General features: G+C 72.2%; 48 protein-coding genes and 1 other RNA gene (1 of these 49 cut by a window edge). 32 read left to right on the forward strand and 17 right to left on the reverse strand.

What is annotated here, in order from left to right:
* The 3 genes in view from BMZ92_RS24555 to BMZ92_RS24565 are tightly spaced (each overlapping or abutting the next) and all read left to right on the forward strand, a layout consistent with a single transcriptional unit that may run on beyond the window.
* A protein-coding gene (locus BMZ92_RS24555; protein ID WP_091511908.1) for a DUF4350 domain-containing protein crosses the window boundary here: on the forward strand, positions 1-501 show its 3' portion. The gene continues 612 nt to the left of window position 1, outside the view; 501 of the gene's 1113 nt are visible here — the last part of the coding sequence; its start codon lies beyond the left edge, outside the window; the stop codon is at positions 499-501.
* Complete coding sequence (locus BMZ92_RS24560) at positions 498-1457, forward strand: AAA family ATPase (RefSeq protein ID WP_091511911.1); 960 nt, start codon at positions 498-500, stop codon at positions 1455-1457. Before BMZ92_RS24555 ends, BMZ92_RS24560 begins: the two co-directional genes overlap by 4 nt.
* Positions 1457-2740: a DUF58 domain-containing protein gene (locus BMZ92_RS24565; protein WP_091511913.1), complete on the forward strand. Its 1284-nt coding sequence runs from the start codon at positions 1457-1459 to the stop codon at positions 2738-2740. The genes BMZ92_RS24560 and BMZ92_RS24565 overlap by 1 nt, the downstream gene beginning before the upstream one ends.
* A 182-nt stretch (positions 2741-2922) precedes the next feature.
* Here BMZ92_RS24565 and BMZ92_RS24570 read toward each other — a convergent pair whose 3' ends face one another.
* Genes BMZ92_RS24570 through BMZ92_RS24585 form a run of 4 tightly spaced genes read right to left on the reverse strand, consistent with a single transcriptional unit; the run spans position 2923 to position 5516 of the window.
* A complete protein-coding gene (locus BMZ92_RS24570; RefSeq protein ID WP_245783223.1) occupies positions 2923-3882 on the reverse strand; it encodes a chitinase in 960 nt (319 codons plus the stop codon).
* 49 nt (positions 3883-3931) lie between these two features.
* A complete protein-coding gene (locus BMZ92_RS24575; RefSeq protein WP_245783224.1) occupies positions 3932-4171 on the reverse strand; it encodes a hypothetical protein in 240 nt (79 codons plus the stop codon).
* A gap of 40 nt (positions 4172-4211) precedes the next feature.
* On the reverse strand, positions 4212-4454 hold the full coding sequence (locus tag BMZ92_RS24580; protein ID WP_091511917.1) for a hypothetical protein: 243 nt from the start codon (positions 4452-4454) through the stop codon (positions 4212-4214).
* Between the two features lie 57 nt (positions 4455-4511).
* Positions 4512-5516, reverse strand: a complete 1005-nt coding sequence (locus BMZ92_RS24585; RefSeq protein ID WP_091511919.1) for a stage II sporulation protein M — start codon at positions 5514-5516, stop codon at positions 4512-4514.
* 23 nt (positions 5517-5539) lie between these two features.
* Between BMZ92_RS24585 and BMZ92_RS24590 the strand changes: the two genes are divergently transcribed.
* A complete protein-coding gene (locus tag BMZ92_RS24590) occupies positions 5540-6298 on the forward strand; it encodes an RDD family protein (protein ID WP_091511921.1) in 759 nt (252 codons plus the stop codon).
* A gap of 1 nt (position 6299) precedes the next feature.
* On the opposite strand, the gene BMZ92_RS24595 is transcribed toward BMZ92_RS24590, so the two are convergent.
* A complete protein-coding gene (locus BMZ92_RS24595; protein WP_091511923.1) occupies positions 6300-6740 on the reverse strand; it encodes an SRPBCC family protein in 441 nt (146 codons plus the stop codon).
* 69 nt (positions 6741-6809) lie between these two features.
* On the opposite strand from BMZ92_RS24595, the gene BMZ92_RS24600 reads away from it, so the two are divergent.
* Positions 6810-7454, forward strand: coding sequence for a TetR family transcriptional regulator (locus BMZ92_RS24600; RefSeq protein WP_342743519.1), 645 nt, complete (start codon positions 6810-6812; stop codon positions 7452-7454).
* Here the strand turns inward: BMZ92_RS24600 and BMZ92_RS24605 are convergent.
* Together BMZ92_RS24605 and BMZ92_RS24610 are read right to left on the reverse strand one after the other, a co-directional pair.
* On the reverse strand, positions 7447-8490 hold the full coding sequence (locus tag BMZ92_RS24605; protein ID WP_091511926.1) for a neutral zinc metallopeptidase: 1044 nt from the start codon (positions 8488-8490) through the stop codon (positions 7447-7449). The two genes, BMZ92_RS24600 and BMZ92_RS24605, sit on opposite strands and share 8 nt — an antisense overlap.
* 102 nt (positions 8491-8592) lie before the next feature.
* Positions 8593-9252 (reverse strand): SDR family oxidoreductase, encoded by a 660-nt coding sequence (locus tag BMZ92_RS24610; protein WP_091511927.1) that lies wholly within the window; start codon positions 9250-9252, stop codon positions 8593-8595.
* Between the two features lie 47 nt (positions 9253-9299).
* Here BMZ92_RS24610 and BMZ92_RS24615 point away from each other — a divergent pair, with 47 nt between their 5' ends.
* From BMZ92_RS24615 to BMZ92_RS24635, 5 genes are read left to right on the forward strand one after another with little or no spacing between them, the layout of a single operon-like run.
* Complete coding sequence (locus tag BMZ92_RS24615; protein ID WP_091512045.1) at positions 9300-9872, forward strand: TetR/AcrR family transcriptional regulator; 573 nt, start codon at positions 9300-9302, stop codon at positions 9870-9872.
* A 41-nt stretch (positions 9873-9913) separates the two neighbouring features.
* Positions 9914-11194, forward strand: a complete 1281-nt coding sequence (locus tag BMZ92_RS24620; protein ID WP_091511930.1) for a M16 family metallopeptidase — start codon at positions 9914-9916, stop codon at positions 11192-11194.
* Positions 11191-12576, forward strand: coding sequence for a M16 family metallopeptidase (locus BMZ92_RS24625; RefSeq protein WP_091511933.1), 1386 nt, complete (start codon positions 11191-11193; stop codon positions 12574-12576). Before BMZ92_RS24620 ends, BMZ92_RS24625 begins: the two co-directional genes overlap by 4 nt.
* Positions 12573-13571 (forward strand): NAD(+) diphosphatase, encoded by a 999-nt coding sequence (nudC, locus tag BMZ92_RS24630; protein ID WP_091511936.1) that lies wholly within the window; start codon positions 12573-12575, stop codon positions 13569-13571. The genes BMZ92_RS24625 and nudC overlap by 4 nt, the downstream gene beginning before the upstream one ends.
* The gene (locus BMZ92_RS24635) at positions 13568-13924 is read left to right on the forward strand and encodes a YrdB family protein (RefSeq protein ID WP_177228855.1); all 357 of its coding nucleotides are present in this window, start codon (positions 13568-13570) and stop codon (positions 13922-13924) included. The genes nudC and BMZ92_RS24635 overlap by 4 nt, the downstream gene beginning before the upstream one ends.
* A gap of 25 nt (positions 13925-13949) precedes the next feature.
* Here the strand turns inward: BMZ92_RS24635 and BMZ92_RS24640 are convergent, their stop codons facing one another.
* Positions 13950-15314, reverse strand: coding sequence for a GntT/GntP/DsdX family permease (locus BMZ92_RS24640; protein ID WP_091511940.1), 1365 nt, complete (start codon positions 15312-15314; stop codon positions 13950-13952).
* Positions 15311-15811: a gluconokinase gene (locus BMZ92_RS24645; protein ID WP_091511941.1), complete on the reverse strand. Its 501-nt coding sequence runs from the start codon at positions 15809-15811 to the stop codon at positions 15311-15313. The genes BMZ92_RS24640 and BMZ92_RS24645 overlap by 4 nt, the downstream gene beginning before the upstream one ends.
* 151 nt (positions 15812-15962) lie before the next feature.
* Here BMZ92_RS24645 and BMZ92_RS24650 point away from each other — a divergent pair, with 151 nt between their 5' ends.
* Together BMZ92_RS24650 and BMZ92_RS24655 are read left to right on the forward strand one after the other, a co-directional pair.
* Positions 15963-16655, forward strand: coding sequence for a FadR/GntR family transcriptional regulator (locus BMZ92_RS24650; protein ID WP_245783225.1), 693 nt, complete (start codon positions 15963-15965; stop codon positions 16653-16655).
* Between the two features lie 34 nt (positions 16656-16689).
* Positions 16690-17541, forward strand: a complete 852-nt coding sequence (locus BMZ92_RS24655) for a cobalamin biosynthesis protein CobD/CbiB (protein ID WP_091511944.1) — start codon at positions 16690-16692, stop codon at positions 17539-17541.
* On the opposite strand, the gene BMZ92_RS24660 is transcribed toward BMZ92_RS24655, so the two are convergent.
* The 3 genes from BMZ92_RS24660 to BMZ92_RS24670 all read right to left on the reverse strand — a co-directional run bounded on the left by BMZ92_RS24660 (position 17492) and on the right by BMZ92_RS24670 (position 19798).
* Positions 17492-18364, reverse strand: a complete 873-nt coding sequence (locus BMZ92_RS24660; RefSeq protein WP_091511946.1) for an SURF1 family cytochrome oxidase biogenesis protein — start codon at positions 18362-18364, stop codon at positions 17492-17494. The genes BMZ92_RS24655 and BMZ92_RS24660 overlap by 50 nt on opposite strands.
* Positions 18365-18387: 23 nt before the next feature.
* A complete protein-coding gene (locus BMZ92_RS24665; RefSeq protein ID WP_091511948.1) occupies positions 18388-19245 on the reverse strand; it encodes a fructosamine kinase family protein in 858 nt (285 codons plus the stop codon).
* 76 nt (positions 19246-19321) lie between these two features.
* Positions 19322-19798: a low molecular weight protein-tyrosine-phosphatase gene (locus BMZ92_RS24670; protein ID WP_281245212.1), complete on the reverse strand. Its 477-nt coding sequence runs from the start codon at positions 19796-19798 to the stop codon at positions 19322-19324.
* Positions 19799-19846: 48 nt separating this feature from the next.
* On the opposite strand from BMZ92_RS24670, the gene BMZ92_RS24675 reads away from it, so the two are divergent.
* The 3 genes from BMZ92_RS24675 to BMZ92_RS24685 are packed head-to-tail and all read left to right on the forward strand — an operon-like array spanning position 19847 to position 22478.
* Positions 19847-20662, forward strand: a complete 816-nt coding sequence (locus BMZ92_RS24675; protein ID WP_091511950.1) for a Nif3-like dinuclear metal center hexameric protein — start codon at positions 19847-19849, stop codon at positions 20660-20662.
* The gene (locus BMZ92_RS24680; RefSeq protein WP_091511953.1) at positions 20659-21396 is read left to right on the forward strand and encodes a zinc ribbon domain-containing protein; all 738 of its coding nucleotides are present in this window, start codon (positions 20659-20661) and stop codon (positions 21394-21396) included. The genes BMZ92_RS24675 and BMZ92_RS24680 overlap by 4 nt, the downstream gene beginning before the upstream one ends.
* 2 nt (positions 21397-21398) lie before the next feature.
* Positions 21399-22478 carry a bifunctional RNase H/acid phosphatase gene (locus BMZ92_RS24685; protein ID WP_091512055.1) on the forward strand — a complete coding sequence of 360 codons (1080 nt, stop codon included), beginning with the start codon at positions 21399-21401 and terminating at the stop codon, positions 22476-22478.
* Here BMZ92_RS24685 and BMZ92_RS24690 read toward each other — a convergent pair.
* A complete protein-coding gene (locus BMZ92_RS24690; protein ID WP_091511956.1) occupies positions 22466-23701 on the reverse strand; it encodes an SLC13 family permease in 1236 nt (411 codons plus the stop codon). The two genes, BMZ92_RS24685 and BMZ92_RS24690, sit on opposite strands and share 13 nt — an antisense overlap.
* Before the next feature lie 47 nt (positions 23702-23748).
* On the opposite strand from BMZ92_RS24690, the gene rnpB reads away from it, so the two are divergent.
* The 10 genes from rnpB (at position 23749) to BMZ92_RS24740 (ending at position 33868) form a co-directional block, all read left to right on the forward strand.
* Positions 23749-24134: RNase P RNA component class A (gene rnpB / locus BMZ92_RS24695), an RNA gene on the forward strand.
* A gap of 30 nt (positions 24135-24164) precedes the next feature.
* The gene (locus BMZ92_RS24700; protein WP_091511957.1) at positions 24165-25034 is read left to right on the forward strand and encodes an SCO6745 family protein; all 870 of its coding nucleotides are present in this window, start codon (positions 24165-24167) and stop codon (positions 25032-25034) included.
* 492 nt (positions 25035-25526) lie between these two features.
* Positions 25527-25793, forward strand: coding sequence for a hypothetical protein (locus tag BMZ92_RS24705; protein ID WP_091511960.1), 267 nt, complete (start codon positions 25527-25529; stop codon positions 25791-25793).
* 10 nt (positions 25794-25803) lie between these two features.
* Positions 25804-26235 carry a hypothetical protein gene (locus BMZ92_RS24710; protein WP_091511963.1) on the forward strand — a complete coding sequence of 144 codons (432 nt, stop codon included), beginning with the start codon at positions 25804-25806 and terminating at the stop codon, positions 26233-26235.
* Positions 26236-26238: 3 nt separating this feature from the next.
* Positions 26239-29142, forward strand: a complete 2904-nt coding sequence (locus BMZ92_RS24715) for an ATP-binding protein (protein WP_091511965.1) — start codon at positions 26239-26241, stop codon at positions 29140-29142.
* A 37-nt stretch (positions 29143-29179) separates the two neighbouring features.
* On the forward strand, positions 29180-31207 hold the full coding sequence (locus BMZ92_RS24720; RefSeq protein WP_091511968.1) for a hypothetical protein: 2028 nt from the start codon (positions 29180-29182) through the stop codon (positions 31205-31207).
* An 8-nt stretch (positions 31208-31215) separates the two neighbouring features.
* On the forward strand, positions 31216-31815 hold the full coding sequence (locus tag BMZ92_RS24725; RefSeq protein WP_091511971.1) for a hypothetical protein: 600 nt from the start codon (positions 31216-31218) through the stop codon (positions 31813-31815).
* A 1-nt stretch (position 31816) separates the two neighbouring features.
* Positions 31817-32812, forward strand: coding sequence for a C40 family peptidase (locus BMZ92_RS24730; protein ID WP_091511972.1), 996 nt, complete (start codon positions 31817-31819; stop codon positions 32810-32812).
* A gap of 16 nt (positions 32813-32828) precedes the next feature.
* Positions 32829-33635, forward strand: a complete 807-nt coding sequence (locus BMZ92_RS24735) for a hypothetical protein (RefSeq protein ID WP_091511974.1) — start codon at positions 32829-32831, stop codon at positions 33633-33635.
* A gap of 44 nt (positions 33636-33679) precedes the next feature.
* Entirely contained in the window at positions 33680-33868 is a 189-nt protein-coding gene (locus tag BMZ92_RS24740) for a hypothetical protein (protein ID WP_091511976.1), read from the forward strand.
* 42 nt (positions 33869-33910) lie between these two features.
* Here the strand turns inward: BMZ92_RS24740 and BMZ92_RS24745 are convergent, their stop codons facing one another.
* Positions 33911-34297: an SCO5389 family protein gene (locus BMZ92_RS24745; RefSeq protein WP_091511979.1), complete on the reverse strand. Its 387-nt coding sequence runs from the start codon at positions 34295-34297 to the stop codon at positions 33911-33913.
* A gap of 13 nt (positions 34298-34310) precedes the next feature.
* Positions 34311-35279: an ATP-binding protein gene (locus BMZ92_RS24750; protein WP_091511981.1), complete on the reverse strand. Its 969-nt coding sequence runs from the start codon at positions 35277-35279 to the stop codon at positions 34311-34313.
* A gap of 119 nt (positions 35280-35398) precedes the next feature.
* On the opposite strand from BMZ92_RS24750, the gene BMZ92_RS24755 reads away from it, so the two are divergent.
* From BMZ92_RS24755 to BMZ92_RS24765, 3 genes are read left to right on the forward strand one after another with little or no spacing between them, the layout of a single operon-like run.
* Positions 35399-36802: an RNB domain-containing ribonuclease gene (locus BMZ92_RS24755; RefSeq protein WP_143249933.1), complete on the forward strand. Its 1404-nt coding sequence runs from the start codon at positions 35399-35401 to the stop codon at positions 36800-36802.
* 3 nt (positions 36803-36805) lie between these two features.
* The gene (locus BMZ92_RS24760) at positions 36806-37171 is read left to right on the forward strand and encodes a DUF4326 domain-containing protein (protein ID WP_091511983.1); all 366 of its coding nucleotides are present in this window, start codon (positions 36806-36808) and stop codon (positions 37169-37171) included.
* The gene (locus BMZ92_RS24765) at positions 37168-37932 is read left to right on the forward strand and encodes a helical backbone metal receptor (RefSeq protein WP_091511986.1); all 765 of its coding nucleotides are present in this window, start codon (positions 37168-37170) and stop codon (positions 37930-37932) included. The genes BMZ92_RS24760 and BMZ92_RS24765 overlap by 4 nt, the downstream gene beginning before the upstream one ends.
* On the opposite strand, the gene pip is transcribed toward BMZ92_RS24765, so the two are convergent.
* Positions 37915-38880 (reverse strand): prolyl aminopeptidase, encoded by a 966-nt coding sequence (gene pip, locus BMZ92_RS24770; protein WP_091511988.1) that lies wholly within the window; start codon positions 38878-38880, stop codon positions 37915-37917. The genes BMZ92_RS24765 and pip overlap by 18 nt on opposite strands.
* Positions 38881-38987: 107 nt before the next feature.
* On the opposite strand from pip, the gene BMZ92_RS24775 reads away from it, so the two are divergent.
* Both BMZ92_RS24775 and BMZ92_RS24780 read left to right on the forward strand, forming a co-directional pair.
* Entirely contained in the window at positions 38988-39932 is a 945-nt protein-coding gene (locus tag BMZ92_RS24775; RefSeq protein ID WP_091511991.1) for an undecaprenyl-diphosphate phosphatase, read from the forward strand.
* Entirely contained in the window at positions 39929-40828 is a 900-nt protein-coding gene (locus BMZ92_RS24780; protein WP_091511993.1) for a cytochrome c oxidase assembly protein, read from the forward strand. The genes BMZ92_RS24775 and BMZ92_RS24780 overlap by 4 nt, the downstream gene beginning before the upstream one ends.
* Here BMZ92_RS24780 and panB read toward each other — a convergent pair.
* Positions 40822-41682 (reverse strand): 3-methyl-2-oxobutanoate hydroxymethyltransferase, encoded by an 861-nt coding sequence (gene panB / locus BMZ92_RS24785; protein WP_091511995.1) that lies wholly within the window; start codon positions 41680-41682, stop codon positions 40822-40824. The genes BMZ92_RS24780 and panB overlap by 7 nt on opposite strands.
* 227 nt (positions 41683-41909) lie before the next feature.
* Here panB and BMZ92_RS24790 point away from each other — a divergent pair, with 227 nt between their 5' ends.
* Both BMZ92_RS24790 and BMZ92_RS24795 read left to right on the forward strand, forming a co-directional pair.
* Complete coding sequence (locus tag BMZ92_RS24790; protein WP_091511997.1) at positions 41910-42473, forward strand: DinB family protein; 564 nt, start codon at positions 41910-41912, stop codon at positions 42471-42473.
* A 237-nt stretch (positions 42474-42710) separates the two neighbouring features.
* Positions 42711-43011, forward strand: a 301-nt coding sequence (locus tag BMZ92_RS24795) for a leucine zipper domain-containing protein (protein WP_143249934.1), incomplete at its 3' end; no start/stop codon positions are given.

Consider the following 43011-nt stretch of genomic DNA (forward strand, 5'->3'; position numbering starts at 1 on the left):
CTGTCGATGCGCCTGCTCGGCCGGCACGCCACGCTGGTCTGGTACCTGCCGTCGCCGGGCGACCCCGCGGCCGGGGTCACCCAGCGCCCGCTGCTCGACCTGCTGCCGCGGAGCTGGCTGTTCGGCGCGATCCAGCTCGGCGTCGCGGCCGTGTTCCTCGCCTTGTGGCGGGCGCGGCGGCTCGGTCCGGTCGTCGCCGAACCACTGCCCGTCGTGGTGCGCTCGGCCGAAACGACCGAGGGCCGCGCGAGGCTGTACCGGCGATCGGGTTCCGCCGCGCACGCCGCCGGACTGCTCCGGCAGGCCACGATCGACCGGCTGCTCCCGGAACTCGGGCTCGGTGCGGGAGCCGAACCCGCCGCCGTGCTCAGCGCGATCTCGGCCAGGACCGGCCGCGATGCCGCGCCCCTGTTGTACGGTCCGGCACCGGAGGACGACGCGTCGCTGGTCCGCCTCGCCGACGAGCTGGACCGGTTGGAAAGAGAGGTACGAGGATCTTGACCACTGAGGCGGCCGTGGACGCCCGGCAGGCGCTGCTCGCGCTGCGGGCCGAGGTCGGCAAAGCGGTGGTCGGCAACGACGCCGCCGTCACCGGGTTGATCATCGCGTTGTTGTGCCGAGGGCACGTGCTGCTGGAGGGCGTGCCCGGCGTGGCGAAGACGCTGCTGGTGCGGGCGCTGGCCACCGCGCTCGACCTGGACAGCACGCGCATCCAGTTCACGCCGGACCTGATGCCGGGCGACGTCACCGGCTCGATCGTCTACGACTCCGGCGAGTTCACCTTCCGCGAAGGGCCGGTGTTCACGAACCTGCTGCTCGCCGACGAGATCAACCGCACCCCGCCCAAGACGCAGTCCGCGTTGCTGGAGGCGATGGAGGAGCGGCAGGTGTCGGTCGAGGGGCGGCCGCGGCCGCTGCCGGACCCGTTCATCGTGATCGCCACGCAGAACCCGGTGGAGTACGAGGGCACGTACCCGCTGCCGGAGGCGCAGCTGGACCGGTTCCTGCTCAAGCTCACCGTGCCGACGCCGTCCCGCGACGACGAGATTGGCATCCTTTCCCGGCACGCACAGGGTTTCGACCCGCGTGACCTCGCGGCGGCGGGCGTCCGCCCGGTCGCGGGCCCGGCGCAGCTGGCCGCCGCGCGGGAAGGGGTCGCGGCGGTCTCGGTCCACCCGCAGGTGCTGGGGTACATCGTGGACCTGTGCCGGGCGACGCGGTCCACGCCTTCGGTGCGGCTGGGCGTCTCGCCCCGTGGTGCCACGGCGTTGCTGGCCGCGACGCGGGCGTGGGCGTGGCTGGCCGGCCGTGACTACGCGACGCCGGACGACGTGAAGTCCTTGGCGCGCCCCGCTTTGCGGCACCGGCTGGACCTGCGGCCGGAGGCCGAACTCGAGGGCGGCACGGCGGACGGCGTGCTCGACCGCGTGCTCGCGGCCGTGCCCGTGCCCCGCTGATGGCGATCACCGCGCGGGCCGGGGTGCTGGCCGCGATCGGGGCGGTCGTGGTGGCGCTGGCGGCGCCGTCGTGGACCGGGGTGGTCGCGGTGGCCGCCGTGGTCCTGCTGCTGATCGTGGTCGACCTGCTGCTCGCCGGTGGCGTGCGGGGCTTGGTGTTCACGCGTGACGGCGACACGTCGACGCGGCTGGGGGAGCCCGCCGAGGTGCGGCTGACGATCACGAACCCCGGCAGGCGCCGGGTGCGGGGTCAGGTGCGGGACGCGTGGCCGCCGAGCGCGGGCGTCGTGCGGGACCGGGTGCCGGTGCTGGTGCCGCCCGGCGAGCGGCGCACGGTGGCGGTGGAGCTGCGGCCGACGCGGCGCGGGGAGCGGCAGGCGTTCCGCGTGACGGTGCGCTCGGTCGGCCCGCTGGGCATCGCGGCGCGGCAGGGTTCGCACCGGGTGCCGTGGGTGGTGCGCGTGTTGCCGCCGTTCCACAGCCGACGGCACCTGCCCGCGCGGCTGACGCGGTTGCAGCAGCTCGACGGGCGCCAGGCGGCGCTGGTGCGCGGGGCGGGCACGGAGTTCGACTCGTTGCGGGAGTACGTCATCGGCGACGACGTGCGCTCGATCGACTGGCGCGCGACGGCCCGGGCGCGGGACGTGATGGTGCGGACGTGGCGGCCCGAACGCGACCGGCACGTGCTGCTGGTGCTGGACACGGGCCGCACGTCGGCGGGCCGCGTCGGCGACGAACCGAGGCTGGACGCGATGCTGGAGGCGGCACTGCTGCTGGCGACGCTGGCTTCGCGCGCGGGGGACCGGGTGGACCTGCTGGCGTACGACCGGCAAGTGCGGACGTCGGTGCGGGGTGCGTCGGTGCCTGCGCTGGTGAACGCCTTGGCGCTGCTGGAACCGTCGCTGGTGGAGACCGATGCGCGCGGGCTGGTCGGCGAAGTGCTGCGGCGGACCCCGCACCGGTCGCTGGTGGTGCTGCTGACGGGGTTGGATGCCGCGCCGCTGGAGGAGGGGCTGTTGCCGGTGCTGCCGTCGTTGACCGCGCGGCACCGGTTGCTGGTGGCGTCGGTGGCGGACCCGCGGGTGGCGGAAATGGCGCGGGGCAGGGGAAGCGCGGAGGCGGTGTACGAGGCGGCGGCCGCGGAACGCACGCTCGCGGAGCGCCGGCACGCGGAGGGTTTGTTGCGGCGCAAGGGGGTCGAGGTGGTAGACGCCGAGCCGGACGCGCTACCGCCCGCGCTCGCGGACCGGTACCTGGCGTTGAAGGCCGCTGGGCGGTTGTGAGGCGGGGCTGCGGGGGCGGTGCGCGCTATCGCCCGTGCTCGCGCTCCGGTACTTGGCACGGTGGCCGTCGGGATGGCGTGAAGGCCGCCAGGAGGTTGTGAGGCGCACCGAAAGCAGCCGCCAGCCCCTGAAAACACCGGTGACCCGCCACCCCCGCGCCGAGGTGACGGGCCACCGGACGATCACCCCGTGAATCCGGCGAACGTCTTCGTGAACTGGTACTGCGACTGGGAAATGCTGCTGCACGTCGGCGAAACCCCGCCGCCCGGGCAGGAACCGTTGTCGCGGCCGACGGACCAAAACGCGAGCCGCCCGATGTGGTTCGCGTTCGCCCACTGCACCAGTTGCGTCGCGTCGTCGGGCTGGAAGATCTTGCCGTTGTAGTTCCGCCCGATCATCGGCGTCACGCCCAGGTGCCGCTTCAGGTCCGCGTCCGACATGCCCGGCCAGATCTGCTTCAGCTGCCCCAGCGTGCTCTGCGCCGCCGCGATCACGGCGTCACCCCAGTCGGCGCGGCTCGTGCCGAATTCCATCGTCATCGGGTTCACCAGCACGTCCACGCCGTGGGCCGCCGCGCTCTGCAGCACCTGCACCGAGTACGGGTCCATCCCGTAGTCGTCGCCCTGCACGCGCATCGTGTAGCTGATCGTGGTGCCGCGCTCGCTCTGGATGGTCTTCAGCGCGGCATTGACCGTGTCCTGCGGGATCGTCGCTTCGACGTCCACGTCCAGGCTGTTCGTCCCCACCGTGTCGAGGATCTTCCGGTACGCGCCGGTGAGCGCGGCGGCCGAACCACACGTGTACTCCAGGTACGGCCCCGCGGCGCCGCCCGTCGCGACGATCACCTTCCCGCCCATCGCCTGGAAGGCCTTGATGTCGTTCAGGATCCGCGAGTCGTCCAGCGGGATCACGCCGCCCCACGACGGGTTGCAGCCGGTGCTGTCCGCCAGCACGAACGCCAGCGTCGCCGTCTTCTGCCCCGTGGCGTTCGCCATGTCCACAAGGGACGGTGTGCTCGCCGTGATGTCGAGGTACGGCGCCGATCCCGGCGGCGTCACCGCCGCCTGCGCGGGAACCGTGAAGCCGAGCGCGGCCACCAGCGCCGCCGTGCAGAGTCCGATCCGGGTCTTCCACCTGCCCATGTCGACCACCTCCGTGGCACTTCAGGGTAAGTGGTCCAGACCAAAACCGTCAAGAAGTCGTCAGCACCATGAACAGCCGGGTATTCACCGTCTGCAGCAGTTCGGCGGAAATCGTCCCGAACCGCTGCGAAAGCGCTGTCTTCGGCACGTGGTCGAGCCGCGTGTACGAGATGTGCAGCCCCTCGGGCGTGGTCACGGTCAGCGGGTCCGGGGTCTCGACGACATCCATCGTGATCACGTACGGCACGGCGTCGAGGTCGTTGAACATGTCCCCGCTGTAGACCAGCACCCGCCGGCGGTCCGGCCCCGCGACGGTCCAGAGCTCGCCCTTACGCGGCCGAGGACCCACGGCGACTTTCGGACTGCCGCCGCGAGTACGCGGCGATCTCGGCACGCGCGAGTTCGGGGTGGGCCCGCCACCACGCGTCGGTCTGCTCGCACAGCTGGCGGAACGCCTCCCGCTCCACCGCGGCGACGAGCCAGTCCTGCACCGGCACGCCCGCTTCCGCGGCGAGGGCCTCGATCTGGGCGTGCGTGTCCTCGGACAGAGTCAGTGCCAGCCGCTTCCCCATCGCGCCACCCTACGACGCCACCGCCCGGAGCCGGGCCAGCCCGCCGAGGTGTGTCGCTCAGCCCGCCTCGGGCCGCACGTCACCGCCGTACCGGGCGTCCACATCACCGGTCACGCCCGTCTGTGCGGCCCGTCTGCCCAGCACGAACACGTACGTCAGGAACGCGATCTCCGCCAGGGCGCCGATGCCGATCCTGGCCCACGTCGGCAACCCGGACGGCGTCACGAACGCCTCGATCACGCCGGACACCAGCAGCACGCACGCGAGCCCCAGCGCCATCGCCGCGGTCGCCCTGCCCTCGCGCGCGAGCGCCACCCCGCGGCTGTGCGGGCCGGGGTTGATCACCGCCCAGCCCAGCCGCAGCCCGGTGCCCGCCGCGACGAACACCGCGGTCAGCTCCAGCAGCCCGTGCGGGGTGATCAGGCCGAAGAAGACGTCGAGCCGCCCGGCCGCGCTCATCAGCCCGGCGCTCACGCCGACGTTCGCGGCGTTGGCCCACAGCGCGAGCAGCACCGGCACGCCCAGCAGCACCCCGAAGAACAGGCAGATCGCCGCCACCCATGCGTTGTTCGTCCACACCTGCGCGGCGAACGAACCCGCCGGGTTGGCCGAGTAGTACGTCTCGAACTGGCCGCCCGGCTGGGTCAGCTGCCGGATCTGCTCGGGTGCCGCGATGCTCGCCCGCACGCCGGAGTCGGTGGCGACCCACGCCGCCAGCAGCCCGCTCACCACGATCGTCACGAGTGCCGTGGACAGCCACCAGCGGCGGCCGCGGTACACGGCGGCGGGGAAGCGCTGCGCGAAGAACAACCCCACCTCGCGCCACGCCGGGTTGTGCGTGCCGGTGACGGCGGACCGGGCGCGCGTCACGAGCGTCGAGAGCCGGGACAGCAGTGCGGGGTCGGGGGCCGAGGAGCGCACGACCGACAGGTGCGTCGCCGTGCGCTGGTACAGCGTGATCAGCTCGTCCGCCTCGGCGCCACGCAGGCGGCGGCGGTCGAGCAGCTCGGCCAGCCGGTCCCATTCGGCGCGATGGGCCGCGACGAACAGATCGACGTCCACGCGGCTCAGACTACAGTTGCCCGGTGCACCCCGAACCCGATCTGGTCACCGGCGACGCCGTCGTCCTCGAGCTGCGCCTGGCGGGGCTGGCCAGCCGCGGGCTCGCCTTCGCGATCGACGTGGTCATCCAGCTGGCCGTCATCGTCGTCGGCCTGCTGATCGTGATCTGGGCCGGACCGCAGGACGGGGCGTCCGCTTCCGCGATCCTGCTGTCGTTGCTGGTGCTCGTGCGCGTCGGCTACCCGGTGCTGTTCGAGACGCTCACGCGCGGGCGGACGCCGGGGAAGGCGGCCTTCGGGCTGCGCGTGGTGCGGGACGACGGCGGCCCGATCCGCTTCCGGCACGCCCTCACCCGTGGTCTGGCGGGGGCGATCGTCGACTTCGGGCCCGCGTTCGTGTGGGGCGCGGTGGCGCTCGTGGTGTCGCTGGTGTCGGAGAAGTCCAAGCGGGTGGGCGATTTCCTGGCCGGGACCGTGGTGGTGCTGGAGCACGCGCCCAAGGCCGTCGAGCCGAGCATCACGATGCCGCCGCCGCTCGCCGCTTGGGCGGCGCAGCTGGACCTGTCCGGGCTGACCGACGACCTCGCGCTCGCGATCCGGCAGTACCTCGGGCGCTACCAGTCCCTGCGCGAAGAGGCGCGGGAACACCTGGGGTACCAGCTCGCGCAGGAGGTCTCGGCCCGCATCGGCGCGCCGGTCCCGCCGGGTACGCCGGTGTGGGCGTACCTGATGGCCGTGCTGGCGGAGCGGCGCAACCGGGCGGCGCGGCCGCAGCAGTGGTGACTCATGCCTCGTCCAGCTCGGCGAGCAGGGCGGGCATCCCGACGGTGAGCATCTTCCTGCGGACCGAGCCGAGCAGCTTGGCCATCGCGAACCCGCCGACCCCGCGAAAACCCGTGTGGGAGTAGGTGAAGCGGGTGCCCCCGGGCGTCGGTTCGAGCTGGTACCGGACGTAGCTTGGTGCCTCGCCCTGGCCGCCGACCCACGTGTAGCGCAGCAGCTCCCGCTCCCTGACCTCCAGCACCTCGCAGTCGACGATGCCGCGCCAGCCCAGCATCGGCTTCGCGACGAACTGGAAGCGCTTTCCGACGACCGGCTCGAACCCCACGGGGCGCGCGCCCTTGCCCGTCGACGTCCAGCGGGGGATGAGGTCCGGGTCGGTCAGCGCGCGCCAGACCTTCGCGGGCGAGTGCGGGTAGTCGCGGACGATCTGTATCTCGGCCATGAGCTTCCTTTCAGTTGCTGAAAAAATACAGTAGCAGAAGAAATCGAGTGGCTGTAGTAGTTTGAGCGCGTGAAGACGGAGGGGCTGCGCGAGCGCAAGAAGCGCGCCATGCGCCGGCAGCTGTCCGACACCGCCACGCGGCTGTTCCTCGAACGGGGCTTCGACTCCGTGCGCGTCGCCGACGTCGCCGAAGCGTGCGGGGTGTCCGAGAAGACGGTGTTCAACTACTTCCCGACGAAGGAAGCGCTGGTCCTGGACCGGCTGGAGGCCACGGCCGACGCGCTCCGCACGCACCTGGCGGACCCCGCGCTGCCGCCGGTCGAGGCGATGCTGCGGGTGCTGGCGGAGGAGCTGCGGGAGCTCACCACGAGCCTGGCCGCGGACGAGCGGGCGCTGGCCGGTTACCGCAGGTTCGGGGACCTGCTGCGGGAAACCCCGTCACTGCGGGCGTACCAGAACGACGCTGCCGACCGCTTCGCCGACGTCGCCGCCGAGGTGCTCGCGGCGCGGGCGGGTCTGCGGGCGGAAGATCCCGAGCCGCAGGTGGCGGCCGCGGCGTTGCTGGGGTTGTGGCGGGTGCAGTTCCGTGCGCTGCGCACGCACGTGCGCCCCGGGCGGCCGGTGGAGGACGCGGTCGCGGAGGTGACCGGGGAGGTCCGGCGCGCGGCCGCGCTGCTGGAGGGTGGTTTGGCGGGGTTCCCGGCTGTCAGCTGACTTCGCTCGACGGGGCCGCGAAGGTGTTGCACTGCGCGAGCCGGTCGCTCTGCGCGCCCTTGCGCCACCACGCCGCGTAGTGCGCGTTCGTGCCGTGGTCACGGCTGCCGGAAGTGTTGTCACCGCGGGTTTCCTGGTCGTTCCACGCCGTGTCGAACACCTGCTGCGTCACGCTGCCGCCGCGGTTGGCCGTCGAGCCCAGGAACATCCCGGAGAAGCACTGCGCCTGCAGTTCCTTGCGGCGGGACATCTCCAGCCCCGCCGGGCTGTCCTGGCCCTCGCGGTAGATCACGTCCCACGCCGCGTCCATCAGGCCGACGAGCTCCTGCACGTGGTGGCCGTACTCGTGCGCGAACAACGCGAGGTACACGCCGGGCTTGTTGCCGTACTGGTCGGTCTGCAGCCCGCGGTAGGGCACGTACAGGTGGTCCTTGCAGTAGTACGCCGCCGTGGTCACGCCGACGTCGATCGTGCCGCACTCGCTGGTGAAGCTGGCGCCGGTCGGGAACTCCAGCTGCGGCGGGTGGAACGGCAGGTTCATCGCCGTCAGCAGCTCACCCCAGCGGTCGTTGAGGCACTGCTCCGCGGCGGTGAAGAACGCCTGCGCGGCGGCGGGACTGCTGGGCCACCCCGGCACGGCGCACGGCGCGTTCGCCAGCCCGGCGTCCGGGTTCGTCAGCAGCGGGTGGTCGGCGAGCGCGAGCACCTTGCGCGGCCCGGTCGAGGCGGGCCTGCTCGGCGTGCTCACCGGGCTCGACGACGAGGACGTCGGCCGGCGCGACGTGGCCGTGCGGGACGAACTCGAAGCGCTGGAGGTGATCGACAGCGACGGGATCGTGTTCGACGAGGCGGCGGTGCTGGAGCCGGACGAACCGGCCGTCAGCGCCACCACCAGCGTCACGGTCAGCACGACCACGCCCGCCAGCACACCGGCGACGATCGCGCCGGTGTGCTTCTTCCGAGGGGCCGGTGGCCGCGGCGGGTACGGGCCCCACTGCGGCGGCGGTGGCCAGTGGCCCGGTGGAGGTTGGCTCATCGCCGGCTGCTCTCCCGGTGGTTCGGGCACGCCCGGGGCTGTCGGGGGTGCGCCTTGCAGCATAGGGGGTCGGCGGCGGCGAGCCGGGCGGAATCGGGGAGATCAGGTACCGGAGACCAGCCGGGCGCCCCCGTCGACCCGCACCACGATCCCCGTCGTGAAGGTGTTGTCCACCAGGAAACCGATGGCGGCGGCGATGTCCTCGGGCCGCCCGACCCGGCCCACCGGCGTGCCCGCCGCCATGCCCGACAGGACCTCCTCGCGGTTTTCGCCGAGGAAGTCCCACCAGCCGGTGTCGATCACACCCGGTGACACCGCGTTGACGCGCACCGGCGCGAGTTCCGCGGCCAGTACCGGGACCATCGCCTCGATCCCCGCGTTGACGGCGGCGAGCGCGGCCGTCGTCGGCAGTGCCGCGCCCGCCGAGGCGGCCGTGACGAACGTCAGCGAGCCCCCGCGGTGAAGCGCTTTCAGCGCGGCCTGCGCGGTGAGGGTGTGCGGCAGCAGCTTGCCGTCGACGCCCTCGCGCAGGTAGTCCTCGGTCATCTCGGCGAACGGCCGGGTGCCCGGCGCCCCGGTCACCGTCACGACGACGTGGTCGACCTCGCCGAGGTCCCCGAAGAACTCCCGCAGCGCGCCGGCGTCACGCGCGTCGAGGGTCCGGCCGGTCACCACCACTTCGCGCCCGGAGTCCACCAGCCACTGGGCGGTCGCCAGGCCGATGCCCGACGTCCCGCCCACGATCGCGACTCGTTCGGTCACGACTTCCTCCTTTTCGAGACATTGTGCCTCGTAAAGTGGCCGCCGTGATGCGAGGACGCCCCAGGAGCGAGGAAGCCAGGCGCGCGATCCTCGACACCGCGCTGCGCCTGTGCGAGCGCGACGGCTACCGGCAGCTGACGATCAAGACGCTCGCCGACGAGGCCGGCGTGGGCAGGCAGACCGTCTACCGCTGGTGGCCGGACAAGGCCCAGGTGCTGCTGGACGCGCTGATCGACCTGCGGGAGCGCGCACTGGGCAGCCGCCTCGCCGAAACGGGCGACACCCTGCGCGACGTGCGGAACCTGCTGGCCGTGACGTTCGACCTGACGCACGAGATCACCGGGAAGGCGCTGGTCGGGCTGCTCGCCGACGCCCAGGACGACCCGGAGCTGTCCCGCCGCCTGCAGGACACGGTGATCGCGCCCCGCCGCGCCGCGCTGGAGGCGTTGCTGCGCCGGGGTGTCGAGTCCGGCGTGCTCGCCGAGAACGTCGCGCTGCCGCTCGTCGTCGACTTCGCCTTCGGCACGATGTGGTACCGGCTGCTGCACCACCACGCGCCCGTGGACGCCGCGCTCGCCGCCGAAGTCACCGACGCCATCGCCCGCCTGCTCGCCCGGTGATCCGCCGACCGGCGCAGCCCGGTTGGCCGTACAGTGGCCGCATGCCCGAGAACTCGCGCTTCACCCTGGACAACGGTCTGCGCGTCGTGCTGGCGCCTGACCCGACCGCGCCGGTGGTCGGTGTCTCCGTGCACTACGACGTCGGCTTCCGCTCGGAGCCGGAGGGGCGCACCGGGTTCGCGCACCTGTTCGAGCACCTGATGTTCCAGGGCAGCGAGAGCCTGGAGAAGCTCGCGCACTTCAAGATCGTGCAGTCCAGCGGCGGGACGTTCAACGGCTCGACGCACCCCGACTACACCGACTACTACGAGGTGCTGCCCTCCGCGGCGCTGGAGCGCGCGCTGTTCCTCGAAGCCGACCGGATGCGCGCGCCCAAGCTGACGCGCGAGAACCTGGCCAACCAGATCGACGTGGTCAAGGAGGAGATCCGGCTCAACGTGCTGAACCGCCCGTACGGCGGGTTCCCGTGGATCCTCCTGCCGCCGGTGCTGTACCAGACGTTCCCCAACGCGCACAACGGTTACGGCGACTTCACCGACCTCGAACAGGCGAGCCTCGACGACTGCGCCGCCTTCTTCGACACCTACTACTCCCCGGCGAACGCCGTGCTCACCGTCGCGGGCGACTTCGAGCCGGACAGGGCGCGCGAGCTGATCGAGAAGCACTTCGGCGACGTGCCGCACCGGCCGGCCCCGCCGAAGCGCTCGTTCGCCGAGCCGCCGCCCGCGGGCGAGGTGCGGGGTCACCACGTCGACCCGCACGCGCCGCTGCCCGCGCTCGCCATCGGCTACCGCATGCCCGACCCGGTCAACGAGCTGGACGGCTACCTCGCGAACCTCGTGCTCGCCGGGGTCCTCACCGACGGCGACGGCTCGCGCCTGCAGCAGCGCCTCGTGCACCGCGAGCCGCTGGTCACCGACATCGGCGCAGGGGCCGGGCTGTTCGGCCCCTTCGAGGCACGTGACCCTGACACGTTCTCGATCACCGCGATCCACCCCGGCGAGGTCACGCCGGAGCGCGTCCTGTCGGCGATCGACGAGGAGCTGGAGAAGCTCGCGTCCACCCCGCCCGACGAGCAGGAGCTGAAGAAGGTCACCGCGCGCTGGGCGGCGAGCCTGCACTCCGAGCACGACCGGCTGGTGTCCCGCACGCTCGGGCTCGGCTCGTTCGAGCTGCTCTACGGCGACCCGTCACTGATGTACCGGCTGGCCGACCGGATGGCCGCGATCACCGCGGCGGACGTGTCGGCGGCGGCGAAGGCGCTGCGCCCCGACTCGCGCGCGGTCCTGCTGGTCGAGCCCAACACGGAGGAGAGCAAGTGAGCACAGCGACCCATCGCGACGCGGCGGAGATCGGCCGGACGCCGAGGGGCCCGCGGCCGGTGCCGGAGCTGGGCGACCAGCGCGCGGCCGCCGACCTGTCGCATGTGGACACGACGCTCGCCAACGGGCTGCGCGTGCTCGTGGTGCGCAAGGCCAACGTGCCGCTGGTCGAGCTGCGGCTGCGCATCCCGTTCGCCGGGGAGGACGCGCTGCACGCGGCGACGGCCGAGGTGCTCGCCGAAACGATGCTGGCGGGCACGGCGCGGCGCGACCGGATCCGGATCGACACGGATCTCGCGCTGATCGGCGGTGAGCTGGGGACGAGCGTCGACCCGGAGCGCCTGTCGATCAACGGCAACGCGCTCGCGTCGGGGCTGCCGGTCCTGCTCGACGTGCTGGCGGACGTGCTCACCTCGGCGTCCTATGTGGACGAAGAGGTCGGCAGGGAGTCCGCGCGGCTGGTCGAGCGGCTCGCGGTGTCGCGCACCCAGCCCCGCGTGATCGCGCGCGAGGCGCTGCTCAAGCACGTCTACGGCGACCACCCGGTGACGCGGGAGATGCCGGAGGCGGAGGACGTCGCGAAGGTGACGCCGGACGCGGTGCGCGCGCTGCACGCCCGTGCCGTGCTCCCGCGTGGTTCGGTGCTGGTCCTCGTCGGCGACGTCGAGCCGGACGAGGCGGTGCGGCAGCTGGACGAGGCGCTCGGCGGCTGGCGCGCCGACGCGAGCGCGTCCGTGCTGCCCGAGCTGCCGGTGCTGACCGGCGGGGACGTGCTGCTGGTGCCGAGGGCGGGTGCGGTGCAGTCGCAGATCCGGCTCATCGCGCAGGCGCTGCCCCGCACCGACGCGCGGTACCCGGCGCTGCAGCTGGCGAACCTGACCTACGGCGGGTACTTCTCCTCCCGGCTGGTGGAGAACATCCGCGAGGACAAGGGCTACACCTACGGCGCGCACTCCGGTTTCGAGTTCACCGGGTCGACGGCGACGGTCGGCGTGGACGCGGACACCGCGAACGAGGTGACGGCCGCGGCTGTCCTGGAGACCTTCTACGAGCTGGGCAGGCTCGCGCTCGTCCCGCCGACCGCCGAGGAGGTCGAGTCGGTGCGGCAGTACGCCGTGGGTTCGCTGCTCACCTCCACGGCTTCCCAGGCGGGACTGGCCAGCCAGCTGTCGGCGCTCGCGGCGAGCGGGCTCGGGGCCGAGTGGCTGGCCGAGCACCCGGCGCGGCTCGCGGCGGTGACGGTGGACGAGGTGGCGCAGGCCGCGCTCGACTTCTTCGCGCCGACCCGGTTCACCGGCGTCGTCGTCGGGGACGCGGAAAGCCTCGCGCCACGGCTGGCCGCGCTGGGTGGGTTCACCGTGGGAGAGCCCGCGGAGTCATGACGGTCCCGTTCTCGCTCGGCAAGCTCCCCACCCTGTCTCGGTCCACTGTGGACCGTCAGGAGACCTTGCGCACCAACCCGGAAAGGCTGCTGGCCCGCTGGCCCCAGGCGGAGGTCCTGCTGGTCAACCGGCAGGGGCGGACGCCGGTCAGGCAAGGGGAAAGCGTTCTCGCCACCCGGAAAGCGATTTCCTTCGGCGACGCCCCGCCCGACGACGCGATGTTCCTCGGGGAGTGGCAGGGCGTCGACTACTGGACGCTGCCCGGCGAGCCGGCCGGTGAGCCGGAGCTGGTCGAGGCGCCCGGCAGCTGGGGCATCGTCGAGCAGGTCCCGCTGGCCGACGGCGAGCTGTGGGTGGACCTGCGGGGTTACGGCGACCAGCTCGACGACACCGCGGCGGGGCTGTTCACCACCGCGCAGGCGCTGCGGAACTGGCACCACCGGGCGCGGTTCTGCGTGCGGGACGGCAGTCCGGTGCACCCCGCGCAGTTCGGCTGGGCGACGCGGTGCGAGGCGTCCGGGCACGAGGAGTACCCGCGCACGGACCCGGCGATCATCTGCCTGGTGCACGACGAGGCCGGCGTCAACGGCGAGCGGGTCCTCCTCGCGCGGCAACCGGTCTGGCCGAAGGGCCGGTACTCGGTGCTCGCGGGTTTCGTCGAGGCGGGGGAGTCGCTGGAAGGCTGCGTGACGCGGGAAATCCGCGAGGAAGCCGGGATCGAGGTCGACCAGGTGCGCTACCTGGGCAGCCAGCCGTGGCCGTTCCCGCGGTCGATCATGCTCGGTTTCGCGGCCCGCGCGGACTCGTCGCAGCCGCTGCGCCCGGCGGAGGGCGAGATCGAAGAGGCGCTGTGGGTGTCGCGCGCGGACGTCCGCGCGGCGTTCGAGAGCGGCGGTGCGCCCACGCCGATCGGCGACGGCGGCTCGACGTTGCTGCTGCCGGGCAACTCCTCGATCGCCCGCGTGATGCTGGAAGCCTGGGCCTACGCGGGATGAAGCTCGTCAACGAAGGCCTGGCGTTCCTGCTGGAACTACTGGCCCTCGCCGCGCTGGCGTACTGGGGTTTCGAGACGGGCGGCGGCCTGCCGGCGAAGCTCCTGCTGGGCATCGGGACACCCGTGGTGGCGGCGATCGTGTGGAGCCTGTTCGCCGCGCCCCGCGCCACCTTCGGCCTGCCGCTCGCCGGGGTGCTGCTGGTGAAGGCCGTGGTCTTCGGTGCGGCCGTGGCGGCGCTCTGCGTGACGGGGCACGTCGTGCCGGGCGCGGTCTTCGCGGTGGTCGTGGTGGCGAACGTCGCGTACACGACGGCGACTCGACGGGGGAGCGCGGGCGGCGCTGCGTCGCGGTGAGCGGTGGGGCGGCGAACCGCCCCGCTCACAGGATCGCGCCCAGCGGCAGCAGGATCGCGATCGCCACCACCGAGATCACCGTCTCCATCACCGACCAGCTCTTGATGGTCTGGCCCACCGAAAGGCCGAAGTACTCCTTCACCAGCCAGAAGCCGGCGTCGTTGACGTGGGAGAAGAACAGCGAGCCCGCGCCGATGGCGAGCACCAGGAGCGCCGCGTGCGTCGGGTCCAGGGTGGCCGCCAGCGGGGCCACGATGCCCGCCGCCGACACGGTGGCGACCGTCGCGGAACCCGTCGCGAGGCGGATGGCCACCGCGACGAGCCAGCCCAGCAGCAGCGCCGGGATCGACGCGCCCGTCGCGAGCTGGGTGATCACGTTGCCCACCCCGGCGTCGACGAGCGTCTGCTTGAACCCGCCGCCCGCGGCGACGATCAGGATGATCCCGGCGATCGGCCCGAGCGAGTCGCCCACCGTGGTGGACAGCTTGTCGCGCGTGAAGCCCGCGGCGCGGCCGAGCGTGAACATGCCCAGCAACACCGTCAGCAGCAGCGCGACGAGCGGGTCACCGATGAAGTCCAGCACGCGCCGGACCTCGCTGCCGCTCGACGCGAGGATGTCGGAAAGCGCTTTCGCCAGCATCAGCACGACGGGCAGCAGCACCGTGCTCAGCGTCGCCCCGAAGCTGGGGCGCCGGACGTCCCCGGACTCCTCGCGCGCGGGCACGAGGTGGTCCGGCGGGGCCGCGTTCGGCACCCACCGCGCCGCGAGCATGCCGAAGAGCGGGCCCGCGATGATCACCGTCGGGATCGCCACGACCAGGCCGAAGGCCAGCACGATGCCGATGTTCGCGTTCAGCGCGCCGGCCGCCGCGAGCGGGCCGGGGTGCGGCGGGACCAGGCCGTGCAGCACGGAAAGCCCGGCCAGCGCCGGAATGCCGACCAGCATCAGCGGCCGTCCGGTGCGCTTGACCACGAGCAGCACGATCGGGATCAGCAGCACCAGCCCGATCTCGAAGAACATCGGCAGGCCGATCAACGCGGCCACCAGCGCCATGGCCCACGGCAGCGTGCGGCGCCCGGCCCGCGAGACGATCGTGTCCACGATCTGTTCCGCCCCACCGGAATCCGCGAGCAGCTTGCCGATCATCGCGCCGAGCGCGATGAGCACGCCGACGGAGGCGACCGTCGAGCCCACCCCGCTGGAAAAGCTCTTCAGCAACTTGTCGACCGGCATCCCGGCGATCAGCCCGAGCGCGCCCGACCCGAGGATCAACGCGAGGAAGGCGTGCAGTTTGAACTTGCTGATCAGCACCACGATCAGCGCGATCGCCACGAGTGTCGCGACGATCAACCGGGTGTCGTGCCCGGTCCACGCGGCGGCCAGTGTCATTCCTTCGGCTCCTTTGCCAGTGCGTCGAGCGCGGCGGCCACGATGTCCCCGGGCGGCCTGCTGATGTCCGCCACGAGCCCGCGCTCGTCGGTTTCCAGTGGTTCGAGGTCGGCGAGCTGGGAGTCGAGCAGCGACACCGGCATGAAGTGCCCCGACCGGCTCTTCATGCGCTCGGCGATCAGCTCCCGCGGCCCGTTCAGGTGGAGGAACCAGACGTCCCCGCCGCCGCGCAGCACGTCGCGGTAACGGCGTTTGAGCGCCGACGACGACACCACGCCGCCGGTCTCCTGGTGTGCGCGGATCCAGTCGGCGATGGCGTGCAGCCAGGGCCTGCGGTCCTCGTCCGTGAGCGGGTGGCCGGAGGACATCTTGTCGATGTTCGCCTGGGGGTGGAACGCGTCGGCCTCGGCGTATTCGACGCCGAGCCGTCGCGCCAGCTCACCGCCGATGGTCGTCTTGCCGGACCCGGCCACTCCCATCACGACGATGACGGTCATTTCGTCCTCCGACTCCGCCCGCCCGCCAGCCCGACCACCACCCCTGGTGGACACGCTCCGCGTGACGGTATCTCGTGTACTGCACCACAAAGGTACTACTTATTGATGCGAAAGGTACTACTTAATCGAATCAGTGGTATACGGTCACATCGTGGCTGACGGCAGGCACGCGCGTGTGCTCGACGAACTGGGTACCGCCATCGCGTCGGGGGAAATCCCGCCCGGCACCGTGCTGCGCCTCGAACAGTTGCAGGAGGAGTACGGCGCGTCACGCACCGTCGCGCGGGAAGTGGTGCGGGCGCTGGAAGTCATGCGCCTGACGAGCAGCAAACGCCGCGTCGGCATCACCGTGCGGGACCCGGCGGACTGGAACCACTTCGACCCGCGCCTGATCGGCTGGCAGCTCGACGGCGCGAGCCGCGAGCAGGCGCTGCGGATGCTGATGGAGCTGCGCTGGGCCGTCGAACCCACCGCCGCCCGCTTCGCCGCGTTGCGGGCCACCCCCGAGGACCGCGGCAGGCTGCGGGCGCTCGCCAGCCGGTTGCAGAGCACGGCCAAGGCCCGCGACCTCGAAACCTTCCTGCGGCACGACATCGCGTTCCACCACGTCGTGCTGGCCGCGTCGGCGAACCCGATGTTCTGCCAGCTCTCCGACGTCGTGGCCCAGGTGCTCACCGGCCGCACCGAGCACGGCCTGATGCCGCCGGAACCCCAGCCCGAAGCCGTCGCGCTGCACGTCCGCGTGGCGCTCGCCGTGGACGGCGGGGACGCCGAGGAGGCCGAGGAGGCCATGCGCGGCATCATGGAACAGGCGCGCGACGAGGTCGCCGAGCAGTTCGAGTAACCTCCCCCCGGTAAGTCGACAAGGGGGGCACGGCGTGAGTGCGGCGCGGGCGGTCGGGCTGCTGCTGGGGGCGGCCGCGGACGGCGTGATCGGTGGCGAACCGTTGCGCGGGGCGCTGCGCACGCTGGACCGGAAACCGGGCTACGCCGCCGGTCTCGTCGGTGGTCTCGTGGTCGCCGGTGTCGCGGCCGAGCGCGTCACGCGCCGGAGCCCGGTGTGGCAGGCGGTCGGCACGGCCGTCGCGACGTGGGCGGTGCTCGGGGGAGCCGGGCTCGCCGCCGACGGCACGGCGCTCGCCCGGGACCTCGAAGAAGGCGAACTCGACGCGGCGCGGACCACGCTCGCCGCCCTCGACGAGCGCTCCACGCAGTCGCTCGACGTCATCGGGCTGTCGCGGGCGTCGGTCGAGTCCGTCGCGCAGCACACTTCCGACGCCGTGGTGGGGCCGATGTTCTGGGGCGCGGTCGCCGGAATCCCCGGGCTCGTCGTGTCGCGGGTGCTCAGCGCGCTGCGCGGGACGCGGCTCGCCGAACTGGTCAAGCTCGTGCCGACGCGCATCGCCGCCGCGCTGACCGTGACCGGCGCCCCGGTGGTCGGCGGCTCGGCCAAGGGTGCCTGGCGGGCGTGGCGGCGGGACACGATCGCCCACCCCAGCCCGAACGCGGGCCGGATCGAGGCGGCTTTCGCGGGGGCGCTGGAAATCCGCCTCGGCGGGCGGGCGGTGTACCCGCAGGGTGTGCGCGAGCTGCCGGTGCTGGGTGACGGCCGCAACCCCGACGCGGGCCACGTGACGCGCGCCGTGGAGCTTTCCCGGGTGGTGGGGCTGCTGACCGCGGTCAGTTCTGCCGTGCTGGCTCTTCTGACCGGCCTTCGGCGGCGTCCCTAGCTTCGTCTTCGGCCAGAATTTCGGCCACGGACTTGCGCTTGCGGGCCTTCTTCTCCTTTTGACGCTCACCCATCTCGGCGAGCACCCCACCGGGCTTCAGCTCCCGGATGGTGAAGTACGCGAGCCCGCCCAGCGCCATCACGCCGAACGCGATCCACTGCAGGGCGTAGGAGAAGAACGGCCCCGCGTCGAGCTGTGGCAACGGCAGCGCGTTGAGCACACCGGGCGCGTTCTGGTCGAGCTGGAAGTACCCCGGCCGGATCGGCAGCCCACTCGACCGCGCCACCACCCGCGAGTCCACCACGTAGCTCTGCAGCTTCCCGCCGGTGGAGGCGTCGGCGAACGCGTCACGGTTCTTGGGGTCGGTCTCGTCCTGCCGGACGCGCGCGACGACCTCGACCGTGCCGGCGGGCGGCGCGGCGTAGGGCGGGACGGAGTTGTGCTCACCGGGCTGGACGTAGCCGCGGTCGATCAGCACGACCTCGCCGGTGGTGGTGCGGAACGGGGTCAGCACCTCGAACGCGGGCTCGCCCTGGACGGTGCGCAGGCGAGCCACCACCTCGTCCTCCGGCAGGTACGTCCCGGTGATCGTGACGCGCGTCCACTCGGTGTTCCGGTCCGGTGCCACGCCCGGCGCGAGCACGGTGTCCAGCGGTTTCGGCTCAGCGGTCATCGAGTGCTGCACGGCGGCGTTCTGGGCTTCGCGTTCGGAGTTGCGGTTGAACTGCCACGGTGAGAGCAGCCAGAAGCAGGCGAAAGCGAAAATCAGCACGCCCGCCACGAGGGCGAGCCAGCTGGGCCTGAGCAGAACCTTCCACCGCACGGTCCCACGGTAGCCCCGGTGGTTCAGCGCAAGCAGGCCCGGGCCGCCGACAGCGCCTGGCGGGCGTAGCCGCCGCCGAACACCGCGGCGTGCATGAGCAGCGGGAACAGCTGGTGCAGCGGCACGCGGTCGCGCCAGCCGTCGGCCAGCGGGACGCCCTGGTCCTGCGCGCCTTCCGCGTACGCGCCGAGGATGGTCTGGAGCTGTGACGTGCCGAACAGCTGCAGCATCGCGAGGTCGCCCTCGCGGTGCCCGCCGTGCGCGGCCGGGTCGATCAGCCACACGCCGTCCGCGGCCCAGTGCACGTTGCCGCTCCACAGGTCGCCGTGGATGCGGGCCGGCGGCTCGGCGGGTGCCAGGTCACCGAGGCGGTCACACAGCTTCTCGAACAGCTCCGCCTCGTCCTGCGTGAACAGGCCCTGGTCCACGCAGTCCCGCACGTAGGGCAGGACGCGGTGCCGGGCGTAGAACGTCGGCCAGTCGGGGCTCGCCTCGTTGCGCATGGGTGCGACACCCATCCACGCGTCGGCGGGGCCGCCGGGCGGTGGGCAGCCGAACGCCTCGGCGCCACGCTGGTGCAGCGCCGCCAGGTTGCGGCCGAAGGCCTCTGCGGCTTCCGGCGTCGGCGGGCCTGGTGGCACGTACTGCATGACGAGCCACTGGTCGTCGTGGCCGTGCACCCGGGGCGTGGGCAGGTCGCCGTGCTCGCCGAGCCAGCGCAGCCCGGCGGCCTCCGCCGCCGTCGCCCCGGGCCCGACGCCCTCCTTGGCGATGACGGCTTCCCCGCTCGCCAGGCTGACCAGGAAGATCGCCCCGCCCGCGCGGCGGACCCCGGTCACCTCGCCGCCGTACAGTCGCTCGACCGCTTCGCGCGCGTTCACGCGTGCAGTGTGCCCAGGTGCCCGTGCGGTCAATCGAGCAGGTGGGTCTGATCCTGCCGGATCGGGCGAATCGCGGTCAGGCGCGGTGCAGTTCGGCCCGTACCCACTCGAGCAGGCCCGGCATCGTGCGCTCGATCATGGCCAGGACCTCCTCGAACCCCTCGTCACCGCCGTAGTACGGGTCGGGCACCTCCGCGCCTTCGGGGGCCGTCGGGTCGAAGGAGCGTAGCAGCCGCACGCGGGAGGGGTCGTCGAGCTCGCGCCGCAGGTCACGGAGGTGCCCCGCGTCGGCGGCCAGCAGCAGGTCCGCGCCGAGGTGATCTTCGCCGACCTGCGTGGCGATGTGCTTACCGTCGTAACCGTGCGCTTCGAGCGTCGCGACCGCCCGGGCGTCCGCGGGCTCCCCGACGTGCCATGGCCCGGTGCCGCCGCTGCTGACGCGCACCCGGCCGGCGAGCCCCTCGCGTTCGAGGTGCGCGGAGAACACGAGCGCGGCCATCGGGGAGCGGCAGATGTTGCCGGAGCAGACGAAGCAGACGTGGAGTTCAGGCACGGCGAACAGTGTGCCCGCTCCTCCCCGGCGGATGCGAAGATCCCCGGTATGCCCGCACTCGCCGAGATCATCGCCGCACTGGAGGACGCCTACCCGCCCGAGCTCGCCGAGAGCTGGGACGCCGTGGGGCTCGTCTGCGGTGACCCGGCCGACGAGGTCCGCCGCGTGCTGGTGTGCGTCGACCCGGTCGCCGAGACCGTGGACGAGGCGATCGAGCTGGGGGTCCAGCTGATCGTCGCCCACCACCCGCTGTTGTTGCGGGGTGTGCACGGCGTGCCCGCCGACACCCCGAAGGGCGGCCTCGTGCACCGCCTGATCCGCGCGGGCGTCGCGTTGTACTGCGCGCACACCAACGCCGACTCCGCCGACCCGGGCGTCTCGGACGCCCTCGCCGAGGCCATCGGCCTGCGGGTGCTCCGGCCGCTCGACCCCAAGGGGGAGCGCACCGGCATCGGCCGCATCGGGGAGCTGCCCGAGCCGGAGTCGTTCGCCGTCTTCGTGCAGCGAGTCGCCGAAGCGTTGCCCGAGACCGAACCCGGGGTGCTCGGCGCGGGAGACCCGGACCGTCCGATCAGGACGGTCGCGGTGTCCGGCGGGGCGGGGGACGGCTACCTCGCCACCGCGACCGAGGCCGGCGTCGACGCCTACGTGACCGCCGACCTGCGCCACCACCCCGCCGGCGAGCACCTCGCCGCGGGCGGGCCCGCGCTGGTCGGCCTCACGCACTGGGCGAGCGAATGGCCGTGGTGCGAGCAAGCCTCGGCGGTCCTGCGGCGCGCGTTTGCGGGTAACGTCGACACCCACGTGTCCACCCGGCGCACGGATCCGTGGACCATCCGAACCTCAAGGGAGCGCAACCAGTGAAGGCAGACCCCGCCGTCCAGCGTCAGCTGCTCGACCTCGCCAAGGTGGACGCCGAGCTGTCCCGCGTCGAGCACCGCCGCCGCACCCTGCCCGAGCTGGCCGAGATCGAGGCCGCCGAGAAGAACGTCCGCAACCGCCGCGACGCGCTCGTCGCGACGCAGACCGTGGCCTCCGACCTCGACCGCGACATCGCGCGGCAGGAGAAGGAGATCGAGTCGGTGCGCGCCCGCGAGGACCGCGACCGCAAGCTGCTGGAGTCCGGCTCCATCCAGGCCAAGCAGCTCTCCGACATCCAGCACGAGCTGGAGACGCTGGCGCGCCGCCAGTCCGCGCTGGAGGACGACCTGCTGGAGCTGATGGAACGCCGCGAGGCCGTCGAGATGGACGCGCAGCGCACGGGCGCCGAGGTCGACAAGGCGGAGCAGGAGCTCGCCGACGCCACCCGCCGTCGTGACGAGACCTTCACCGACCTCGACACCACCCAGGCCCGCCGCATGGAGGACCGCGCGAAGCTGCTGCCGCGCTTCCCCGAGCCGCTGCTCAACCTCTACGAGCGCGTCCGCTCCCACAAGGGCATCGGTGCCGCGCTGTTGCGGGCCCGCCGCTGCGGGTCGTGCCAGCTGGAGCTGGACCGCAACACCATCGCGGAGATCAAGGCCGCGGCCGAGGACGAGGTCGTGCAGTGCGAGAACTGCGACGCCATCCTGGTGCGCACCATGGAGTCGGGTCTGTGAAGGTGCTCGTCGAGGCCGACGGCGGTTCGCGGGGCAACCCCGGGCCCGCCGGCTACGGCGCGGTGGTCAAGGACGCCGAGACCGGCGCCGTGCTGGCCGAGCGGGCCGAGGGGCTGGGCGTCACGACGAACAACGTCGCCGAGTACACCGGGCTCGTCGCGGGGCTGACCGCGGCGGCGGAGCTCGGTGCGTCCATTGTGGACGTAAGGATGGACTCGAAGCTCGTCGTCGAGCAGATGTCCGGGCGCTGGAAGATCAAGCACGCCGCGCTGCAGCCGCTCGCCGAGCAGGCCCGTGAGCTGGCGGCGCGGTTCGAGCGCGTCAGCTACGAATGGGTGCCGCGCGCGCAGAACTCCCACGCCGACCGGCTGGCGAACGAGGCGATGGACGCGCAGGCGGGCAAGCGCACCGAGGCGCCCGCCAACTCGCCCGCGCGCTGGACGGGGGCGCAGGGCAAGCCCACGCGCCTGCTCCTGTTGCGGCACGGGCAGACCGAGATGTCCGTCGACCGGCGCTACTCCGGCCGTGGTGACGTGCCGCTGACCGAGCTGGGCCGCCAGCAGGCCGCGGCTGCGGCGAAGCGTCTCGCGGCGCTGCCGGGGGTGGCCGAGGGCGGTCCCGTGCCGATCGTCGCGTCCCCGCTGACCCGCACGAAGCAGACCGCGCAGGCCGTCGCCGACGCGATCGGCGGCCGCGTCGAGACGCACCAGGGCCTCCTGGAGACCGACTTCGGCGACTGGGAGGGTCTCACCTTCAAAGAGGCCGCCGAGCGCGATCCCGAGCTGCATTCCCGCTGGCTGCGTGATTTCACGGTGCCCGCACCCGGCGGCGAGAGCTTCGAGCGCGTGCACCGGCGGGTGCTGGCGTTCCGGGACGAGCTGCTGGAGACGCACGCCGGGCGGACGGTGATCGTGGTGAGCCACGTGACGCCGATCAAGTCCCTGCTGCGCATGGGCCTCGACGCGGGGCCGTCCCTGCTGTTCCGGCTGCACCTGGACCTGGCGTCGCTGTCGATCGTCGAGTTCTACCCGGACGGCAACGCGTCCGTGCGCTTGGTGAACGACACCTGTCACCTGAGCTGAAGAACGGCCCAAAGTGCGACGGTCGACGCGGCGAGCGTCGTGGGCACGGTGAGCGCGCCCAGGCGGAGGAAGTCCCGCCAGCGCGGGGTTTCCCCGGCCGACATCAACACCCGCCGCCACAGCAGCGTCGCGAGCGAACCGAGGTAGGTCGCGTTCGGGCCGAGGTTCACGCCCAGCAGCATCGCCAGCACGATGCCCGGCGCCGGATGCGGCCCCAGCACCGACAGCAGGAGCAGCGTCGCGGGCAGGTTGTTGACCAGGTTCGCCAGCACCGCCGCGAGGACCGCGGTGAGCAGCAGCTGCGGCAGCCCGGCCGAATCGGGCAGGAGCGCCCGCAGCGGCTCGCCCAGCAGGTGCCGCGAGACGGCCTCGACGACGACCGCGAGCCCCAGCACGAACAGGCACAGCAGCGGGTTCGCCTCGGCGATCAACGTCGGCACCCGCACGCGGCGTGCGGACAGCGCCCGCGCCGCGAGCACGACGGCGGAGATCCCCGCGACGACCCCCGGTTCGACGTGCACCAGTGGGGCCAGGCCGAACCCGGCCAGCGTCACGCCCAGCACGACCAGTGCGAACACCGGTGCCGGCGGCACTTCCCCCGCCGGCGCGGTGGCCCTGCCCGACAGGTCGAAGAACCGCAGGAACACCGCCAGCTCGACCGCGGTCGTCACCAGCCACGGCAGGGCCATCAGTGCGCTGAACCCGGCGAAACTCAGGCCCGAGGCCGAGAACGCGAGCAGGTTGGTCAGGTTCGAGACGGGCAGCAGCGTGGACGCCGAGTTGGACAGGTGGGCGCACGCGTAGACGTGCGGGCGCGGCGGCAGGTCGAGCCTCCGGGCCGTCGCGAGCACGACCGGGGTGAGCAGGACGACCGTCGCGTCGAGGCTCAGCACCGCCGTCGTCCCTGCGGCGGCCGCGAAGGTCAGGACCAGCAGGCGCCGCGGTTTCCCCCGGCACGCCACGGCCAGCCGCGCGCCGAGCCACGTGAACACGCCGTCGAGGTCGGCCAGGTGCGCGAGCAGGAGGATCGCCGCGAGGAAACCGAGCGTCGGCAGCAGGGTGCGGGCCTGCGCGGCGGCGTCGGCGGGGGAGACCCAGCCCAGCAGCAGCACCAGCCCGGCCGCCGGCAGGGCCACGGTCGCCTCGGGCAGGCCACGCGGGCGTGCCGTCGCGAACCCGAGAACGGCGACGAGCAGCACCAGACTCCCACCCGCTGCGACCACGCGCTGACGCTAACCGATGGCCCGCGCGTTACCCTGATCGGCGCGGACGAGTTGGCCGGGCGGCCGCGAGGGGCGTGCTCGCCCTTCGAGGAAAGTCCGGACTCCGCAGGGCAGGGTGGTTGCTAACGGCAACCCGGGGCGACCCGCGGGACAGTGCCACAGAAAGCAGACCGCCCCGGCTCCCGAGCCGGGGTAAGGGTGAAACGGTGGTGTAAGAGACCACCAGCACCCCGGGTGACCGGGGTGGCTCGGTAAACCCCACCCGGAGCAAGGCCAAGAGGGCGCCTGGCGACAGGCGCCTGCGCAGGCGTTCGAGGGCTGCCCGCCCGAGCCTGCGGGTAGGCCGCTCGAGCCTGCCGGTGACGGCAGGCCTAGATGGATGGCCGCCGCCGCGCAAGCGGTACAGGATCCGGCTTACAGGCCAACTCGTCCGCCTCCGCCGATCGTGTGGGAAGGTACCGGCGTGGAGAGCGAAGAAGCCCGCACGCTGGCCCACCGGTGTCACCGAGCCCTCGATCCGCTGCATTCGGCGGTCTACTTCGCACCGGAGACCGACCAGCTGCTGTCGGAGCTCGGGCTGCGGCGTGGGCGGATGAGCTACTTCGCGAGCCGCGCCGCCGCGATGGGCGCCGTGGGCGCGGGCACGGTCGCGGCCACCTTCTACAACTTCAACCCCGTGCTCGTCGCGAAGCACATCCCCCGGGCCTGGGAGCTCGCGAGCCCGGAGCGCGTCCTCGAAACCCGGCTCGCGGCGGCAGACGCGGTGTTGCGCCGTCTCCTCGGCGAAGCGGTGTCCAGCGATGAAGTCGCCGAAGCGGCTTCGCTGGCCAGAACCGCCAGCGAGGCTTGCACGCCCGAAGGTCGCCCGCTCTACGCCGCGCACGCCGACCTCGACTGGCCGTCCGAGCCGCACCTCGCGCTGTGGCACGCGATCACCCTGTTGCGGGAGCACCGCGGTGACGGGCACATCGCCGCGCTCGTCGCGCACGGCGTGCGGGGGTTGACGGCGTTGATCACGCACACCGCCACGGGCAAGGGTTTCGTCCCGGCCGCGGCGAAGGCCACGCGTGGCTGGTCCGACGAGGAGTGGGACGCCGAGTGCGCGCGTCTCCAGGCCGAAGGGCTCCTCGACGCCGAAGGCGGCCTGACCGAGCAGGGTGAGCAGTTGCGGCAGAGCGTGGAGGACCAGACCAACGCCGCGGCGGTCGCGCCGTGGCGGCACCTCGGAGCCGAACGGGCAGCGCGGCTGCACGAACTGGGCCGCGCGCTGAGCCGGGCGGCGGTCGCCGCGGGGGCGTTCCCGGCGGGGATGTTCGCGGCGCCACGGGCCTGAGGACGAGTCGGACCGGTCTGCTGGCGCGTTTTCCCCGAACCGCGTTCCCGCCGTTGACCTGCACGGACTGTGATCGCCCCGGGGAGATGACCATGCGTGCGGGCAACCGGCCCATGATCGACTACTCCGCGTGGCCCGTCACAGGCGGGTAGCGACGCCGCCACCATTCAGGGCATGCCACACTATCCGCGCCGGTGTCGAACGGCGTGTCGGGCGAACCCAGAGTGAGCAGAACGCTCGCCGGTCACGTCAGTTGCAACATACGGGTGGACGGGGTTAATCCTGAGCGGCCTGGCAACGATGATGGAGGGCGACGAGTTCAGGGAGAGTGGCCGTACTGTGCCTGGTGAGGATCGACTGCCTACGACGGAGAGCACTTTGACCGTTACCGGTAGTCACGCCATCATGATGTAGACCAGACCGGACAAGCTCCAGCCCGTGGGCCCGCCCGGTGACCCACCTGACCACACTCCTCGCACCCGGGAGTACGCGATGACCATGATGACGCTTGTGAGCCACCTGGCGCAGGGCGAGATCAAGACCCGAGGCGTCCAGCAGTGGATGCTCGACAACATCATCCCGCTGGTACTGCTGGCCGTCGCGTTGCTGTTGCTCTGGCTCGGCGGCGGCAAGGGCGACAACGCCGGTGTCATGCGCCGGCTGGCGGGCGTCGTGATCGCGCTCGCGATCGTCGGCCTCGCCGTGAGCGGGCTCGGCGTGAACGTCGGCGAGTGGATCGCCGGCCTGTTCACAGGCTGAGCGGGCTCTCGTGCGGATTCGAACCGACGACGAGGTCTACCGGGTCGACGCGGTCTGGCTCGGTCCTCCGAAGGCCACTTTTCCCTGGCGGGCGCGGTACGTCGCCTGGGGTGTCGGCATCGCCGTGTTCCTGGTGGTGCTGACCGTCGAACGGCAGCTCGGCGTCGGGTTCGGGTTCTTCTCCACGGCGTGGGCGTTCGTGGCAACGATCTTGATCACCAGACTGATCACGAGAAAGATCAGTCACGAGCGCCCGCTCGGTGCGGTGTTCACGATGTGGCTGCGGGAGCTGCACACGCCGAGGGAGAGGACGAGAGGGGAGGGCGGCGCCGTGACCGCCGCCAAGCTCCGGGTCCGCCCGCAGCGTCCGTTGCCCAGGAACAAACGCCCTGACAGGCCCCGAGCACGCCGTGACCGCGGCGCTGCTCCGGCGAGGAGGTAGCTGTTGTTCGGTCGCCGGAAGGACCAGGAGCGCGACGCGGGTGGCGCGGGCCAGTGGCAGCCGCGGCCCGTCCGTGGCGCTTCGGCCGGTGCGAAGAAGAACCAGGGCAACCGGCGGTTGCCCGGTGAACAGGCCATTCCCAGCTACACCCCGTCCATCGCGGCCCGCAGCATCGACGGCCACCTGCTCCGCACGGGGCACGAGGTCTACGCGTGGTACCGGCTGGCGCCGCAGCGCTGGTCGTTCCGGTCCGACTCCCAGCGCCGCGACCTGATCGCGGCCATCGCGGGGCAGTACGCCGAGCTGCAGGGCCGCTGGCTGCACCTGCGCGTGACCACCCGCCCGTACCCGATCCGGATGTGGGCCGAGGCACACGTGCACAACGCCGTGGGCCGTCCCCAGGACGTCGCGGGCGCGCTGTCCTTCGACGACTACCTGATCGGCGAGCAGCAGCAGCTGATGGGCCGTTCGATGGCCGAGAAAGAGGTCTACCTGGGCATCCAGGTGCAGACCCGCCGGATGGTGGACCGCGCGGTGGAGAGCGCCGCGCCGCTGCTGCGCAGGATCCTGCCGGAGGCGGTGGACGCGGAGCTGACCGCGCTGGACTCCGAGGTCGAGCACCTCGACCAGGTCGTCGGCGCCTCCGGGCTGGAAGGGCGTCCGGTGCACGCCGAGGAGATGTCCTGGCTGATGCACCGGTCGTGCTCGCTGGGCCTGCCCGCGCCGCGGAACCTGCCGGCGGTGCCGGGCACGGAGTGGGAGCCGGAGGACCTGGCGAGCTTCACCGACGCCGCGGACTTCCACGCCGAGCCGTACGCGCCGACGCTGACGGTGCGCGGGCGCACCGGCTCGAACGCCGGCCTCACGCGGCACGTCGCGGTGCTGACGGTGGGGCAGATGCACGGCCTGCAGATCCCCGAGGTCGACGACCCGTGGGTGCAGCACGCCGACCGGCTGCCCGCTTCGGTGGAGTGGTCGGCGCGGATCTACGTGCGGCGGCCCGAGGAGGTCGCCGGTGAGCTGCAGCGCCAGATGAACAAGGTGCGCTCGCAGGTCAAGCACTACACCGACGAGCACGAGCTGGAGCCGCCGCAGTCGCTGGCGCGCCAGGCGTCGCGGGTGCTGGAGATCGACGACGAGATGACGTCGGGGTTCACGGCGCTGGCGACGCGGGTGCGGTCGTGGTGGCGGCTGGCGGTGTCGGGGCAGACCGAGCGCGAGGCCCTGCGCCTGGCGCAGCAGCTGCTGGACCTGTACAAGCCGAAGGTCGCGATCGAGCACCCGGAGGCGCAGTACGCGATGGCGCGGGAGTTCATCCCGGGCGAGCCGCTGGCGTCGTCGGCCTACATGCGCCGGGGTTCGGTGGTGTGGGCGGCCGCGGCGGTGCCGACGGCCACTGCGGAGGTCGGTGACCGGCGCGGCATCCTGCTGGGCGAGACGGTCACCGCGACGCGGCGTCCGGTGGCGTGGGACCCGTGGATGGCGCAGGAGATCCGCGACGGCTCCGGGCTGACGGCGATGGTCGCGGGCCTCGGTGGCGGTAAGTCGTTCCTCGGCGGCGGCATCGTCTACAAGACGTTGCGGGCGGGGGCGCACTGGACGCTGCTGGACCCGTCGGGTCCGCTGTCGAGGTTGTGCGACCTGCCGGAGATCCGGCCCTACGCGCGGCCCATCAACCTGCTCAACGCGCAGCCCGGCATCCTCAACCCGTACCGGGTGGTGGCGGAGCCGCTGCTGGAGCACTTCCTGGACGAGGACGACCCCGAGCGGGCGTGGCGGCGAGAACGGGCGCTGGCCGGCGCGACCCGACGGCGGTTGGTCCTCGACGTGCTGACCGGGATCCTGCCGTACGAGGTGGCGCGGATGCCGCAGAGCCGCATCGTGCTGCTGCGCGCGGTGCGTGCCGTGGGCGGGCGGTACGACGCGGACCCGGGGCAGGTGATCGACGCGCTGCGGCGGGATTCCAGCGAGCACCACGAGCACGCGGTCGTGGTCGCGGACTTCCTCGACGAGATGCGGGAGCGCATGTCGCTGCTCATCCCGGAGGACGACGCCGACCCGTACTCGGAGACGCGGGACGACCGGCTCACGGTGCTGACGATGGCGGGCCTGACCCTGCCGAAGGACGGCGTGGGCCGCGAGCACTGGACCGACGCCGAGGCGCTCGGCGTCGAGATGCTGAACCTCGCGGCGTGGCTGACGCAGCGGTCGGTGTACGAGAAGCCGAAGGACCTGCGCAAGGGCGTGTGGATCGACGAGGCGTTCTTCCTGTCGGAGGTGCCGACGGGGCGGGTGCTGATGAACCGGTTCGCGCGTGACTCGCGGAAGTGGAACGTCCGCGTGCTGCTGTCGTCGCAGATCCCGGCGGACTTCCTGAAGATCCAGGGGTTCGTGGCGCTGCTGGACTCGGTGTTCGTCGGCAGGCTCGACGACGACGAGGCGCAGGCCGACGCGTTGCGGCTGCTGAAGGTGCCGGTGGGCGTCGGGTACGAGCAGGTCGTCGCGGCGCTGGGCAGGCGGCCCGGCGCGCACCGCGACGCGGAGCGTGACCGCGAGCCGCGCCAGTTCATCTTCGGTGACGGTGCCGGTGGCGTGGAGCGGATCCGCGTGGACTTCTCGGGGCCGCACCTGGAACACCTGCGCGCGGCGATGGACACCACGCCGGGTTCGAAGGACGCGCTGCCCGCCGACAACCGCGCGTCGCGCGAGGCCGAGGAGGCGGAGGCGCCGCACGTGCCGGCACCCCCGCCCGACGACGAGCTGGAGCAGGACCTGGAGCTGGCCGCGGAGCGCGAGGTCGGGCTGACGGAGGAGCAGATCCTCGCCGAGGACGTCCCGGGCGGCGCGGAACACGCGACGGCGGGCAAACGCGGCGGCGGCGGCGGTCACGGCCGGGACGCGGCATGAGCGACGCTTGCGCTTCCACGCCGCGTGAGGGGGCCGCATGACCACGGTCCTGACGCTGGGTTTCGTACTGGCCTGCGCTTGGGGGTGGCACGCGGTCAAGGGATTCGTCCGGAGGGGCGGCTTCCGCGGCAAAAGACCCGGCCGCTGGGCGACGGTCACGATGGTCGCCCTGCTGCTCGGCCTCCAGGCGGTGGCCACCGCCCCGGCCGCCTCGGCCGCGGCCTGCGGGGAGGCGCCGACGCCGGAGCGGCCGGGTGCGGGCATGGTCGGCGCCATCGATCCGCCCGCCACGCACGGGGAAAACGGCAGCGCGTACCTGGACTACAGCTACGCCGGGATGGTCTGGTACGTCTACCAGACCGACTGCGGTCCGCTGTCCGGCATTACCAGCCCGAACTCGACCATCGACACGTGGGCGGGCAACGAGCTGTTCAACATCGGCAAGAACCTCGTCGGCGCCACGAACTCGCTGCACTACACAGTGATGGAGGGCGGCCTCCTCAACCCGATCTACAACGCGGTGAAGAGCGGGGCCGAGAAGGTCTACAACAACATCTACGCGCAGCTGTTCGGCATCGCCGCGTTGCTGCTGGCGATCCTGATGTTCCGCAACATCTGGCGCGGGGACCTGGCGGCGGTCAGCAAACGCGCGTTGTACGGGCTCGGGGCGGTGTGGCTGGCCGCGTCCTCGCTCGCGATGCTGCGGTACTTCGACCCCATCGACAAGGCGATCGTCCAGACCACCACGAACATCCAGGCTGGGTTCGTCGACGACTCGGGTGATCGCGTGGTCCGCGAGATCCTGCCCACCGAACTGCACACGCAGGTGGTCTACAACAACTGGCTCCGCGGTGAGTTCGGCGCGCCGGACGCGACGCAGGCGAGGCAGTTCGGCAGGCCGCTGCTGGACGCGCAGGCCTTCACGTGGGACCAGATCCGCAACGGCGACGACGCCAACCAAGCGGTGGTGGACGCGAAAAAGGCTTCGTACAAGAACATCTCCACCCAGCTGGGCACGGCGACGCCGTATTTCACGGGTGAAGGCGGCAGCCGCACCGGCGCAGGCTTCCTCGCCCTGCTCCAGAGCCTCGTCTACGCCCTGTTCCAGCTGCTCGCCAAGGCGTCCGTCCTGCTGGCGCAGGTGCTCATCCGGCTCTTCGCCCTCACCGCGCCGCTCATCGGGCTCGTCGCGCTCGTGCACCACGACATCCTGCGCCGCGTGGCGAAGGTGCTCGGCGGGGTCGGCTTCAACCTGATCGTCCTCGCGGTGCTCGCGGGCGTGCACGCGTTGTTGCTGCAGGCCATCTTCGCCGCGGGCAGCTCGCTGTCGATGCTCACGCAGATGGTCATGGCGGGTCTGGTCACGGTGCTGCTGTTCCTCGTGGGACGACCGGTGCGGCGGCTGTGGCAGATGGTCGAGATGTCCGTCGGCATGGTGGGTTCCGGCATCCCGGCCCCGAGCGGCCTGTTCTCCCGCTTCCGCAAGAAGCAGGGCCCCACCCCGCAGGACGAGTTCTGGCAGAACGTCCGCGACTCCGACGACAGCGACCTCGAAACCCGCGGCCCCATCGGCGCGACGGCCGGCGGCGGGCGGTTCCGCCCGGAGGCCACGATCTTCGCCAACTCCGAGCGCCTCGACGGCTCCATGGCCCACCGCCCGGCGGCCGCGTGGTCCGGTGCGCTGCCGGGCAACGCCCGTCGCCCCGCCTTGCCCGCCGGTGGCGGGCCCGGGGTGCGCCCGGGTTACGCCCCGGCAGGCGGCAGCTCGGACGACTACGTGTACTCCGCCCCGCCCGGCACCACCCGCCGCGCGGACGCCGGCTGGGCCCCGCCGCGACAGCCGAGCCGCCGTGTCGACACCTCTCCCGTCTTCGACCGCGACATCGACCAGGCCGACGCCGTGGTCGTGCCCTCGCGGTTGCGCCCCGCGCACCAGGCGCCCCGCGTCGCCACGGCCCGGCCGCGACGGGTGGAGCCGGAGCTCGTCGGCGGCAGGCCCGTGCACGTGCTGTACCGGCCTTCGCGGGGCCTCGAGGTCCGTGACACCGACCAGGCCGTGCGGTGAGGTGACCGATGCCGATCAGGACGAACCGTGGCCGCGCGGCCGTGTACCGGCGCCTGTGGGGTTTTCCGCTCCGCTCGCCCCGGCACCTCGCCGGGACCGCGATCGCCGTCGCGGTCCTGCTCGTCGGGCTCGGGATCGCCATCCCGCAGCTGCTCGGGCCGCGCCAGAGCGACCAGGTCACCCCGGCCCGCATCAAGGACCCGTCGTCGTCCTCCGCCGCCGCGGTGCCGCCCGGCACGTCGTCCACCACGCTGCCGACCCGCCTCACGGCGCCGCTCGTGCAGCCGACGTCCGCGGCACCGGCCCCGGAGGCGCTCGACGTCGCGAAGCGGTGGGCGCAGGCGTGGGTCAACCACCCGGACGGCATCACGAACGCCCAGTGGCTCGACGGCCTGCGCCCGTACACCACCGAGGAGTACCTGGCGCAGATGTCCACTGTGGACCCGCGGAACATCCCGGCGAAGCAGGTCACCGGTGAGCCGAGGGCGACCGAGTCCTACACCAGTTCGGTGCTGGTCATCGTGCCCACCGACGGCCCCCAGCTGAGCATCACCGTCGCGCGGACCCCGGGCGGCTGGCTCGTCGCCGGCTACGACCAGGCGAGCTGACATGCGGATCGGGCTGCTCGTCGGGGTGGTGGTCGCCGCGCTGTTCGCGGCGGTGTTCACCACGGGTGTCGTCGCCAAGGTGGTCACCGACCAGCAGGCGGCGCAGGCGCAGGTGCGGAACCTCAGCTGCGACGCCGCTATCGGCCCGACGGACGCCGGTGACGTGCAGACCGCGCAGGGGCAGGTGGACCGGCTCACCCCCGAGCAGCGCGGGATCATCGGGCAGATCATCGCGATCGGCAAGCAGCGCGGGCTCTCGCCGCGGGCGTGGCAGATCGCGATCCAGGCGGGCATGACCGAGTCCGGCATGCGCAACCTCAGCTTCGGTGACCGGGACTCGCTGGGCATCTTCCAGATGCGGCCGTCGATGGGCTGGGGCACCGAGGCGCAGCTGCAGGACATCCCCTACCAGATCAACAAGTTCTACGACGTGCTGCTCGCCGTGCCCAACTGGGACGGGCAGCGGCCGGGCGACTCGGCGCAGGACGTGGAGCGGTCGGCCTTCCCCGACCGCTACCACCGCTGGGAGCCGATGGCGGCGCGCCTGGTGCAGGACCAGGGCCAGGTGGCCGACATGAGCGGCTGCGGGCAGAGCGTGGGCCTGGCGCTGCCGGCGAACAGGGCGGCGGCCGCGGCGATCGCGTTCGCGCTGGGGGAGCAGGGGAAGCCGTACGTGTGGGGTGCGACGGGGCCGAACTCGTACGACTGCTCCGGGCTGATGCTGCGCGCGTACGAGGCCGCGGGCATCACGCTGGACCGGGTGTCGCGCGACCAGTACCACGACGGCGCCATGCTGCCCGTGCGGGACGCCCAGCCCGGTGACCTGCTGTTCTGGGCCTACGACCCGGCGAACCCGAACACGATTCACCATGTGGCGATGTACCTGGGCGGTGGGAAGATAGTGGAGGCCCAGCAGACCGGCGTGCCGGTGCACGTCCGCTCGGTGTCGTTCGACGAGGACGAGCTCGTGCCGCAGGCCGTGCGGCCGGGTGTGTGACGCAACGGAGAGGCTCGTGGCTAAGAAATTCGGGAAGCGGTCCAAGGCCGGGAAGGACCCGGCCGAGCTGTTCGGCGCGCCTGTCCCGCCGCCGCGTTCGGCCGTGCGCCCCGCGTCGAGCACCCCGCTGGCCGATTACCTGGCGCCGGGCTGGCCCGGGGTGGACGACAACTACGTCGTGCTGCCGCGGTCGCTCGCCGAGGGCATGTCGTTGCCGTGGCAGCAGCAGATGTCGGCGTTGCTGGCGCAGTTCCACCAGGCGCACGGGAACCTGTCGTGGCCGGTGTACCGCGTGGTGCCGTCGCGGTACGAGAACCTGGTCGACCTCGACGAGGAGCAGCTCGCCGAGGCGGGCTACCTCGTGGAGATCGACGCCGACGGCGACATGGTGTACCGCGAGCGCAGCGGCCGGAAGGTGGAGGACCCGGAGAACACGCGCGTGCTGGTGTCGGTGCTCGACCCGATCCCGCCCCGCGGCCGCAAGCCCGCCGAGCCCGCCGCCCCGGCGCCCGAACGCCCCCGCGCGGTCCCCATGAACATCCCGCCGGCCCCGGTCTGGCGCACGACGCCGACCGCGTCGACGCAGCCGGTGCCGCCGCTGCCCGAGCCCGCCGTGCGGCAGCCACCACCGCCGGAGGCGCCTCCCAGCGAGGAATCGGACCCGCAGCCGGAGGAGCAGGCTCCCGCCCCGGACGAAACCGACACCCCGCCCCGCGGCATCCCGGTGAGCGAGCGCGGCTGGTTCGACGAGTACGCCGACGAGCCGGCCCAGTTCGGCCCGACCGGGCAGCCCACCGAGCTGCCGTACCGCTACCGCCCCTGACCGACGGCATGACAGCGGGCGGCCGACCTGCGAAGCTCGAAGCCATGAAGGACGCGAACCCCGACCAGGGTTGGTACTACAACACCAGGACCGGCGAGGTGGAGCACCTCGAACGCTCCCGCTCGATCGACCTCCTCGGCCCTTACCCGGACGAGGCGACGGCCCGCCGCGCGCTGGAGATCGCCAGGGAGCGGACCAAGCAGGCGGACAAGCAGGACGCCGACTGGGACTGAACGACCGGTGCCCCGGCCGCGGGCCGGGGCACCGGATCGCGCTCAGCAGTCCCGCAGCTCCGGGCTCTGGTTGCGCAGCTGCCCGGCGGGCGAGATGAACTCCCGGTAGCCCTCGCCGTCCACGGCGGACGGCCGGAAGGCGGCGACGCGGTGGCAGTTCTGGAACGCCAGCTTCATGCCGAAGTGGCGCTCCAGGCCGCCCCGGATCGCGTCCGACGCCAGCGCGCGGAGCAGCTGACCGCGTTCCGCCTCGCTCGGCGGCGGGGTGGCGTGGTCGGCGAAGTCGGCGTGCTCGAGCCCGGCCGCCACCTCGCTGATGATCTGCCACGCGTAGGGCAGCGAGTCGCGCACGCAGGCGACGAACTCGGCATCGGTCACTTCACCTGACTCGGCGCGCTCCAGCAACGCGGCGGGTACGTCCAGTGACAACGGTTTCTCCTTCTCACTCGGTTACCGAAGACCCGGCCATCGGGCCGGGGACGAACTCGGGGTCGACCTGCTCGGCCAGGTCCCGGCCGGCCCGGTCGTTGCCCCAGGAACGGGCGTTGCGCAGGTGGAACTCGACCGCCTGCCGGTGGTAGCGCGCCCAGTCGCGCTCGACGGAATCCACAGTGGACAGCAGCGCGCCCAGCGCCGCCAGGTTCTCCGGCTCCAGCGCGCCGATCGGCCGCGCCCTGCCGCGTTCCGCGGCCCGCACGTGCCCCGACGCCCGCAGCCAGCACAGCAGGTCGTCGCCGAGCTCCGTGCGCAGGAAGGCCACGTCCTCGTCGTCGGTGACCTTGTTGCCGACGACGGCCAGGCGCACGCCGAAGTCGCGGGCGTAGTCGGCGTACTGCCGGTACACGCCGACGCTGCGCAGCGTCGGCTCGCACACCAGGAACGTCACGTCGAAGCGCGTGAACAGCCCCGAGGCGAAGGCGTCGGCGCCCGCGGTCATGTCCATCACGACGTACTCGTCGCGGTCATCCACCAGGTGGTTCAGCAGGAGCTCGGCCGCGCCGACCTTGGAGTGGTAGCAGGCGACGCCGAGGTCGTCCTCCTCGAAGCGGCCCGTGACGCCGAGCCGCACGCCGCCGACCTGCCGGAAGCACGCGTCGGTGATCGGGTTGTCCTCGAACGGGCGGAGCAGCCGCGAGCCGCGTCCCGGCGGGGTCGTCTTGATCATGGCGTCGGCGCTGGGGATGCGCGGGTTGTCGCCCCGCAGGTAGTCCTTGATGAGCGGCAGGTGCTCCCCGAGCGTCGGCAGCGCGGCGGCCTCCTCCTCGCTCGCCCCCAGCGCGACGGCCAGGTGCTGGTTGATGTCCGCGTCGATGGCGAGCACGGGTTTTCCGGCGGCGGCGAGGTAGGCGGCGAACAGGGACGCGCACGTGGTCTTCCCGCTGCCTCCCTTGCCCACGAAGGCGACCTTCACGACGATCTCTCCATCCCGAAAACGATATCGATTTTCAGTACCAGATGGGCGAAGATACACCCGGGTGGCCCAGTCCCGAACGGGGGATCAAGACCGGCGATCCGGGTTAGGGTGGGAACGTGCCTCGCTCGGCGGCCGGCTCACCCACGGCGGACGGGGGCTTCGGTCACCTGCGCGCCGAGTTCGAGCTGCCGGAGTCCTTCCCCGCCGACGTGCTGGCGGAGGCCGAAGCGGTGACGGCGAGCGACGCCGGCCGCGAGGACGCCACGGCGCTGCCGTTCGTGACCATCGACCCGCCCGGCGCCAAGGACCTCGACCAGGCGATGGTGCTCACCCGCCGTGGCGACGGGTTCCGGGTGGACTACGCCATCGCCGACCTGGGTGCCTTCGTGGTCCCGGGCGGCCCCGTCGACCGGGAGGCCCGCCGCCGCGGCCAGACGATCTACCTCCCGGACGGCGCGGTGCCGCTGCACCCGCCGGTGCTGTCCGAAGGGGCGGCGAGCCTGCTGCCCGGCGCGGTCCGGCCCGCCGTGCTGTGGACGATCGACCTCGACTCCCGCGGCGAGCCGACGGCCACGCGGGTGCGGCGGGCGCTGGTGCGCTCGGTCGAGCAGTTCGACTACGACACGGTCCAGGCGGCGCTGGAGGCCGGCCGCGCGCACCCCTCGGTCGAGGCGCTGCCCGCGCTGGGCAGGCTGCGGCGGCAGCTCGCGGTGGCGCGGGGCGCGGTGGAACTCCAGCTGCCCGAGCAGATCGTGAACGGCGACGTCGGCGCGTGGCGGCTCGGCAAGCGCCCCCGCAACGACGTGGACGCGTGGAACGCGGAGATCTCGCTGCTGACCGGGATGGCGGCGGCGTCGATCATGATCGAGGCCGGGATCGGGGTGCTGCGCACGCTGCCCGATCCGGACCAGGGTTCGATCGACTGGCTGCGGCGCTCCGCCCACGCGCTCGGCATCGACTGGCCCGCCGAAACCGGGGTGGCCGAGATGCTGGCCGGCCTGGACCCGACGCGGCCGGAGTCGATGGCGCTCTACGCGTGCACGACGCGGCTGCTGCGCGGAGCGGGGTACACGGCGTTCGACGGCGAGCTGCCGCCCTCGACGGCACACGCGGGCATCGGCGCGCCGTACACGCACGTCACGGCGCCGATCAGGCGGCTCGTCGACCGGTTCACCGCCGAGGTCTGCCTCGCCGTGACGGCGGGGCGGCCGGTGCCGGAGTGGACGCGCGCCGCGCTGCCCCTGGTGCCGTCGTTGATGGGCACCTCGGACGGGCTCGCCGCGCGGGTCGAGCGGGCGTGCATCGACCAGGTCGAGGCTTGGCTGCTGGCGGAGCGGATCGGCGGTACGTTCGAGGCGGTCGTGCTGCGTGCGGACGACGCCCGCGCGGAGATCCTCGTCGAGGACCCGCCGGTGACCGGCAAGTGCGCGGGCGCGAACCTGCCCGAGGGGGAGCGGATCACGGTCCGGCTCACCGGGGTGGACGTCGGCAGGCGCAAGGTGTCTTTCGAACGGGCGTGAGCGATGGAGAAGTGGACGGACGCGGAGCGGAAGCTGGCCGAGCGGGTGCAGGCAGGGGAGGCCGTGGTGGTCAACGTGCGCAAGTCCGGCCCGCACAAGCACCTCGTGCCCTGGCTGGTCGAGCAGGGGCTGCTCACGTACATCGGGCACGCCGGGCCGCGGCACTCATGGCCGGAGTCGGACTTCGCGAACCCGTTCGTGCGTGAGGCGAAGAAGGACCGGAAGGCGATGGTGCGGCACTACCGCGAGTACCTCGACGGCCGCGAGGACCTGCTCGCGCGGCTCGGGGAGCTGAAGGGCCGGGCGCTGGGCTGCTGGTGCGCGCCGCAGCCGTGCCACGGGGATGTGCTGGTGGAACGGCTGCGATGACGCTGTTCGACGACCTCGGCGAGGACGTGCCGCTGCGCGGGCTCCCGGAGCGGGTGGTGTCGCTGGTGCCGTCGCTGACGGAGGCGGTGGCGACCACGGTGCCGGGCGTGCTGGTGGGTGCGACGGACTACTGCACGCATCCATCCGATTTGGACGTTCCCCGGGTCGGGGGTTCCAAGTACCCGAAGCTCGACAGGGTGTTCGAGCTGAGCCCGGACCTCGTGCTGGCCAACTCGGAGGAGAACCGGCCCGAGGACGTGGAACGCTTGCGTGCCAACGGGTTCCCGGTGTGGGTCACCGAGGCGCCCGCGACGGTGCCGCACGCGCTGGCGTCCCTGCGGCGCCTGCTGACCCAGGCCTTCGAGGTGGACGAGCCGCGCTGGCTCGTCGAGGCGGAGGAGCTGTGGCGCGAGACGCGGCCGGTGCGGCGCCGGGCCGTGGTGCCGGTGTGGCGGAAGCCGTGGGTGATCCTCGGGCGGGACACGTTCGGCGGCGACGTGCTGCGCCGGCTGGGAGTGTCCATTGTGTACGGCTCGGAGGCCGACCGGTACCCGCGCCCGAAGCTCGACGAACTGCGGTCGTGGTTCGCCGAGGGGGCCGCGGACCTGCTGGTGCTGCCCGACGAGCCGTACCTGTTCACCGCGGAGGACGGGCCCGAGGCGTTCCCCGGCGTGCCGTACGTGCTGGTGTCCGGGCGGTACCTGACCTGGTACGGGCCTTCGCTGGTCGCGGCACACGCCGAACTAAGCGCGGTGCTCTGACCGTCGGAACTCGTCCGTCGCGACGCGGAGCTGCTTCAGCGTTTCCGGTTCCGTCACGGCGTGCCCCGCGTTGTTGACCAGGCACAACCGCGCGCCCGGCCAAGCCTGGTACAGCTCGTAGGCCGTCGCCGGCGGGCACACGACGTCGTACCGCCCCTGCACGATGAACCCCGGGATGCCAGCCAGCCGCCCGGCGTCCCGGATCAACTGGCCCTCCTCCAGCCAGGCGCCGTGCGTGAAGTAGTGCACCCCGGCGCGCGCGAACGTCAGCGCGAACCCCGGCTCCCGGTGCGCGTTCCGGAGCCGTTCGTCCGGGATGAGGGTGCCGATCGAGCCCTCCCAGCTGCTCCACGCGACCGCGGCGGCCTCGCGGGTGCGGGGATCGGCGAGCAGTTCCGCGTACCCGGCCAGCGGATCGTCCCGGCGCTCAGGCGGGAGGGGCTCGAGGAACTCAGCCCAATACTCCGGGTACAGCTGCGCCGCGCCGCCGCGGTAGAGCCAGTCCAGCTCGCGCTGCCGCACCGTGAACACCCCACGCAGCACCATTTCGGACACCCGCCGCGGATGCGTCTCGACGTAGGCCAGTGCGAGCGTCGCGCCCCACGAACCGCCGAACACGAGCCATCGCTCGATGCCGAGGTGTTCCCGCAGGCGCTCCATGTCCGCCACCAGGTGCCACGTGGTGTTCACCGCGAGATCGGTTTCCGGGGCGGTGATGGAGGGCACGCTGCGCCCCGCGCCGCGCTGGTCGAACAACACGATCCGGTAAGCCGACGGGTCGAAGTGCCGTCGTGACAACGGTGACGTCCCCGCGCCGGGACCGCCGTGCAGCACGACCGCGGGCTTCCCCTCGGGGTTGCCGCAGACCTCCCAGTACACGCGGTTGCCGTCGCCCACGTCCAGCAGGCCGCTGTCGTAGGGCCTCAACGGCGGGTAAAGGGCGTCCATACCGCACCACTCTGCCGGACCTCCGGCTCCCGCCTCACAGGGTGTTCCCCTTCGGGTCAGGTACGTTCGACGCGGAATACCGCTTCGCCTTCCCCGAAAGGTCCTCAATGTCCGCAGTGACATATTTCGAGGCAATTGTCGTCGGCGCCCTGCAGGGTGTGTCGGAATTGTTCCCGGTGTCCAGTCTCGGGCACAGCATTCTGCTGCCCGCGTGGATCGGCGGGAAATGGGCGCAGGACCTCAGCATGGGCAAGGACTCGCCGTACCTGGCGGTCCTCGTCGCGATGCACGTCGCCACGGCGCTCGCGCTCGTCGTGTTCTTCCGCCGGGACTGGGTGCGGATCGTGCGCGGGCTGTGGACCTCCATCCGCGACCGCGAGGTCGCCGACCCCGACCAGCGGCTCGCGTGGCTGCTCGTGCTGGCCACCATCCCGGTCGGCATCGCCGGGCTGCTGCTGGAAAGCGCGTTGCGCAACTTCCTCGGCAAACCGGTGCCCACGGCGATCTTCCTCGCGCTCAACGGCGCGGTCCTGCTCGCCGTGGAACGGTTCGGCCGGGCGAAGCAGGAAGCGCCGCCGGTGCCGGCCGCCGCCGAACAGACGATCGACTTCTCCGCCGAGGTCACCATGCCGATGCGGGCCATCAGCGTCGAGGAGGCGTCGGACCGGCGGCTGTCCAGGCTCGGCGTCGGCGAGGCCGTGCTGATCGGCGCGGCCCAGATACTGGCGCTGTTCCCCGGGATCAGCCGGTCCGGCATCACGATGGTGGCGGGCCTGCGCCGCGGCCTGAGCCACGAGGACTCGGCCCGGTTCGCGTTCCTCCTCGCCACGCCGGTGATCCTCGCCGCGGGGGTGCTCAAGATGCCGTCGCTGTTCACCGAGGAAAACCGCGCGTCACTCGGCCCCGCGCTCGCCGGCAGCATTGTCGCGGGTGTCGCCGCGTATATCGCCGTCCGATTCCTGACCTCGTATTTCGAGACGCGCACGCTGACGCCGTTCGCGATTTACTGCGTGGTCGCCGGAATCGCCAGCCTGGGATATTTCCTGGTATGACCGTCCCGCTTTCCTGGGGGCGGATCCTCACGGCCTGGACGCCCGACGTCCCGGCGATCGTCTTCGTCCTGCTGCTCGGCGGCGGCTACCTGTTCGCCGCGCGCCGGGTCCCGGCGTGGCCGCGCGGCAGGACCACGGCGTTCCTCGCGGGGCTGGCCACGGTCCTGCTGCTGACGTGCTCGTTCCTCGGCGTCTACGACGACGCGTTGTTCTGGGTGCGGGCACTGCAGGTCGTGGTGCTGCTGATGGTCACCCCGCTGCTGCTGGCGCTGGGCGCCCCGCTGACGCTCGTGCTCGCGACGGTGCCGTTCGCGGACCGGCTGCGCCGCATCGGGCGCGGGACCCTCGCGCGGGCGCTCACGTTCCCGCTGGTGATCACGGTCCTGCTGATCGTGCCACCGTTCCTGATCTACCTGACGCCGCTGTACGAGCTGACGCTGCGGCACGGCGCGATCGACGAGCTGGTCCGGCTCCTGCTGGTCTGCTGCGGGTTCTGCTACTTCTGGACGCGGCTGCGGCTCGATCCGACGCCGCGTGAGGACCACCACCTGGTGTCGTTCGGCATCAGCTTCGCCGAGGTCGTCGTCGACGCCGCGCTCGGTCTCGTGCTGTGGCTCGGGCCGCTGCGGGCGGCGGGCTACTACCACGCGCTGGCCCGCACGTGGGGTCCCGACCTGCGCACCGACCAGATCGTCGGCGCCGGGATCCTGTGGATCGGCGGCGACCTCGCCGGCCTGCCGTTCGTCGGCGCGCTGTTCACGCGCTGGATGCGTGACGACGACCGGCAGGCGAAGGAGATCGACCGCACGCTCGACGAGCAGGAGGACGCCGGTTCGGGTCTGTGGTGGGAGAACGACCCCCAGCTCGCCGAGCGGTTCAGGCGCCGCCGTCAGTGAAAGGCGTGCTCCGGCGCGGGGAACTCGCCGCGGCGCACCTCGTCCGCGAACGCCGTGACCGCGCCGGAGAGGACCCCGGCGAGGTCGGCGTAGCGCTTGACGAACCGGGGCGCCTTGCCGCGCCGCAGGCCCGCCATGTCCTGCCACACCAGCACTTGCGCGTCGCAGTCGGGCCCGGCGCCGATGCCGACCGTCGGGATCTTCAGCTCGTGCGTGATCCGCTTGGCGACCTCGGCGGGCACCATCTCCATGACCACCGCGAACGCCCCGGCCTCCTGTAGCGCGAGCGCGTCGGCGACCAGCGCGTCACCGGCGTCGCCGCGGCCCTGCACCCGGTAGCCGCCGAGGTTGTGTTCGCTCTGCGGGGTGAACCCGATGTGCCCCATCACGGGGACGCCGGCGGTGGTGAGCGCTTCGACGTGCGGCGCGAACCGCCGTCCGCCTTCGAGCTTCACCGCGTGCGCGAGGCCCTCCTTCATGAACCGCACCGCGGTCGCGAGCGCCTGTTCGGGGGAGAGCTGGTACGAGCCGAACGGCAGGTCCGCCACCACGAGCGCCCGCTTGGCCGCGCGGGTGACCGCGCGGACCAGTGGCAGCAGCTCGTCGACCGTGACCGGCAGGGAGGTCTCGTAGCCGAACACGTTGTTGGCGGCCGAATCCCCGACGAGCAGCACGGGGATCCCGGCCTCGTCGAACAGTTCGGCGGTGTACATGTCGTAGGTGGTGAGCATGGGCCACGGTTCGCCGCGGTCCTTGAGCTCCTGGAGGTGGTGGATGCGCACCTTCTTGGCGGGTGCGCTCCGCTGGACGCCGCTGCCGTAGGGCGCGGCGGTCTCACCAGTGGGGGTGGACATCGTCGTCGACCAACCTTCCCTCGAGGCCCTCGCCGGGTCCCCGGGTCGTGGATCTGGGAAGTCCAGCGTGACACCGGGACACCGGCGGGCGCGAGCGCGTGCGATGAGCTTCACACGGCGCGGTGACCCGGGAGGCGCGAATTCCGTTGCGCCCCAGGACAATTCCCCGAATTGTCAGTACCCCCTGGCATGATCCCCCCAAAACCACCTCAGAGAGGAGCCCGGAAATGCCCGTGCACGTCCACCCGGTCCGCGACGAACGCGAAGGTCTGCTCGCCTTCCTGGCCCAGCAGCGGTACGTCCTGCGTCTCGCGGCGCACGGCCTCACCGACGAGCAGGCGCGGATTCGGACCACCGCAAGCGCTTTGAGCATCGGCGGCCTGCTGAAACACGCGGCGAGGACGGAGCGGGGGTGGATGGCGAGGGTGCTGCAACGCAGACCACCGGACCAGTCGGGTGATTTCGAACTGGCGAGCGATGAGACGTTGGATAGTGTCCTGGCGGAGTACGGTCAGGTGGGCCGCGAAACGGAGGAGGTGGTGGCCGGCATCCCGGATCTGGGCCATCCCGTGCCGGTGCCCCGCGCGGCCCCGTGGTTCCCGGCGGAGGTCGAAGCCTGGTCGCTGCGGTGGGTCCTGCTGCACCTGATCCAGGAGACGGCGAGGCACGCCGGCCACGCCGACATCATCAGAGAACACCTGGACGGCGCGAAGGCCTTCGAACTCATGGCAGCAGCCGAATCCTGGCCCGATTCGCGGGGGATCCAGCCGTGGGGCCGGGAGGAGGGGTGACGGTCGTGCCCGCTGGGGGACGAGTTCTTCCGCGGTCGATCGGTCGGCACGCTGCCATCCCGCAAGCGCTTGCGCCGCCTCCGCCGGTCGAGGCCGTGGTAGCGCGGTCTAGCTGTGATGTCCAGGGACGTTGTCCCGGGTTGAGGTGACTGGTGACGGCCTGTCGTGCAGACAGGTGAAGGCCTCCGGATGTGAAGTGGAGCTGTCGGGGAACCGCTTCACCGACTGGAGGCCTTCGTGTCCCACCCTAACGCCACCCTGACCCCACGCACCCGGCTCCGACTCGCCCAGCTGATTGTCGAACAGGGCTGGACCTGCACCGCAGCGGCGAAGATGTTCATGGTCGCCGCGAAAACCGCGGCCACGTGGGCCGACCGCTACCGGCGCGAAGGCGCCGCCGGGATGGCCGAGCGCAGCTGCCGCCCGCACCACAGCCCGGCCAAAACCTCGCCCGCACTGGTGCGGCAGATCGTGCGACTGCGGTGGCGGCAGCGGCTGGGCCCGGTCCAGATCGCCGGCCGGCTCGCCCTGCCCGCCT

Origin of the sequence: Amycolatopsis sacchari (assembly GCF_900114035.1) — a bacterium.
Lineage (GTDB): Bacteria > Actinomycetota > Actinomycetes > Mycobacteriales > Pseudonocardiaceae > Amycolatopsis_E > Amycolatopsis_E sacchari.

Bases quoted from the DNA above. Each gene is read 5' to 3' on its own strand.
- BMZ92_RS24565 (WP_091511913.1), top strand. From the start codon at position 1,457: ATGGCGATCACCGCGCGGGCCGGGGTGCTGGCCGCGATCGGGGCGGTC.
- BMZ92_RS24570 (WP_245783223.1), bottom strand. From the start codon at position 3,882: ATGGGCAGGTGGAAGACCCGGATCGGACTCTGCACGGCGGCGCTGGTG.
- BMZ92_RS24580 (WP_091511917.1), bottom strand. From the start codon at position 4,454: ATGGGGAAGCGGCTGGCACTGACTCTGTCCGAGGACACGCACGCCCAG.
- BMZ92_RS24595 (WP_091511923.1), bottom strand. From the start codon at position 6,740: ATGGCCGAGATACAGATCGTCCGCGACTACCCGCACTCGCCCGCGAAG.
- BMZ92_RS24605 (WP_091511926.1), bottom strand. From the start codon at position 8,490: ATGAGCCAACCTCCACCGGGCCACTGGCCACCGCCGCCGCAGTGGGGC.
- BMZ92_RS24615 (WP_091512045.1), top strand. From the start codon at position 9,300: ATGCGAGGACGCCCCAGGAGCGAGGAAGCCAGGCGCGCGATCCTCGAC.
- BMZ92_RS24620 (WP_091511930.1), top strand. From the start codon at position 9,914: ATGCCCGAGAACTCGCGCTTCACCCTGGACAACGGTCTGCGCGTCGTG.
- nudC (WP_091511936.1), top strand. From the start codon at position 12,573: ATGACGGTCCCGTTCTCGCTCGGCAAGCTCCCCACCCTGTCTCGGTCC.
- BMZ92_RS24635 (WP_177228855.1), top strand. From the start codon at position 13,568: ATGAAGCTCGTCAACGAAGGCCTGGCGTTCCTGCTGGAACTACTGGCC.
- BMZ92_RS24640 (WP_091511940.1), bottom strand. From the start codon at position 15,314: ATGACACTGGCCGCCGCGTGGACCGGGCACGACACCCGGTTGATCGTC.
- BMZ92_RS24645 (WP_091511941.1), bottom strand. From the start codon at position 15,811: ATGACCGTCATCGTCGTGATGGGAGTGGCCGGGTCCGGCAAGACGACC.
- BMZ92_RS24675 (WP_091511950.1), top strand. From the start codon at position 19,847: ATGCCCGCACTCGCCGAGATCATCGCCGCACTGGAGGACGCCTACCCG.
- BMZ92_RS24705 (WP_091511960.1), top strand. From the start codon at position 25,527: ATGACCATGATGACGCTTGTGAGCCACCTGGCGCAGGGCGAGATCAAG.
- BMZ92_RS24720 (WP_091511968.1), top strand. From the start codon at position 29,180: ATGACCACGGTCCTGACGCTGGGTTTCGTACTGGCCTGCGCTTGGGGG.
- BMZ92_RS24725 (WP_091511971.1), top strand. From the start codon at position 31,216: ATGCCGATCAGGACGAACCGTGGCCGCGCGGCCGTGTACCGGCGCCTG.
- BMZ92_RS24730 (WP_091511972.1), top strand. From the start codon at position 31,817: ATGCGGATCGGGCTGCTCGTCGGGGTGGTGGTCGCCGCGCTGTTCGCG.
- BMZ92_RS24740 (WP_091511976.1), top strand. From the start codon at position 33,680: ATGAAGGACGCGAACCCCGACCAGGGTTGGTACTACAACACCAGGACC.
- BMZ92_RS24760 (WP_091511983.1), top strand. From the start codon at position 36,806: ATGGAGAAGTGGACGGACGCGGAGCGGAAGCTGGCCGAGCGGGTGCAG.
- BMZ92_RS24765 (WP_091511986.1), top strand. From the start codon at position 37,168: ATGACGCTGTTCGACGACCTCGGCGAGGACGTGCCGCTGCGCGGGCTC.
- pip (WP_091511988.1), bottom strand. From the start codon at position 38,880: ATGGACGCCCTTTACCCGCCGTTGAGGCCCTACGACAGCGGCCTGCTG.
- BMZ92_RS24775 (WP_091511991.1), top strand. From the start codon at position 38,988: ATGTCCGCAGTGACATATTTCGAGGCAATTGTCGTCGGCGCCCTGCAG.
- BMZ92_RS24780 (WP_091511993.1), top strand. From the start codon at position 39,929: ATGACCGTCCCGCTTTCCTGGGGGCGGATCCTCACGGCCTGGACGCCC.
- panB (WP_091511995.1), bottom strand. From the start codon at position 41,682: ATGTCCACCCCCACTGGTGAGACCGCCGCGCCCTACGGCAGCGGCGTC.
- BMZ92_RS24790 (WP_091511997.1), top strand. From the start codon at position 41,910: ATGCCCGTGCACGTCCACCCGGTCCGCGACGAACGCGAAGGTCTGCTC.